The organism is Candidatus Poriferisocius sp., from assembly GCF_965214065.1.
Classification (GTDB): Bacteria; Actinomycetota; Acidimicrobiia; order Acidimicrobiales; family Bin134; genus Poriferisocius.
In genome coordinates this window covers 512,984-567,678 of record NZ_CBDCAT010000028.1, presented here as the reverse complement: position 1 = coordinate 567,678, position 54,695 = coordinate 512,984, and the positions used below count along the sequence as shown (strand labels likewise).

General features: G+C 64.2%; 62 protein-coding genes (2 of these 62 running past the window's edge). 18 read left to right on the top strand and 44 right to left on the bottom strand.

What is annotated here, in order from left to right; genetic code table 11:
- Positions 1-321: the end of an NAD-dependent epimerase/dehydratase family protein gene (locus tag ACOOGG_RS14035; RefSeq protein ID WP_420436105.1), read on the top strand. It extends 651 nt beyond the left edge of the window; the window shows 321 of its 972 coding nt (coding positions 652-972); the start codon falls outside the window, past its left edge; the stop codon is at positions 319-321.
- Here ACOOGG_RS14035 and ACOOGG_RS14030 read toward each other — a convergent pair.
- Positions 318-1,223 carry an alpha/beta fold hydrolase gene (locus ACOOGG_RS14030; protein ID WP_420436103.1) on the bottom strand — a complete coding sequence of 302 codons (906 nt, stop codon included), beginning with the start codon at positions 1,221-1,223 and terminating at the stop codon, positions 318-320. The two genes, ACOOGG_RS14035 and ACOOGG_RS14030, sit on opposite strands and share 4 nt — an antisense overlap.
- Before the next feature lie 56 nt (positions 1,224-1,279).
- Here ACOOGG_RS14030 and ACOOGG_RS14025 point away from each other — a divergent pair, with 56 nt between their 5' ends.
- On the top strand, positions 1,280-2,020 hold the full coding sequence (locus ACOOGG_RS14025) for an RDD family protein (protein WP_420436101.1): 741 nt from the start codon (positions 1,280-1,282) through the stop codon (positions 2,018-2,020).
- A 33-nt stretch (positions 2,021-2,053) separates the two neighbouring features.
- Entirely contained in the window at positions 2,054-2,689 is a 636-nt protein-coding gene (locus ACOOGG_RS14020) for an RDD family protein (protein ID WP_420436099.1), read from the top strand.
- Positions 2,690-2,715: 26 nt separating this feature from the next.
- Here the strand turns inward: ACOOGG_RS14020 and ACOOGG_RS14015 are convergent, their stop codons facing one another.
- From ACOOGG_RS14015 to ACOOGG_RS14005, 3 genes are read right to left on the bottom strand one after another with little or no spacing between them, the layout of a single operon-like run.
- Positions 2,716-3,672: an LLM class flavin-dependent oxidoreductase gene (locus tag ACOOGG_RS14015; protein ID WP_420436097.1), complete on the bottom strand. Its 957-nt coding sequence runs from the start codon at positions 3,670-3,672 to the stop codon at positions 2,716-2,718.
- A gap of 4 nt (positions 3,673-3,676) precedes the next feature.
- The gene (locus ACOOGG_RS14010; protein ID WP_420436095.1) at positions 3,677-4,528 is read right to left on the bottom strand and encodes a TIGR03619 family F420-dependent LLM class oxidoreductase; all 852 of its coding nucleotides are present in this window, start codon (positions 4,526-4,528) and stop codon (positions 3,677-3,679) included.
- Positions 4,529-4,571: 43 nt separating this feature from the next.
- The gene (locus tag ACOOGG_RS14005) at positions 4,572-5,414 is read right to left on the bottom strand and encodes an SDR family oxidoreductase (RefSeq protein WP_420436093.1); all 843 of its coding nucleotides are present in this window, start codon (positions 5,412-5,414) and stop codon (positions 4,572-4,574) included.
- A gap of 85 nt (positions 5,415-5,499) precedes the next feature.
- On the opposite strand from ACOOGG_RS14005, the gene ACOOGG_RS14000 reads away from it, so the two are divergent.
- A complete protein-coding gene (locus ACOOGG_RS14000; RefSeq protein WP_420436091.1) occupies positions 5,500-6,306 on the top strand; it encodes an SDR family NAD(P)-dependent oxidoreductase in 807 nt (268 codons plus the stop codon).
- A 55-nt stretch (positions 6,307-6,361) separates the two neighbouring features.
- Here ACOOGG_RS14000 and ACOOGG_RS13995 read toward each other — a convergent pair whose 3' ends face one another.
- The 5 genes from ACOOGG_RS13995 to ACOOGG_RS13975 are packed head-to-tail and all read right to left on the bottom strand — an operon-like array spanning position 6,362 to position 12,429.
- Entirely contained in the window at positions 6,362-7,534 is a 1,173-nt protein-coding gene (locus ACOOGG_RS13995) for an acyl-CoA dehydrogenase family protein (protein WP_420436089.1), read from the bottom strand.
- A 52-nt stretch (positions 7,535-7,586) separates the two neighbouring features.
- Positions 7,587-10,022: a CaiB/BaiF CoA transferase family protein gene (locus tag ACOOGG_RS13990; protein ID WP_420436087.1), complete on the bottom strand. Its 2,436-nt coding sequence runs from the start codon at positions 10,020-10,022 to the stop codon at positions 7,587-7,589.
- 9 nt (positions 10,023-10,031) lie between these two features.
- A complete protein-coding gene (locus ACOOGG_RS13985) occupies positions 10,032-10,934 on the bottom strand; it encodes a cyclase family protein (protein ID WP_420436085.1) in 903 nt (300 codons plus the stop codon).
- 50 nt (positions 10,935-10,984) lie between these two features.
- Positions 10,985-11,671, bottom strand: coding sequence for a hypothetical protein (locus ACOOGG_RS13980; protein WP_420436083.1), 687 nt, complete (start codon positions 11,669-11,671; stop codon positions 10,985-10,987).
- A gap of 20 nt (positions 11,672-11,691) precedes the next feature.
- Entirely contained in the window at positions 11,692-12,429 is a 738-nt protein-coding gene (locus tag ACOOGG_RS13975) for a maleylpyruvate isomerase family mycothiol-dependent enzyme (RefSeq protein ID WP_420436081.1), read from the bottom strand.
- 68 nt (positions 12,430-12,497) lie between these two features.
- Here ACOOGG_RS13975 and ACOOGG_RS13970 point away from each other — a divergent pair, with 68 nt between their 5' ends.
- Complete coding sequence (locus tag ACOOGG_RS13970) at positions 12,498-12,902, top strand: hypothetical protein (protein ID WP_420436079.1); 405 nt, start codon at positions 12,498-12,500, stop codon at positions 12,900-12,902.
- Positions 12,903-12,930: 28 nt separating this feature from the next.
- Here ACOOGG_RS13970 and ACOOGG_RS13965 read toward each other — a convergent pair whose 3' ends face one another.
- Positions 12,931-14,109, bottom strand: coding sequence for a hypothetical protein (locus tag ACOOGG_RS13965; RefSeq protein WP_420436077.1), 1,179 nt, complete (start codon positions 14,107-14,109; stop codon positions 12,931-12,933).
- Positions 14,110-14,141: 32 nt separating this feature from the next.
- Between ACOOGG_RS13965 and ACOOGG_RS13960 the strand changes: the two genes are divergently transcribed.
- The 4 genes from ACOOGG_RS13960 (at position 14,142) to ACOOGG_RS13945 (ending at position 17,138) form a co-directional block, all read left to right on the top strand.
- Complete coding sequence (locus ACOOGG_RS13960) at positions 14,142-14,960, top strand: formate/nitrite transporter family protein (RefSeq protein ID WP_420436075.1); 819 nt, start codon at positions 14,142-14,144, stop codon at positions 14,958-14,960.
- Positions 14,961-15,055: 95 nt separating this feature from the next.
- The gene (locus tag ACOOGG_RS13955; protein ID WP_420436073.1) at positions 15,056-15,526 is read left to right on the top strand and encodes a mobile mystery protein A; all 471 of its coding nucleotides are present in this window, start codon (positions 15,056-15,058) and stop codon (positions 15,524-15,526) included.
- Positions 15,523-16,110: a mobile mystery protein B gene (locus ACOOGG_RS13950; protein WP_420436071.1), complete on the top strand. Its 588-nt coding sequence runs from the start codon at positions 15,523-15,525 to the stop codon at positions 16,108-16,110. The genes ACOOGG_RS13955 and ACOOGG_RS13950 overlap by 4 nt, the downstream gene beginning before the upstream one ends.
- A gap of 122 nt (positions 16,111-16,232) precedes the next feature.
- Positions 16,233-17,138: an SDR family NAD(P)-dependent oxidoreductase gene (locus ACOOGG_RS13945; RefSeq protein ID WP_420436069.1), complete on the top strand. Its 906-nt coding sequence runs from the start codon at positions 16,233-16,235 to the stop codon at positions 17,136-17,138.
- 24 nt (positions 17,139-17,162) lie between these two features.
- Here ACOOGG_RS13945 and ACOOGG_RS13940 read toward each other — a convergent pair whose 3' ends face one another.
- The 15 genes from ACOOGG_RS13940 to ACOOGG_RS13870 all read right to left on the bottom strand — a co-directional run bounded on the left by ACOOGG_RS13940 (position 17,163) and on the right by ACOOGG_RS13870 (position 28,969).
- On the bottom strand, positions 17,163-17,750 hold the full coding sequence (locus tag ACOOGG_RS13940; protein ID WP_420436067.1) for a TrmH family RNA methyltransferase: 588 nt from the start codon (positions 17,748-17,750) through the stop codon (positions 17,163-17,165).
- 14 nt (positions 17,751-17,764) lie between these two features.
- On the bottom strand, positions 17,765-18,700 hold the full coding sequence (locus ACOOGG_RS13935; protein WP_420436065.1) for an acyl-CoA dehydrogenase family protein: 936 nt from the start codon (positions 18,698-18,700) through the stop codon (positions 17,765-17,767).
- A 2-nt stretch (positions 18,701-18,702) separates the two neighbouring features.
- Positions 18,703-19,896 (bottom strand): acyl-CoA dehydrogenase family protein, encoded by a 1,194-nt coding sequence (locus tag ACOOGG_RS13930; protein ID WP_420436063.1) that lies wholly within the window; start codon positions 19,894-19,896, stop codon positions 18,703-18,705.
- Positions 19,897-19,917: 21 nt separating this feature from the next.
- A complete protein-coding gene (locus ACOOGG_RS13925) occupies positions 19,918-20,436 on the bottom strand; it encodes a hypothetical protein (protein WP_420436061.1) in 519 nt (172 codons plus the stop codon).
- A complete protein-coding gene (locus tag ACOOGG_RS13920) occupies positions 20,433-20,840 on the bottom strand; it encodes a PaaI family thioesterase (RefSeq protein WP_420436059.1) in 408 nt (135 codons plus the stop codon). Before ACOOGG_RS13920 ends, ACOOGG_RS13925 begins: the two co-directional genes overlap by 4 nt.
- Positions 20,837-21,286 carry an SRPBCC family protein gene (locus tag ACOOGG_RS13915; protein WP_420436057.1) on the bottom strand — a complete coding sequence of 150 codons (450 nt, stop codon included), beginning with the start codon at positions 21,284-21,286 and terminating at the stop codon, positions 20,837-20,839. The genes ACOOGG_RS13920 and ACOOGG_RS13915 overlap by 4 nt, the downstream gene beginning before the upstream one ends.
- A gap of 12 nt (positions 21,287-21,298) precedes the next feature.
- Positions 21,299-22,108 (bottom strand): ABC transporter ATP-binding protein, encoded by an 810-nt coding sequence (locus tag ACOOGG_RS13910; RefSeq protein ID WP_420436055.1) that lies wholly within the window; start codon positions 22,106-22,108, stop codon positions 21,299-21,301.
- Between the two features lie 58 nt (positions 22,109-22,166).
- Positions 22,167-23,147 (bottom strand): acyl-CoA dehydrogenase family protein, encoded by a 981-nt coding sequence (locus tag ACOOGG_RS13905; RefSeq protein ID WP_420436053.1) that lies wholly within the window; start codon positions 23,145-23,147, stop codon positions 22,167-22,169.
- A gap of 2 nt (positions 23,148-23,149) precedes the next feature.
- Positions 23,150-24,292: an acyl-CoA dehydrogenase family protein gene (locus tag ACOOGG_RS13900; RefSeq protein WP_420436051.1), complete on the bottom strand. Its 1,143-nt coding sequence runs from the start codon at positions 24,290-24,292 to the stop codon at positions 23,150-23,152.
- 81 nt (positions 24,293-24,373) lie between these two features.
- Positions 24,374-24,805 carry a type II toxin-antitoxin system VapC family toxin gene (locus ACOOGG_RS13895; RefSeq protein WP_420436049.1) on the bottom strand — a complete coding sequence of 144 codons (432 nt, stop codon included), beginning with the start codon at positions 24,803-24,805 and terminating at the stop codon, positions 24,374-24,376.
- Positions 24,806-24,808: 3 nt separating this feature from the next.
- Positions 24,809-25,072 (bottom strand): type II toxin-antitoxin system Phd/YefM family antitoxin, encoded by a 264-nt coding sequence (locus ACOOGG_RS13890; protein WP_420436047.1) that lies wholly within the window; start codon positions 25,070-25,072, stop codon positions 24,809-24,811.
- Positions 25,073-25,144: 72 nt separating this feature from the next.
- Positions 25,145-26,656, bottom strand: coding sequence for an AAA domain-containing protein (locus tag ACOOGG_RS13885; RefSeq protein WP_420436045.1), 1,512 nt, complete (start codon positions 26,654-26,656; stop codon positions 25,145-25,147).
- Positions 26,657-26,944, bottom strand: coding sequence for a hypothetical protein (locus ACOOGG_RS13880; protein WP_420436043.1), 288 nt, complete (start codon positions 26,942-26,944; stop codon positions 26,657-26,659).
- A gap of 213 nt (positions 26,945-27,157) precedes the next feature.
- Positions 27,158-27,949: a polyphenol oxidase family protein gene (locus ACOOGG_RS13875; protein ID WP_420436041.1), complete on the bottom strand. Its 792-nt coding sequence runs from the start codon at positions 27,947-27,949 to the stop codon at positions 27,158-27,160.
- 33 nt (positions 27,950-27,982) lie between these two features.
- Positions 27,983-28,969: a hypothetical protein gene (locus ACOOGG_RS13870; protein ID WP_420436039.1), complete on the bottom strand. Its 987-nt coding sequence runs from the start codon at positions 28,967-28,969 to the stop codon at positions 27,983-27,985.
- Between the two features lie 161 nt (positions 28,970-29,130).
- On the opposite strand from ACOOGG_RS13870, the gene ACOOGG_RS13865 reads away from it, so the two are divergent.
- Positions 29,131-29,262: a hypothetical protein gene (locus tag ACOOGG_RS13865; protein ID WP_420436037.1), complete on the top strand. Its 132-nt coding sequence runs from the start codon at positions 29,131-29,133 to the stop codon at positions 29,260-29,262.
- Positions 29,263-29,405: 143 nt separating this feature from the next.
- Here the strand turns inward: ACOOGG_RS13865 and ACOOGG_RS13860 are convergent, their stop codons facing one another.
- Entirely contained in the window at positions 29,406-29,981 is a 576-nt protein-coding gene (locus tag ACOOGG_RS13860) for a DDE-type integrase/transposase/recombinase (RefSeq protein ID WP_420436035.1), read from the bottom strand.
- Positions 29,982-30,271: 290 nt separating this feature from the next.
- Entirely contained in the window at positions 30,272-30,415 is a 144-nt protein-coding gene (locus ACOOGG_RS13855) for a hypothetical protein (RefSeq protein ID WP_420436033.1), read from the bottom strand.
- A gap of 446 nt (positions 30,416-30,861) precedes the next feature.
- On the opposite strand from ACOOGG_RS13855, the gene ACOOGG_RS13850 reads away from it, so the two are divergent.
- Positions 30,862-32,112, top strand: coding sequence for an IS110 family transposase (locus ACOOGG_RS13850; RefSeq protein ID WP_420436031.1), 1,251 nt, complete (start codon positions 30,862-30,864; stop codon positions 32,110-32,112).
- Positions 32,113-32,552: 440 nt separating this feature from the next.
- Positions 32,553-32,984, top strand: coding sequence for a hypothetical protein (locus ACOOGG_RS13845; RefSeq protein ID WP_420436029.1), 432 nt, complete (start codon positions 32,553-32,555; stop codon positions 32,982-32,984).
- Here ACOOGG_RS13845 and ACOOGG_RS13840 read toward each other — a convergent pair.
- Together ACOOGG_RS13840 and ACOOGG_RS13835 are read right to left on the bottom strand one after the other, a co-directional pair.
- Positions 32,981-34,030: an NAD(P)H-dependent flavin oxidoreductase gene (locus ACOOGG_RS13840; RefSeq protein ID WP_420436027.1), complete on the bottom strand. Its 1,050-nt coding sequence runs from the start codon at positions 34,028-34,030 to the stop codon at positions 32,981-32,983. The two genes, ACOOGG_RS13845 and ACOOGG_RS13840, sit on opposite strands and share 4 nt — an antisense overlap.
- Positions 34,031-34,037: 7 nt before the next feature.
- The gene (locus ACOOGG_RS13835; protein ID WP_420436025.1) at positions 34,038-34,205 is read right to left on the bottom strand and encodes a hypothetical protein; all 168 of its coding nucleotides are present in this window, start codon (positions 34,203-34,205) and stop codon (positions 34,038-34,040) included.
- Positions 34,206-35,112: 907 nt separating this feature from the next.
- On the opposite strand from ACOOGG_RS13835, the gene ACOOGG_RS13830 reads away from it, so the two are divergent.
- Positions 35,113-36,219, top strand: a complete 1,107-nt coding sequence (locus ACOOGG_RS13830; protein ID WP_420436023.1) for a hypothetical protein — start codon at positions 35,113-35,115, stop codon at positions 36,217-36,219.
- Between the two features lie 53 nt (positions 36,220-36,272).
- On the opposite strand, the gene ACOOGG_RS13825 is transcribed toward ACOOGG_RS13830, so the two are convergent.
- On the bottom strand, positions 36,273-37,040 hold the full coding sequence (locus ACOOGG_RS13825) for a CoA-transferase subunit beta (RefSeq protein ID WP_420436021.1): 768 nt from the start codon (positions 37,038-37,040) through the stop codon (positions 36,273-36,275).
- Positions 37,037-37,891 (bottom strand): CoA transferase subunit A, encoded by an 855-nt coding sequence (locus ACOOGG_RS13820; protein WP_420436019.1) that lies wholly within the window; start codon positions 37,889-37,891, stop codon positions 37,037-37,039. The genes ACOOGG_RS13825 and ACOOGG_RS13820 overlap by 4 nt, the downstream gene beginning before the upstream one ends.
- A 106-nt stretch (positions 37,892-37,997) precedes the next feature.
- Between ACOOGG_RS13820 and ACOOGG_RS13815 the strand changes: the two genes are divergently transcribed.
- Together ACOOGG_RS13815 and ACOOGG_RS13810 are read left to right on the top strand one after the other, a co-directional pair.
- A complete protein-coding gene (locus ACOOGG_RS13815; protein WP_420436017.1) occupies positions 37,998-38,786 on the top strand; it encodes an SDR family oxidoreductase in 789 nt (262 codons plus the stop codon).
- Positions 38,787-38,796: 10 nt separating this feature from the next.
- Complete coding sequence (locus ACOOGG_RS13810; RefSeq protein ID WP_420436015.1) at positions 38,797-39,699, top strand: MBL fold metallo-hydrolase; 903 nt, start codon at positions 38,797-38,799, stop codon at positions 39,697-39,699.
- 40 nt (positions 39,700-39,739) lie between these two features.
- Here the strand turns inward: ACOOGG_RS13810 and ACOOGG_RS13805 are convergent, their stop codons facing one another.
- The 3 genes from ACOOGG_RS13805 to ACOOGG_RS13795 form a co-directional block, all read right to left on the bottom strand.
- Positions 39,740-40,435 (bottom strand): hypothetical protein, encoded by a 696-nt coding sequence (locus tag ACOOGG_RS13805; protein WP_420436013.1) that lies wholly within the window; start codon positions 40,433-40,435, stop codon positions 39,740-39,742.
- Positions 40,436-40,450: 15 nt separating this feature from the next.
- Complete coding sequence (locus ACOOGG_RS13800) at positions 40,451-41,551, bottom strand: peptidylprolyl isomerase (RefSeq protein ID WP_420436011.1); 1,101 nt, start codon at positions 41,549-41,551, stop codon at positions 40,451-40,453.
- A gap of 103 nt (positions 41,552-41,654) precedes the next feature.
- Positions 41,655-42,794, bottom strand: coding sequence for a CaiB/BaiF CoA transferase family protein (locus tag ACOOGG_RS13795; RefSeq protein WP_420436009.1), 1,140 nt, complete (start codon positions 42,792-42,794; stop codon positions 41,655-41,657).
- Between the two features lie 64 nt (positions 42,795-42,858).
- Here ACOOGG_RS13795 and ACOOGG_RS13790 point away from each other — a divergent pair, with 64 nt between their 5' ends.
- Together ACOOGG_RS13790 and ACOOGG_RS13785 are read left to right on the top strand one after the other, a co-directional pair.
- Complete coding sequence (locus ACOOGG_RS13790; protein WP_420436007.1) at positions 42,859-43,617, top strand: SDR family NAD(P)-dependent oxidoreductase; 759 nt, start codon at positions 42,859-42,861, stop codon at positions 43,615-43,617.
- Positions 43,614-44,570 (top strand): zinc-dependent alcohol dehydrogenase, encoded by a 957-nt coding sequence (locus ACOOGG_RS13785; RefSeq protein WP_420436005.1) that lies wholly within the window; start codon positions 43,614-43,616, stop codon positions 44,568-44,570. The genes ACOOGG_RS13790 and ACOOGG_RS13785 overlap by 4 nt, the downstream gene beginning before the upstream one ends.
- Before the next feature lie 170 nt (positions 44,571-44,740).
- Here the strand turns inward: ACOOGG_RS13785 and ACOOGG_RS13780 are convergent, their stop codons facing one another.
- The 6 genes from ACOOGG_RS13780 to ACOOGG_RS13755 are packed head-to-tail and all read right to left on the bottom strand — an operon-like array spanning position 44,741 to position 49,675.
- Positions 44,741-45,487: a tyrosine-protein phosphatase gene (locus ACOOGG_RS13780; RefSeq protein ID WP_420436003.1), complete on the bottom strand. Its 747-nt coding sequence runs from the start codon at positions 45,485-45,487 to the stop codon at positions 44,741-44,743.
- 10 nt (positions 45,488-45,497) lie between these two features.
- A complete protein-coding gene (locus ACOOGG_RS13775; protein ID WP_420436001.1) occupies positions 45,498-46,280 on the bottom strand; it encodes an SDR family oxidoreductase in 783 nt (260 codons plus the stop codon).
- Entirely contained in the window at positions 46,277-47,170 is an 894-nt protein-coding gene (locus ACOOGG_RS13770; protein ID WP_420435999.1) for an SDR family oxidoreductase, read from the bottom strand. The genes ACOOGG_RS13775 and ACOOGG_RS13770 overlap by 4 nt, the downstream gene beginning before the upstream one ends.
- Positions 47,170-48,072: an SDR family oxidoreductase gene (locus tag ACOOGG_RS13765; RefSeq protein WP_420435997.1), complete on the bottom strand. Its 903-nt coding sequence runs from the start codon at positions 48,070-48,072 to the stop codon at positions 47,170-47,172. Before ACOOGG_RS13765 ends, ACOOGG_RS13770 begins: the two co-directional genes overlap by 1 nt.
- An 11-nt stretch (positions 48,073-48,083) precedes the next feature.
- The gene (locus ACOOGG_RS13760; protein ID WP_420435995.1) at positions 48,084-48,854 is read right to left on the bottom strand and encodes a redoxin family protein; all 771 of its coding nucleotides are present in this window, start codon (positions 48,852-48,854) and stop codon (positions 48,084-48,086) included.
- Positions 48,855-48,874: 20 nt separating this feature from the next.
- Positions 48,875-49,675, bottom strand: a complete 801-nt coding sequence (locus tag ACOOGG_RS13755; RefSeq protein ID WP_420435993.1) for an SDR family NAD(P)-dependent oxidoreductase — start codon at positions 49,673-49,675, stop codon at positions 48,875-48,877.
- A gap of 840 nt (positions 49,676-50,515) precedes the next feature.
- On the opposite strand from ACOOGG_RS13755, the gene ACOOGG_RS13750 reads away from it, so the two are divergent.
- Positions 50,516-51,217 carry a hypothetical protein gene (locus ACOOGG_RS13750; RefSeq protein WP_420435991.1) on the top strand — a complete coding sequence of 234 codons (702 nt, stop codon included), beginning with the start codon at positions 50,516-50,518 and terminating at the stop codon, positions 51,215-51,217.
- A gap of 22 nt (positions 51,218-51,239) precedes the next feature.
- Here the strand turns inward: ACOOGG_RS13750 and ACOOGG_RS13745 are convergent, their stop codons facing one another.
- The 4 genes in view from ACOOGG_RS13745 to ACOOGG_RS13730 are tightly spaced (at most 5 nt apart) and all read right to left on the bottom strand, a layout consistent with a single transcriptional unit that may run on beyond the window.
- The gene (locus ACOOGG_RS13745) at positions 51,240-51,647 is read right to left on the bottom strand and encodes a Zn-ribbon domain-containing OB-fold protein (protein ID WP_420435989.1); all 408 of its coding nucleotides are present in this window, start codon (positions 51,645-51,647) and stop codon (positions 51,240-51,242) included.
- Positions 51,648-51,652: 5 nt separating this feature from the next.
- The gene (locus ACOOGG_RS13740; protein WP_420435987.1) at positions 51,653-52,831 is read right to left on the bottom strand and encodes an acetyl-CoA acetyltransferase; all 1,179 of its coding nucleotides are present in this window, start codon (positions 52,829-52,831) and stop codon (positions 51,653-51,655) included.
- Positions 52,831-54,072 (bottom strand): CaiB/BaiF CoA transferase family protein, encoded by a 1,242-nt coding sequence (locus ACOOGG_RS13735; protein ID WP_420435985.1) that lies wholly within the window; start codon positions 54,070-54,072, stop codon positions 52,831-52,833. Before ACOOGG_RS13735 ends, ACOOGG_RS13740 begins: the two co-directional genes overlap by 1 nt.
- Positions 54,072-54,695 carry the 3' portion of a CaiB/BaiF CoA transferase family protein gene (locus ACOOGG_RS13730; protein ID WP_420435983.1) on the bottom strand. The gene runs 606 nt beyond the window's last position, so the window shows 624 of its 1,230 coding nt (coding positions 607-1,230); the start codon falls outside the window, past its right edge; its stop codon occupies positions 54,072-54,074. The genes ACOOGG_RS13735 and ACOOGG_RS13730 overlap by 1 nt, the downstream gene beginning before the upstream one ends.

The following is a 54,695-nucleotide window of genomic DNA, read 5'->3' as shown; positions in this document are numbered from 1 at the left end:
GTGGAGCCGCTCCTGGCTGCCGCGTCGGTGCCGGCCACGGTGGTCAACTGGGGCGGGGACGAGCACGTCAAGGCCGAGGACTGGGTGATGCTGCTGGGCGAGCTGTCGGGAAAGATGCCCGAGGTCGTCTACGACGCCTTCCCCGGCTCACAACCGGGCAGCGGCGCCGACCCGGCCAAGCGGATATCGCTCACCGGCCCGTGCCAGGTGAGCTGGCGTGACGGCTTGGCCGGGGTCTACGACGCCCGCTACCCCGGTGGCCAGCCCGCCCCCGGAATCGGCGGCGCCGAACGCCTCTCCGCTGCCTACGGCAACGACTAGCTGAGCATGGAGGCCAACAGGCGGGCCAGCTCCAGCGGCTGATCACCCTGGATGCTGTGGCCGGCATCGGCCACAACCACCACCTCGGCGTCAGGCTGGCGGCGAAGGAGCTCTTCCACGTCCTCGTCACCCACCACGCCTGAATCGGCCCCCCGATAAAGCACTACTGGGCATGCAAGCGCATCCACCGCACCCCACAAATCGGAGAACTCGGGGCTGCCTGCGCCCGGTTTGGCCGGGTCGGTGAGCTTCCAGTCCCGCACCGGATCCCAACGCCAGGTCCAGCTGCCGTCGTCTTGCTCGAAGGCGTTGTGGATGATCCCCCGCCGCAGCGACGATTCGGAGCGGGTGGGGTTGAATTCCATGGTCCGGCCTAAAATGTCGTCGAAGCTCTCAAAGGTCTGAGGTCCCGAGATGAACTCCACGATGGGCTCGGCCTTGGCGTGGTCGGTGCCGGGGGTCACGTCCACCACCGCCAGCGACGGCACCAACTCCGGGAAGCGGGCACCCAGGCAGACAGCAGTCAGCCCGCCCAGCGACATGCCCACCACCAACTCCGCTTGAGGGGCCAGTTCTGCGATGGCCACCGCCACGTCGTCGGCCATCGACGGCGGCCAGTAGTCGTGTTCAGGCCGCCAATCGGAATGCCCGTGACCGGGCAGGTCTATTGCCACCACGGGTTCCCCTAGGGCCAGCACCACGGTGTCCCATGTGTGGGCATTCTGAGCGCCCCCATGGAGGAACACGACTCGGGCCGGGCCGATGCCCCATACGATGGCGCTCAACCCGAGTCCGCTCGGCAACTCCACTCGGCGGCGCTCAACCGTCGGGGGCCCGCCCCAGTCCAGCCCCGCCTCAGCGGCGTTATCGCCCAGCATGGAGAATTCGTCATACCCCGTCATCCTTATCACCCTGCCGGTATCGAGTTTTCGCTGCCAACTACTAACGTGTCGCCGACATGAGTAATCCTGCCTGGGAGACCGATCCCACGACGCGCCACGAATACCGCTGGTGGGACGGCGACAGGTGGACTGACTATGTGGCCGACAACGGGGTTCAGACCCTCGACCCCCTCACCGGAGCGGAGAATCTGAAGCCCCCGGCGAGCCGGGCAGTCCCAACAGCACCCGATTCGTCGAGCCAGCCCGACCAGGGCTCGCGGGCATCTCTGCAATCCCAGGAACTAGCTACTCGCCTTTCCCGATTCGGCGCCCGGCTCCTCGACGGGATCATCTTCTTGGCCATCACGGTGCTCTTTCTTTTTGCCCTTCACCTCATCGATGTCAAGCCGATGCCCTTCGACGAGCTGTCCGACTCGGAAACCGCCGATGAGACCTTCGAGCACCTCCGGGACTATTCCGACAGCATTCAGTCTGTTGCCCTATGGCTAGCCGCCATCGGGGCGATCTACGAGATCGCCTTCATCGCCATGAAAGGCCAAACGCCGGGGAAGATGGCCACCAGAATCCGGGTTGTTCGAGCTGACGACCTCTTCCAGCCGGAATGGGGCCGACCCCCGACGTGGGGCAGTTCATTCGGCCGCTGGGCTCTGCCATTCCTTCTCGGCCTTCCGGCGTGGTTTGTTCCCTTTGTCGGAGAGTTCTTGGTGCTGCTTTGCTATCTCTCCCTGGTTTGGGATCGAGAGCGTCAAGGCTGGCATGACAAGGCGGCGAGAACGTTCGTCATCAAGAAGCCATAGAGCTCCGGACCTCTGCACTAACCTCAAGCGACGATGAGCGTGTCTGCATGGGAGCCCGATCCCACCGGTCGCCACCAATACCGCTGGTGGGACGGCGAGGGGTGGACTGACCAGGTGGCTGACGACGGGGTTCAGACCGTCGACCCCGTCAGCGCCGCAGAGGCAAGGCTTCCCCACGATGCGCTTCCATCGATGCCGCCCCCATCCAGCCCCTCCGATGGCCAACCCGGGGATACACACCCTTCGGGGGTGCCCGACCCGCTGACGATACTGGCGTCAAAGGGCCAGCGCTTCGGCGCATTCCTCCTCGACTTGGTGCTGGTCGTTTTCACCCTGGGCATCGGCTATTTGATCTGGATGCTGATCGTCTGGGCTCGCGGGCAAACTCCCGCCAAACAGGTGCTCAGGATGCGAGTAGTAAGCCTTGACCAGCGCCAAGCCGCCAGTTGGCCGCTCATGTTCGTTAGGCAGTTCCTGCTCGGTGCTGTTGTATGGGCGGTGGACTTTGCCATTGGCAGTGCCACTGGCGTCACCGTGTTGGGGCTTTTGTGGCTGTTGGCCAACGCGATTTCGCTGCTAGTCAGCAACAGGCACCAGGCGTTGTGGGACAGGATCGTGAAAACCGTGGTGGTCGCCGACCAGGATCGGGTTTTCGCCCCATCTCGGTAAACCACCTGTACACCGGCTGCTGTGTTTCAAGCGGTCATCAGCCCCTTGAGGTGAGCTGCCAACTCCTCGTGGCACTCGAGCTGTTCGCTGATGTAGTCAGGAGCAAGGCCGACAACGTGGATGCGGATATTGATGGTGTCGGTTCCGGTGGCGGCCATCTCGGAGTGCAGTTGTTCGGCCGCTTCAACGCCGTCGGCGGCCAGCACGGTGTTGGCTCCTTGGTCCCAGCGGGCCATCGTCCCCTGGGCGGCGTAGCTCCGGTAGATGTCAAGTTGGTTGTCAACAGCCTCGCCTGGTGGACCGCCTATCCATACCCGGCGAATCAGAATCTTCGGCCCCGTCCCGCCAGCCTCGTCGTAGGCGTCGGACAGCCGCCGTACATGGTCGACGGCTTGAAGGCTGTCGTAGAGGATACCCAGCCCTAAACCGGCTGCCCGGCGGACGGCGGCGAGCGACTGGGCGGCGGCCACCATCGGCACGGGATGGTCGGCACAGGCCGCGATGGCCCGATCATCGGCCAGTGGGCCCTGAGCCTCGCCCCGCAGCGCGGCCACCAATTTGGGCAGTGCTTCTTTGAACCGCGAACCGATTTCGTCGAACGGAACCTCGGCCAGTTCGAAGTCCACCGGCAGCGCCCCGGATGCGAACCCTGCCCCCACTCTTCCAGGGAAGGCAGCGGCCAGCCAGGCCACTTCCTCCGCAATGAGTGTGTAGGGCTTCATCGGCAACAGCAGCGGGCAGGGTGCAGCCCAACCGGTGGGCATGGCGGCCAGCAGGAACCCGGCCATCTGCTGGGGGTTGGGAAAATATCCCGGGAAACCGGCGTGGTGTTCCGACACCATGACCCCGTCATAGCCCACCTCTACTGCCTGCCGAGCCAACAAGCGCACTTCGTCCAGTTGCTCTGCGGCTGGGCCGTCGTGGGGATACAGCCGAAGCGACACCGAGCCATTGGCCAGCGGCGGTGCGGTACTTTCGGCCACTGGTTTAGCGCCGGATGAAGGTGTCGGCGAAGCGGCCCAGGGCCTCGCGCTTGACCTCAATGGCGGCATGGGATGGGTCGCCGGGATACCAGGGCATGGCGATGGTGGAGGTGACCCCGTACTCGTTCATCTTGTCGTGCAAACGGGGGGAGGGCTCGGCGTTGGGGATCACCATGGTCTCGAACGGGCCGTCTTCCTTGCCGGCCTCCTTGCGCAGCTCGCCGAGGCGGTCTAGCAGTTGGTGGATCTCGGACAGGTCATAGTTCATGCCCAGCCAGCCATCGTTGCGAACCGCCCGGGCCAGCGCGGCCTCCGACTTGCCACCCACCCAGATCGAGACCGGCACCTCGGGTTGGGGGTACACGCCGGTGGGGCCGAAGTCGAAGAACTCGCCGTGGAACTCGGCGGTGCCGTCTCGCCAGAAGCGGCGGCATATCTCGATCATCTCGTCGGTGCGTCGCCCTCGGCTGCGAGGGTCGGCTCCCATCAGATCGATCTCCTCCCGCAGCCAGCCCACACCCACGCCGAGGCGGAACCGGTCGTTGGAAAGCAGCGACAGAGTGGCCACCTGGCTGGCCACCGAGAACGGGTCGCGCATGGGCAGGATGTACACGTAGGTGAGCACCTCCAGGGCGCTGGTGGCGCTCAACATGGCCGACGCGGTGATCAGAGGGTCGGGAAACGGCGAGGTGTGGCTGAAGGGGTTCTCTCCCGACGGGTGTACCGAGGCGAACCCCTCGGGGACGGCCACATGGTCGGCCAGCGCTACTCCGGTGAATCCCTCGGCCTCGGCGGCCCGGGCGATGTCCACCAACTGGTCGGTTTCCTCGAACATCACCGCGGCGTAGTACTTCACCAGCTAACTCCTTGCGTCGCGTCGGCTGTCTCGTATTGGCCGATCAGGATTCCGGCAGGGCGCCCAGCATTACATCGGGGCCCAGCGCTGGAGCGATGAACGGTGAGAAGTCCGGCCCCCGCCGCAGACTGTGTCCGCCGTCGACATTGATGCACTGCCCGGTGATCCACCGCGACTCGGGACCGATCAAGAACCGGGACAGATTGCCCACATCCTCCGGGAGTCCCACATCGGCCATTGGGGTGTTGACGATGTAGCTCTCGTACACATCGCCATCTCGGGGGATGCCCTCCATGATCTCGGTGGCGATAAACCCGGGGCGGATGGCGTTGAACCGGATGTTGGCCGCACCATACTCATCGGCCGCGTTGCGCATCATGGCCTCGATGCCCGCCTTGCCAGGGGTGTAGGCCCCGAAGTACGGGTGGGTTATCTGACCGGCTATAGACGACATGCCCACGAACGAACCGCCCCCGGCAGCTCGCATCAAAGGCACCGAGTGCTTGATGGACAGCATGGTGCCCAACACGTTGAGATGGAGCACCCGCAGGAACTCTTCGGTGTCCTGAACGTGATAGGGGCCCATGCCCCCGCCCCCGCCGGCGTTGGCCACCACCCCATTCAGCGTCCCGGTGGGCTCGGCTGCGGCAGCGACGGCCGCGGCCACTGACGCCTCGTCGGTCACGTCGGCCACCACATAGGACACGCTCCCTCCGTTGGCTGCGGCCCTCTCGGCGCGCTCGGCTGAGTCGGCCAATTTCGACTCGGTGCGCCCGCAAATGGTGACCGCAGCACCGTCGGCGGCCAGCGCCGCCGCGCAGGCATGGCCGATGCCGGTTCCGCCACCGGTCACCAGCACTCCGTATCCCTTCACGCCATCTGCCATGATTGCTCCCTGATGAATCGCACAAGGCTGTTCGCCTTGTGCGGTTGATTGATCTCAGCAGCCGCAAAGGTAACAGGAGGATCAGATGAAGGCAGACGCGCTGGACGCATTCCGGCTGGACGGCAAGGTCGCGGTGATCACCGGGGCGGCCTCGGGCATAGGCGAGGCCACCGCCGAGCTGTTCGCCGCCGCCGGGGCCAAAGTGGTGTGCGGCGACTTGGACGGCGAAGGGGCGGAGACCACCGCCAAGCGGATCCGAGAGGACGGCGGCGAGGCCGTCGCTCAGGCCTGCAATGTGACGTCCCGTGAAGAGGTGGACGCCCTGGTGGCCCGGGCGGTTTCCGCCTACGGCGGGTTGGACATCATCGCCAACATCGCCGGCGCCATGTTCCCCGGCCTCATAGAAGACCTGACCGACCAGGACATCGACCGGGGTATCGACTTGAACCTCAAAGGCGTGCTCTATGGCTGCCAAGCGGCCATCAGGGCCATGAAAGATGATGGCGGCGGGGTCATTTTGAACGTGTCGTCGGGGGCCATCGACCTGGCCTACGAGGGCATCGGGGTGTATGCCTTCACCAAAGCGGCGGTAGCCATGCTGGGCCGCACCCTGGCACTGGAGGTGGGCCGCTACGGGATCAGGGTATGCACCCTGGCGCCGGGCAGCACGCTCACCAGATTCACCACTTGGCGCCTGCACAACGAGGACGGGACCCTGAACCAGGAGGCTTACGACGAGTTCTTGGACTACGCCCGAGACCTCTCCCCCATCGGCGCCTTGGGCGAAGCGCTAGACCAGGCCTACCTCATGCTCTACTTGGCCTCCGACGCCGGAAAGTTCACCACCGGCAACGTCTTCCGCTCCAACGGCGGCCAGACCACCACCTTCTAGATTTTCCAAAAAGGCAGTGGTCCCCAACCGAGACGAGGCGGTGGATGGTAAACCGCTAGCGCGGCGACCGAGGCAACCCCATCCCGGCAGTGGCGATGATGTCCCGCTGGACCTCGTTCACACCACCGCCGAAGGTCCCCACCGGCGCTCCCCGATAAGCGCGCTCCAACTCCCCCGCGAGCACTGCCTCCGGCGTCCCTTTCACCAGGTAAGAACGCTGCCCCAACACCTCCATTAGCGACTGGAACGACTTCACCTTCAGCTCTGTGCCGAACACCTTCATGGCCGAGGCGTCGGCCGGTTTCAGCTCGGTGTCCTCTAAGGCGGCGGCCACCTTCCAGTTGTACATCTTTAGCGCCTCGTTGCGGGCGTACACCTCGGCCAGGGCCAGACGCACCCATTCCTGGTCGATGACCCGGCGACCGTCGTCCAGGGTGGTCTGGCGGGCCCAGTCCACTACCCTGCGCAGCGGCCCGTCGATATTGCCCGCCGGAGCCAGCCCAACTCGTTCGTGGTTGAGTTGGGCGGTTATGAGCTTCCAGCCCCCGTTCACCTCGCCGATGCGGGCCCAGTCGGGCACTCGGATGTCGTTGTAGTAGGTGGCGTTGGTGTGGCCCCCGCCCAGAAGCCAAATGGGAGTGTGGCTGAAACCGTCCAGGGTGGCGTCCACCGCGAAGATGGTGATGCCCTGGTGCTTGGGCACATCGGGGTCGGTGCGGGTGGCCAGCCATATCCAGTCGGACTCGTGGCCGCCAGTGGTCCATATCTTCTGACCGTTGATGATCCACTCGTCGCCGTCGCGCACCGCCCTGGTCTTGAGCGAGGCCAGGTCGGTGCCCGCGGTGGGCTCGGAATAGCCGATGGCGAAGTGCAGCTCGCCAGCCAAGATCTTGGGGAGAAAGAACGCCTTCTGCTCCTCGCTGCCGTACACGTTCAGGGCCGGCCCCACCGTATTGAGGGTCACGAACGGCAGGGGCACTCCGGCCCGGTTGGACTCTTCGAAAAAGATGAGCTGCTCCAGTGGCGTGTAGCCCTGGCCGCCCCATTCCTTGGGCCACCCCACCCCAAGCCAGCCGTCCTTGCCCATCTGGCGGACGGTCTCTTTGTACACCGGTCCCCCGTGCTCGCCGCCCAGGGCGTCGCGCCGCTCGGGGGTCATCAGGTTCTCGAAGTAATTCCGCAGAGTGGCCTGGAGCTCGAGTTGGCTTTCGGTGAGGGCAAGGAACATCGACGGCAACCTTATTGCGCCGTCGGCCGTGAGCTTCAGCCGGGCCGGGCGGTCAACCCCACAGGGCGGGGCGGGTGCCGATCACCTTGGTTTCGGCCAGGCGGGCGATCTCTGCTTCGTCGAGGCCGAGCACATCGCTCAGGATTTCCTCGTTGTGCTCTCCCAAGGTAGGGGCGGGACGGCCGAGGCGGTGGTATTGGCCGTTGAACCGGGCCGGGAAGCTGGGATAGGGAACCGCGCCGACCACAACATGGTCCATCCACTGCTGGTGGCCCCGGGAGGCTAGCTGGGGGTTGTCGATCGACTCCCGGCCGGTGATCACCGGGGCGGCGGGCACGCCGGCGGCCAAGAGCTCGTCTACCGCGGCGTCGCGCTCCCTTCGGGCCGCCCAGCCACCTATGGCGGCGTCGATTTCGTCGTGATTGGCATGTCGCTCGTCCCGGCTGGCCCACCCTGCCCAGTCGTCTTGTCCGATCAGAGCCGCCAGAGGCGGCCATTGGGAGTCCTCGTCTACAGAGACCACCACCCACTGGTCCTCACCGGCGGCGGCATAGATTCCTTGGGGAGCGGCGTAGGGCGAGCGGTTGCCCTGGCGCTGGAGGAGCTGGCCGTAAGCCGTCCACTCGATCACCTGCTCGGCGGCCGCGTTCAGCCCGGCCTCGATCAGCGGGACTTCCACCAGCAGGCCCTCGCCGGTCTGGGCCCGATGCTCCAGGGCCAACAGGGTGGCGAACACCGCGTGCATTCCGCCCAGTTGGTCGCACATGCCCCGGGGCACCAGCGGGCGGCCGTCGGGATCGCCGGTGAGGAAGGCCAGGCCGCTGGCCTGCTCGATGGTCATGGCAAAGCCGGTGCGGTCGCGCCACGGCCCGGTCAGGCCGAATGCCGGCATCCGCACCATGATGGCGTCGGGGTTGAGCCGGTGGACCTCGTCCCAGTCCAAGCCGAAGTTCTCCACCACCCGGGGGGAGTAGTTCTCGATCACGATGTCAGACATCTCTACCAACCGCTTCACCTGGGCCAGTCCGCCGTCGCTCGAGAGATCCAGGGTGACCGACCGCTTGCCGGTGTTGGCGCCGTGAGTCACCGGGCTCCACTCCCACAGCTCGTCGCGTTGGAGCCCGCTGGCAAAGCGCATCCCGTCGGGGCGCTGGATGGACTCCACCTTGATGACATCGGCGCCCAAAGCCGAGAACAAACACGAAGCCACCGGCCCAGCCCAGAACGTGGCCAGATCGCAAACCCGGAGTCCGGCTAGGGGAAGCGACGGCTCAGTGCGGGCGGGCAGCGGGCTTGAGGCTCGATTCGTATCGCCATGGGTACCCAGCAGTTCATCGTCGGCGTCATCCAAGGCGGGAGCAGGGGGCACCGGACGGGCCGGGCGGGCGCTGAGCAAGTAGGGCACTCGAGGCTGGGTGAACCTGCCGGGATTCTCCACGTACACCCCGCGCTCGGCGAAGTGGTCGATCTGGGCCACGCGGCTGCCGTCGCCTATGGGCGCTACCGGCACCCGCAGCAAGGTGGCCTTCTCCACGATCTCATCCACGGTGTGGGCCTGGGTGTAGCGGGCGATGCGGGCCCAAACATCGTTGCGGTGGTCCATACGGCCGTCGCCGCTGGCCAGCTTCGGATCATCGGCCATCTCGGGGTCGTCGATGACCACGCAGAAGTCCTTGAACTGCTGGCCGGTGATAGTGCAAAAGCCCACCCAGCCGTCTTTGGCCGGCTCCACTGAGGGGATCTCGATGGAGCGGGTGGCCCCGGTGCGAGCATCAGAAGCGTAGGCCGCATAGAGGTGGGCATAGACGATGAAGCTGGTGGTCATGGCCTCGTAGGCAGAGACGTCTACATGCTCGCCTTGGGTGCCGTCCCGTCTGGCGGCCATCAGCGCGGCCAGCCCCAGAGCACTGGCGTTTGCCGCCGTCAGGAACTCCCCCAGCTTGCCGCCCACCCCGAGGGGCATCTCTCCGGGAATGCCGCGGCTGTGGGTGGAACCCACCCAGGCTTGAAGGGTGAACTCGTTGGCCGGACGCAGGTCCCACGGCCCGCCCCGACCCCACGGTGAGATCGACAGCAGCACCAGAGCGGGATTCTGCTCGGCCAGTTCAGCGTGGCCCAGCCCCATCGACTCCACCACGCCCGCGCCCAAGTCCTCCACCACTAAATCGACGGTGGTGGCGAGCTCCAGAAATCGGCGGCGGCCCTCTGGGTCGTCCAAGTCGATCACCGCGCTGCGCTTGCCGGCGTTGAGGAACTGGAAGAAGGCACCGTCTCCAGCACCGTCGCCGGCAGGCGATCCCGAAGCCGACCACGACCGCAAAGGGTCGCCGCCGGGAGGCTCAATTTTGATTACCTCGGCACCGGCGTCGGCAAACAGCTTGGACGTGTAGGCCCCTCCGACGGTGCGGGTCATTTCCAGCACCCGCACCTGGTCGAGCACCGCCCCATCGGGGGTGCCCAGCAGACCTCCCTCGGCCGTCTCAGCCATGGCCGGGCGCTAGCCGATGACGACGGGGTTGATGGGGCTGCCGGTGGCCCCGGTCACGTTCAGCGGAGACACGGTCATGAAACCCTCGTGGCAACCGTCGGCGGCCATCTGGGAGAAGTTCAGGAACTCCAGCATGTAGATGCCCGCGCCCACCAGCAAGATCTTGTGAACGGTGAGGAAGTCGTTCTCGTCGAACGGGATGACCTCGATGGCCGCGTTGTCGGAGCCCACGGCCACTACGTCATTGGCCATGAGCCACTCGGCCCCATCGTTGTTGATGCCTGGCTGGGCGAAGGGCTGCTCTGCGGATGGGTCAGCCTCAATCGACCACCACATGTCGAGGTAGCCAGTGCGGATCAACACGATGTCGCCGGCTCGCACCGGGGTGCCCTGGGCCTCGGCGCAGGCGGCCATGTCGGCCCCGCCGATCGGCGTGCCCGCCTCCAGCCAATTGTCGGCGCCCATGTGGGCCACCATGTCCAACAGCACGGCGCGGCCGGCGATGGCGCCCACCTTCTCGATACCCAGCCGGGAGGCCCCGGTGTGGGTCTTCATGGCCTCCTTGGAGAAGCCGTTGTAGTGCTGGTCTTGGCCGTACACATGGCACAGGGCGTCCATGTGGCTGGTGGTGTGGGAGGCGAACACCAGCACGTCCTCGTGGGCCCCGGTGCCGGCGTGGCAGCCGTAAGCCTCGTAGATACCCTCATCGGAGGCGTTCTGGAGGGTCAGCCGCATAGGCGTCCCCCGGTAGTCCATGATGGGCACGCCCTGCGATTGGATGGGGATACCCAACGGGTAAACCTTGCCGGTGGTGATCGACGCACTGGCATCTCTCACCACGTCGGGGGTGAGCAGATTCAGCGCCCCCCGCTCATCCTCGTCGCCCCATCTTCCCCAGTTGTTCTCTGCCATGGCCGAGACTCTAGTGATGCCAAGGCCAACCGGTCACCCCGGCCAGCTGGTCACTCTGCCGAGGATGGCGGCGGCTTCATGCCCATGTCCTGCATGCGCTGTTCCATCAGGGGAACCAGCCCGGGAAAACCAGGGACCGGGCGCAGGCTGCGGTTCAGGACCTGAGCCGCTATGACGAGCATCACCAGAGTCAGGCCCCAGTTGGTGCCCATTCGGATGAGCACGTACTCGTTGGTGGAAGAGTTTTGAAGCAGCCAGACATCGAACCCGGCACTGACCAGAACCGCAACCGCTGCCATCGCGGTGATGCGGGCCGATGCCGAGCGGTACGCCCGGTGCGCCAGGGTCTCGGCATCTAAAGACAGCAGGTAGGGCAGCACATACCGGGCCACGCTGCGGCCGGCGGCGACAGATACAGCCAAGCCCACGCCCATCAGGGCCTTGGCGCCGATCCCGATGCCGAAATACAGGTCTTCGCTGTCGTAGATGATGCCCAGGGTGCCTCTAATCAGCAGGTACAGCACGAAGATTGGCATCACCCGGCCCAACGGCAGGCCCCGGCGGTAGCGGCTCACCTGGGCCTTGACGGCCCACAGAGTCATGGCGGCTATGGCCGGTACCAATCCGAACGCGCTGTTGAGCACCAGGAACAGCACGATGGGCATGTACTGGTCGAACACGTCGGCCCGAGTGGGGGCCGACGGCATCGGCGTTGGCGGAGAGGTGTCGTCGGCCATGAACAGGTTGCTCGGCGGCTTTAGCGGGACAGGGCGAACCAGGCCCGGGCGGCGTCGGCGTCGCCGAAGGCCTCCACACCGGGGCTGTCGAGGCTGATGCGCTCCCACGACAGCAGCAGCAGATCGGTGCCGCTGGCCCGCACCGCGGCGTCGCCCTTGGCGTGCTCGAAGCTCATCTTGATGCAGCCGCCATCGTTGACCAGCAGCCACTCCCCCTCGCCGTCGGTGCGGTGCAAGTGCAAGCTGGCGTCGGGCAGGGTCATGTCCCAGTTGGCCACCGAGAACGGCAGCACCACGTCGAACAGCTCGCTCACGCCATCGGCTCCCAGATCGGAGTCGATGGGGCTGGAGGCCCCGAAAGCGGCCTCGGCGTCCCAGCGGTGTACCGCGGTCTCGTGGGCCATGCGGCGGAAGTAGAAGGCCATGGTGTTCTGGCCGGCCCAGCTCCACACGGCCTCATCGGGGTCAGCCCCGTCGAGAGCTTCTTGCACCAAGCGGTGTCCCTCCTCGAACCATTCCACGATGGCGTTGCCTTCGGGGGGGCGGGGGATCTCATCGGCGGGAATCATCTCGGTGGCCCGCTCGGCCACGTGGCGGCCCACTGAGCGGTAAACCCGGCCCACATGGGCCAGCAGCTTGTGCATGGTCCAGCCGGGGCACGACGGCACGACGGCGCCGATATCCCGCCGCCCGGCGGCGGCGATGGCCTCTCCGTCGGACCGCAGGGCTTGCTGATAGACGGCTCGGTCGATGCTCATGGCCCGACGGTACCAATCGCAGGCCGCCGAACTGCTACTAGCGCGGCGCAGTTTGCTAGAACCAAGCCATGTTTGAAGCCAATTGGGACCTAGACACCCTCCGGGTGTTCCTCCACATCTTGGGCGCCGCGGTGTGGATGGGCGGCCAGGTGATCGTGGCCGCCTTGGTGCCGGCCCTGCGCCGGGTCGGCCCCGAGGCCACCCAGGCCGCGGCCCAGCAATTCTCCCGGGTGGCATGGCCCTTCTTCTGGCTGGCGGTGTTGACGGGCCTGTGGAATCTGCTCGCAGTCGAGTTCGAAGACGCGGCCAACAGCTACCACATCACCCTCACCATCAAAATGGTGCTGGTGATCGCCACCGGTGTGGCCGCCTGGCTTCACACCAAGGCCACCGACCGCCGCCGCATCGCCATGATGGGCTCGCTATCGGGCGTTGCATCAATCGGCGCTGTTCTGGTGGGCGTGGCGCTGTAGAGCTTGAGAGCTCTCTCAGGGACCGTTCTCAGAAATCGAAGTCTCCGAAAATCTCAGGGACGGTGAAGTCGAACCCCACTTCGAAGGCGGCTCGAGCTCCGAACAGCGAGTCCATGGCCGCGCTGGCAATCTCATAGGCGGCTCTAATCTCCACCAGCGCCTCAGGACCGATGACCGCTCGAGCCTCGATCAGGGCATCGGCGGCCACCGCCCGGTTCTCGACCAACAAGGCATCGACTGCGTCGCAAGCGGCCTGAGCCCGACGCCGGTACTCCTTGGCTTCGATGACGACATCTCGAGCCGCGTCATAGACGTCTGTGGGGGTCTCGGAATCGCTGAACGAGTACGCCAGCGCCGATGCGGCATGGACGTCGTCGGCACCGCCGCGGTCGCCGGCGGCGGCCTGAATCTCGAAGACAGTTGCGGTGGCCGCGGCCAGGTTGATCCTGGCTTCCGCCAGGGCGGCCCACAGTTCGTCGGCCACCTCCGCGTTGTAGGCGGTTCGAGTCACCGCCAGCGTGGTCAGCGCAGAGCGGAATTCGCCGACCGACGACGAGCTGATGTCTTCGGCCACCGCGGCCTTGAGATCGGCGGCCAGAGCGGTTTGGGAGGCGGCTTCCGACTCCTTGAGATAGGCGGTTCGTGCATTGGCCAGCAGGATCAGGGCCTCATCGACCTCCCGATAAGCTTGGCGGGCATCAGCCAGCACGGTGAGGGTATTGGCCATCTTGACGTAGCCGGCTTCGTCGGCGTCCAGATCGGCCTCCCTTTCCCGCTCCTCAACCAGGGCCACCAGGGCGTTGGCCAAATGGCCGGAGAATCCGCTCTCTTCGTTGGTTTGCCCAGCCGCGGCCCCGGCCCCCGCGCCGAAGACGGCGCTGCTGGCCGTTTCGGGCGCGGCGAAGGCGGCGGTAACCTCGGCCAGCGTGCTGCGGGCGGCATCGGCGTAGGCGGCAACTGACCCTTTGGCCCGCAAAGCCTCGGCCATGGCCATGACCGCGGCCTTGTCGGCATCATGGGCCGAGGCGAGGGCCTCGTCGTTCCAGTCGGCGATGTCGGCAAAGAAACCGGACCGCTGGGCCGCGTCGGCCGCCTCCCCGATATGGGCGCAAGCGCTGCGGAGAGCCTCGACCGCACCGGCGTAATACCGGGAGTCGGACACGACGCCCCCGGCAGAGAATTCAGCGTTCGCAACCGGATCAGCCATGCTCCCTACCGTAGTTGAGTAAGAATAGGGGTATGTCAGAAGCCTTGACCCCCGAGGAGATAGCCCGAAAGATCAAGCGGGCCGGGATTGGCAAGGCCAAATTCGACTTCACCCAGACGTCCATCTTGGGCATCATGGCCGGGGCGTTCATCGCCCTGGGCGGGGTGTTCGCCCTCACTATCGCGGTCAGCCCCGAGCTGGGTACCGGCCCGGCCCGGCTGCTCATCGGGGCGGGCTTCTCATTGGGGCTGTTCTTGGTGGTGGTCACCGGGTCGGAGCTGTTCACCGGCAACAACTTGATGGTGGCCAGCTTCTTCAGCCGCCGCATCAGCGGCCCCGAGCTCACCCGCAACTGGGCGCTGGCGTTTGCGGCCAATCTGGTGGGCGCCCTGGTGATCGTTTTCTTGGTGTACTTCAGCCGGTGGTGGGCCCAGGCCGACTACTCGTTCTCGGCGCGCACCATCCAGATCGCCAACGACAAAGTCAACTTGTCGTTCGGCACCGCATTCGTGCGGGGGCTCTTGGCCAACATGCTGGTGTGCTTGGCGGTATGGATGGCGGTGGCGGGCCGCTCTCTGGTGGACAAGATGATTGGGATCCTGCTGCCCATCACCGCTTTCGTGGCCGCCGGATTCGAACACAGCATCGCCAACATGTTCTTTCTGCCCCTGGGGTGGCTGGTGTCCACCGACGCCGACGCCCTAGCCGCCGCCGGCCTCACCACCGACCAGATCGACCGCCTCGGCTTCGGCTGGATCCTGCACAACCTGGTAGCCGTCACCCTCGGCAACATCATCGGCGGCGCCCTAGTAGGCCTCACCAACTGGACGGTCTACTTGAGGCGGCAATAGCGATTACGCCGCTCGTGGTATCGTTCGCGTATATACAGGTTACCGCTTGTATTTTTTCGTTGTTATAACAGGCTTTACCATGTAATCTAACCCTTGTGCCGAACTCCGACCTAGCCCGCAACCGACTTGACGACCGCTACAAGACCCTTCCCGCCCCCGACAAGTTCACGCGTCCCCACAAAGGGTGGATCCGAGCAATCCGCGACGCTCTAGGCATGACCACCAGCGAATTGGCCTCCCGAATGGGAGTCCGCCAGCAGACCATCAGCGGCATCGAGCGCAGCGAACAGCACGACACCATCCAACTGAAAACCCTTGAGAGAGCCGCCCAGGCTATGAACTGCCGACTGGTCTACGCCCTAGTCCCGAACACCACCCTTGAGGAAACCCTCATGAACCAAGCCAGGCACAGAGCAATGCAGTATCTGGAAGAGATTTCGCAGCACAGCCGGCTCGAAGATCAAGCTGTCAGCACCAAGGAACTAGCCGACCAGATCGAAGAGTTGGCTGATCGCCTCGCTGGTCGGCGTGGCCTGTGGACCGAGGAGCCGGCTGCTTCACAGTGACTGACGCCCTTATTCCCATAGGAGAGGGCCACACAGAGCTATCTCCTGAGGACCATGAAGGATTGATTCCGACCTATATCGCAACCCGCGGCGAGCTATTCGACGCGGAACAGCGAAACATCGTCCAAGCCCTGCTTCGCCGCCCTCCACGGGCAGAGGAACTGCTCGACCACAAGTACCTTCGCAACCTGCATAACGCGATGTTCGGCCAGGTCTGGAATTGGGCGGGTCAATACCGAACGCGTGAGACGAACATCGGCATAGAACCAACCCAGATCCCTGTCGCCGTGCGCTCCCTCATCGACGACGCCACCTGGTGGATCGATTCAGAGACATTCGAGATCGACGAAATCGCCGTGCGGTTTCACCATCGTCTCGTTGCCATCCACCCGTTTCGCAACGGCAACGGACGCCACAGCCGCGTGGCGGCCGACTACCTCGCCCGTGCACTCGGAGCCGAGGCCTTCACCTGGGGTCGCTTTCTCAGACTTGCTACCAGCGACCTCCGAAAGGCCTACCAGTCTGCACTGCAAGACGCCGATGCCGGAGAAATCAGCCAGCTTCTGATCTTTGCCCGAAGCTGAATCGCCATCTACGCCATCTATGCCATTTATATCGCCATCGGCCACCACTCCCGACAGCCGCTTTCCTACTGCAAGGTCGTCGAACTCCAGGCCAGCCATCGGGGCCACGCTACCCTGCGGCCATGGGCAACAGGCTTGATGGCAAGGCGGCGATGGTCACGGGAGCGGGCAATGGGATCGGGCGGGCCGTTGCGCTGTTGCTGGCCGAGCATGGGGCGCAGGTGGTGGTCAATGATCTGGGGACCAACGAGTTAGGCGAAGGGGCCGACAACTCCCATGCGGGCCGGACGGTGGCCGACATCGAGGCTGCGGGGGGCACGGCGGTGGCCAACCACAGCGACGTGGCCACTTTCGAGGGCGCCGGAGATGTGGTGCAGCAGGTGGTGGACACCTATGGGCGCATCGACATCGCGGTGAACTGCGCGGGGGCGGCCATCGGGGGGTCGATATATGAGATGGCACCGGAGCTGTATCACAAGACCATTGCGTTGCAGATGTCTCAGAAGTGGTACATCGCCCGCCATGCGGTGCCGCTGATGGCGGCCCAGGGCTGGGGCCGGGTGGTGAACACCACCTCGCACGGGGCGCTGGGCGATCTGGGCCAGCCGGCGTTCGCCGCGGCCATGGGCGGAGTGATCTCCATGACCAAGGCGCTGGCCACCGAGACGGCGGGCACCGGGGTGACGGTGAACTGCCTGGCGCCGGGGGCGGCCACCCGGCTGCACGCCAAGTCGCACGACGAATTCAAGGCCTGGCATGAGCAGGGCATCATCGACGACGAGATGTGGAACAGTTACCTAACCACTCCCCCGCCCGAGTACGTGGCCCCTGCGGTGGTGTGGCTGTGTACCGACGCGGCCGACTACGTGAGCGGCCACGTGGTCCACGCCGCCGGCGGCCAGGTGGCGGTGTTCAACGAGCTGCGAGAGGAACGGGCCATCTACCGGGGCGACCACTCCCAGGTCGACCCCTGGACCCTCGACGAGCTCGACCACCTGTTTCCCCGCAACCTTCTACCCCGGCCCTGAGGGCGGGCCGCGCCGCCACAGCGCTCAGAGGGTGTGCTGGCAGACCCAGCGGTGCATGGCGATACCCGAGGCCACACCAGCATTGATAGAGCGGGTGGAGCCGAACTGGGTGATGGCCAGCACGGCATCGCAGGCAGCCACCGCCTCGGGCGACAGACCCGGCCCTTCCTGGCCGAACAGCATCACGCAGCGCTCGGGCAGCGAGTGGTCCTCGATGGGCACGGTGCCGGGGCCGTTGTCGATGCCCAGGATCGGCAGCTCGGCCTCGGCGGCCCAGGCCGCCAAGTCGTCCAGTTCAGGGTGGTGCAGCAGGTGAAGGTAGCGGTCGGTGACCATGGCGCCCCGGCGATTCCAGCGCCGCCGGCCCACGATGTGCACCGCAGCCGCTCCGAAGGCGTTGGCGTTGCGCACCATGGTCCCGATGTTGAGGTCGTGCTGCCAGTTCTCCACCGCCACATGGAAGCCGTGGCGGCGGGCATCGAGGTCGGCCACGATCGCCTCCTGGCGCCAGAAGCGGTAGGCGTCCACCACGTTGCGGGTGTCGCCGCCCTCTACCAGTTCAGGGTCGAGGCGAGGAGGAAGGCGCTCAGCCCAGCGCCGGGATTCGCCCATGCCGGCTGCCCTGCTCAAACCATCGCAGCAATGAGCTCAGCGTGCTCGTCGATCGATCCGAAGCAGGGGGTGAGCGCCCAGGCCCGCTTCAGATAGAGATGGGCGTCGATCTCCCAGGTGAAGCCCATGCCGCCGTGGACCTGCACGCAGTCTTTGCCGTTGTGGTCGGCAGCCTCGGCGGCCAGGATGCGGGCCCCCGACACAGCGCGGGACGTGTCCCCCAACTCAGGGGCGTCTAGCACGCAGCCGGCGTAGTAGAGGGCGGCTCGAGCCACCTCTTCGCGGCTGTACATGTCGGCGCACTTGTGCTTGACGGCCTGGAACTGGCCGATGGGCTTGCCGAACTGCTGGCGCTCCTGGGCATAGGCCACGGCCAGTTCCCGAGCGCCGGTGGCCAGGCCCACTTGGAGAGCCGAGCATAGAAACACCGCTCGATTGTGCCAGCCAGAGGCGTCAGCCGCTTTTTCTCCCTGGGGCAGCTCGGCCACTCGGCCCACCGGTGTGAGCGGGTCCACCGAGTGGGCCGGGTCGATAGACAATTCGGCGGCGTCCACCCGCCACAGTCCGTCTTGGTCGAGCACTAACAAGGCGTCGATCACGTCGGGGTACTCCACCAATGAAGGACCCCCGGTTCGCTCGACGAGGCCCACCACCGCATCATCGACTACCCCCGCGGCCAGAAGTGTGCCCACCAGCGGTCCGGGAACCAGGGACCGGCCCAACTGCTCGAACACCAGCCCGGCCTCGGCCCAGCCCAGTCCGACACCGCCGTCGTCTTCGGGCACCACCAGTGAGAACACGCCGGTGTCGGCCAGCTCGCCCCACAGGCGTCGGTCCACCCCACCGCAGTCGGCTAGACCCCGCACGGTGTCGATGTCGAAGCGGCCCTCGCACAGGTCCCGGATGCCATCGCACAGCGCGACTTGGTCGTCAGAAAGCTCGAAGTCCATCCCTACCGCTCCTTGGGCAAGCCCAGGATGCGCTCGCCGATGATGTTGCGCTGAATTTCGGAGGTGCCGGCCGCTATCGACAGGCTGAGCACGTACAGCCGGCTGGCCACCATGTCGCCGCCGGTCTGCTCATCGCCGGTTTCGTTGCCGAACACGAGCGCCTCACGCTCCAGCATTCTGTGGGCCAAATCGGCCATGCGCTTTTTCACGTCGGCGTAGTACAGCTTGAACACGGATCCGCCCGGTCCCGGCATCCCGGTGCGCTGGGCCTGCGACACCACCCGCTTGGTCAGCGCCCACAAGGCGTCGTATTCGGCTTGGAGGCGGCCGATCTCCCGGCGAATCTCGTCGTCGTCCCAGGCGGTTGAACCGTTGCGAGAAATGCTTCGGGCGATGTCGGCCATGTCGGACAATTGGTTCATAGTGCCCAGCAGCTCGCTGATGAAGGCCGTGCCGCGCTCGAAGCTGAAGGTGACCATGGCCACCCGCCAGCCGTCGTTCTCGTCGCCCACCCGGTTCTCCACCGGGATGCGGACCTCGTCGAAGAACACCTCGCAGAACTCGCTGGAACCGGCCACGGTGGTGATGGGGCGGATTTCGATGCCGGGCAGGTCCATGGGGCAGATCAGCCAGGTGATGCCCCGGTGTTTGGGGGCGTCGGGGTCGGTGCGCACCAGAAGCTCGCAGTAGTCGGCCACATGTCCGAACGACGTCCATATCTTCTGGCCGGTAACCACGTAGTGGTCGCCGTCGCGGATGGCCCGGGTGGACAGCGAGGCCAGGTCGGACCCGGCGTTGGGCTCGGAGAAGCCCTGGCACCACACCTCCTCGCCCTTCAACATGGCGGGCAAGTGGCGGGCCTGCTGTTCCGAAGTGGCCTCGAGGATGAGGGTGGGGCCGGCGTGGAGCTGGCCCACGAAGTTCATCCCCACGTAGGGGGCGCCCATCCGGGTGGTCTCTTCCAAGAAGATCAGGTGCTCGGTGGGGGTGGAGCCCCGGCCGCCGAACTCCGATGGCCAGTTGATGCCCGCATACCCAGCGTCATACAGCATCCGCTGCCAGCCGGTGTCCCACTCCCGCCGGGCGGTCCAGTCGTCGCTGTTCGGCGGGTCGCCCAGCGTGGGCAGCACGTCGGTGAGCCAGGCCCGCAGCTCGTCGCGGAACGCGATCTCGTCTGCGGTGAATCGAATGTCCATCGGCAGCGATGGTATCCACCGCTAGAGCAAGGGCAAGAGTTGGTCCATTAGAGCGTCGATCTCTCGGACGCAGGCGGTGAACTCGTAGTCCTCTCCTCCGCCGGGGTCGACCACTTCCTCATCCCGGGGAACCTTGGCGTCGGCCAGGTTGAGGGCAGCAACCCGCTGGGCGAGCGGCTCGGGGCCAGCCTTCAGCTCGGCCGCCAGGCGCTTGATGGTGGCGGTGCGGGCCGCGGCTTCGGGGTGGACCCGGCGCACATAGTCAACATGCTCGGGGGCGAAGGCCACGATAAGGTCTGCGCCTTGTGCATCGGCGGCGGTGAGCTGGTGGCTGCGGTGGCTGCTGTCGGCCAATCCCAACGACTCCAAAGCCCGCCGGGTCCGGCCGCTCATGGGCAGGCCCTCGATGCTGTGGGTGCCCGCTCCCACGAATCGAACTTCGTCGGTACGGTCCCGGCCGATGACGGTGGCCATCACCGAGCGAGCGGCGTTGCCGGTACACAGCATCACCACTATTGGGCGGCTGTCGAATCCAGTCATGGGCATTCGGAGGGGGGGCGCACGAACAGACCTTCGGCCTCGGCGGTGAGAACGCCACCAGCGTGGCATTGACCCGTGGCGGTGACCCGTCGGCCGCGGGCATCGGTCACCTTGCCGGTTAGCTCCAGATCGGTATTGAGCGGTGTTAGCGCCCGATACCGAACGGTCAGCCGGCCGGTGAAGGCCCCCTTTTGCCCGGTGAGGCGATACGGCAGAACCCCGAGCAGGTTGTCGAACATGGCAGCCAGATAGCCGCCATGCACACAGCCGGGCGGGCCTTCGTAGACATCATCCAAGCACACCACGGCGGTCACCGTGGGATGGCCGATCTCGTCGACGTCGTAAACCACATCCAGTGCGGGGGGCAGCAAGACTGGGGCTCGGAGCTGCCTCGGCGCACTCACGCCGACGGGGCTCGGCGCTGAGCCTCTTCAGCTATGCCGGCGGCCATTCTGGCCACTGAGGAAGCCAGCACCTGGCGCAGGACTCCGCCGGTGAACGGGATGGCAGGCTCGAACCAGGAATCCCAGTGCAGGTCGCAGCTCATGTCGTCTTCGCTGGGCACAAGGACCAGTTCAGAGCGCATGTTGCGCACCGGCAACGGGATCTTGAGAACCCGATAGGCCATGCGGTGGGGCGGCTCAAATGCGGTGATCTCCTCATATGTGCCGACCGGGCCGATGCGGAACACCCGAACCGCCCCGACGCCGTTGGGTTCTGGTGAGCCTGCGACCTCCAATTCCACCTGGGAGCGGGGGACCCAACGGGCATACAGCTCATGGTCGGTCATGACCTCCCAGGCCACTTGCTGGGCGGCGGCAATCGTGGTGGATGAAGAAAAGGTCTGCATGAGCGATCAGGTCTAACCCAAGTAGGCGTCGCGCACGGCCGAATTGCTGCGGACTTCCTCGGGCGGGCCCTCGCCGATGACTTTGCCCAGGTTCAGCACGGTGATGACGTCGCACTGGGCCATGACGAAAGCCACGTCGTGCTCCACGAGCAGCACAGAGCACTGGTCTTCGGCTCGAATGGCCTGGATAATCTCCCCGAGCTTTTCGGCCTCTTCGTGCTCGATGCCCGAAGTGGGCTCGTCCAGAAGCAGGAGCTTGGGGCGCGAAACGATGGCCCGTCCCAACTCCACCATTCGGGCTCGGGCTATGGGAAGCTCTCCTGCCGGAGTGCTTCTGACATCGCTGAGGCCGCACAGCTCCAAGACCTGGTCGACCCGCTGGCGGCGCTGGGCCTCGATGCGGCGCCGGGCGGGCCAGGCCACCAGGTCGGCGGCGATGCCGCCCCCGCCGCCTTCCCACTCCAATGCGGCCAGCACGTTGTCGGCCACCGACAGCCAGCCGAATGGCTGCTGACGCTGGAAGGTGCGGCGGATGCCCTGGCGAGCCCGCCAGGTGGCTGGGCGATCGGTGATGTCGGCTCCCTCCAGCCGGATGGACCCGGCCGCGGGAGCGTTTACCCCGGTGATGCTGTCGAACAGGGTGGTCTTGCCCGCACCGTTGGGCCCGATGAGGCCCCGAACCTGGCCGGACGGCACCGACATGGACACCTCGTCCACTGCCACCACCCCGCCGAAGCGAACAGTGATCCCCTCAACCGCCAAGAGGGGCCGGCCTGAACCGGTAGGACGCTCAGCCACCGCGGTGGCACCCTCAGTGCTCATTTCGGCAACGCTACTCCACCGCGGACTTGTGCTACCGGTTGGGCCGCCAGCCTGGAGGTCAGATCCCCAGGGCGTCGGCGATTCGGTTCCGGTGCCAGGCGGCGTCGCCCCAAGCAGCGGAAAGAGCCCAGCCCCGCTTCATCCACAGGTGCAGGTCGTATTCGAAGGTGTAGCCGATGGCGCCGTGGCACTGAAGGGCGGTGCGGGCGGCCAGATCCACTGCCTCAGAGGCTAGAGCCTTGGCCAGCGACACGTCCCGGCTCCGGTCGGGGTCGCCGGTAGCGATGCACCAGGCGCCATGGTGGGCCGCGGGGCGGGCGAACTCGATTTTGAGGGCGGCGTTGGCCAAGTGGTGCTTGACGGCCTGGTAGGTGCCCACCGGCTTGCCGAACTGGTAGCGCTGGGCCACGTACTCCACGGTGGCGTCCAGCAGGTGCTGGGCAACCCCGACGCACTGAGCGGCCGCCGCGGCTGCGGCCCGGTCGAAGGCCAGCGCGGGATCGGCGTCGATAATCACGGCCTCTCCGTCCACCTCGAACAGCCGTCGAGAGCCGTCCACCGAGCGGTGTTCGACCAGCGTTGCCTCATCTACCGGAACAGCCCGAATTTGCTCGCCGATGAGAAGCACCAGATCGCACGTTGCCGCTCCCACTGTGTAGCCCTCGTCGGGGCCGGCGCCAAGGGTTGCCTCCCCGGATGCGGCCCGCTCCAGCCAGGCTTCGGCCATTGGCCCTCCGGCTTCGACCAGGGCGGGTAACCCCACCGCGGTGTGCTCCAGCAAGGGCTCGGGCAGCGCCGCCCGGCCCGCCTCCTCCAACAGCAGCACCAGATCGGTCTCATCCATGCCCAGGCCGCCAGCCGACTCGGGGGCGGTCATGCCCACCACGCCCATCTCGGCCAGCGCCGCCCACAGGCTGTCGGATCGTCCGGTGTCGTTCTCCCAGGCGGTTCTCACCACTTCGGGAGGGCACTCGTTGGCCAGAAGGTCTCGCACAGCCTCCTGGAACATGATCTGGTCGTCGCTGAACGAGAAATCCACGCCTACCGCCTCGGAAGCCCTAGAACTCGCTCAGAGATGATGTTCCTCTGAATCTCGTTGGTGCCGGCGTAGATCGGGCCCGACAACGCGAACACGTAGCCGTCCATCCACGAGCTGTCGGCCCGCTCCCCGTCGCGGCCCAGCAGCCGCAGGGCGGTGGCGTGCAGCTCCACGTCGAGCTCCGACCACAGCACCTTCATGAAGCTGGCCTCTGAGCCGATGGGGGCGCCGCCCCGCAGGCGTGATTCGGTGGCGTAGGTCTGCCAGCGGTAGGCCTGGGCCCCCATCCACGCCCCCACCACCTGGTCCCGCCGGCCCAGATCGGGTCCCCGGCTCTCGGCCAGCTCCTGGTAGAGGCCCACCAGCCGGTCGGCGGCGGCCGTGAACCGGCCCGGCGCCCGCAGATTCAGCCCCCGCTCGCTGCCGGTGGTGGCCATCGCCACCGCCCAGCCCTCGCCCTCGCCGCCCAGCAGGTACCGCTCGTGTACCCGGGCGCCGTCGAAGAACAGCTCGGCGAAACCGGGCTCGCCGTCCAAGCGGCCGATGGCCCGGGCCTCGAGGCCTTCGGTGTCGCCGGGAACCAGCAGATAGCTCAACCCGGCGTGGCGCTCGGAGTCAGGGTCGGAGCGCACCAGGCAGAAGAACCAGTCGGCGAACGCCCCCCGCGAGCACCAGGTCTTCTGACCGTCGATCACGAAGTGTTCGCCATCGCGTGGGGCCCTGGTCTTGATCCCTGCCAGGTCCGACCCGGCGTCGGGTTCCGACCATCCCTGGGCCCAGACTTCGTCGCCCCGGGCCATGGGCCGCAGAAAACGGTCCTGCTGCTCGGGGGTGCCGAAATCGAAGATGGTGGGGGCCAAAAGGCTCACCCCGTTGGACGACACCCGACCTGGGGCTCCCGACGCCCAGTACTCCTCTTCGAAGATCAGCCACTCCACCAGCGACGCCTCCCGGCCGCCGAAGCGCTCGGGCCACGACACCACCGCCCACCCGGCGTCGAACAAGACGTGCTCCCACGCCCGGTGCTCCTCGAACCCACCTGGAGTGTCCATCGACGCCAGCGGCTCAGCAGGCACGTTCTCAGCCAGCCAGGTGCGAGCCTCGTCGCGGAAGGCCTCCTCCTCAGAGGTAAACGACAGATCCATCAGCGCAGCACTCTAGTGGTGTGTCGCAGGCGATACTTGGGGGATATCAAAGCAAGGTACCAAGGCAAGGGCTGGTGGAGGTCATGGCAGATTAGCGGGGGCAACAGCGAGATTTTCTGCCCGCGCTCCAGAATAAAGGCGACGATCCCACACGGCCACAACCAGATCAGGCAAGCCCATTTCCAAGGCGCTGGCCAGGTGTACGGCGTCGGCACCGCGCAGGCTGTGCCTCTTAGCTAGCAAGCCTGCGGCCATCTGAACCTGATAGGTGAGTTCCACAGGCCGGATTGCGGCCCAGAACTCCTCCCAGTCCTGTTCGCACTTCGTCAGGCTGGCTTCGTCTAAGACGTGGTTGCGCCCCGCCGCGGCCAACGCCGCCCGTACCTCCGGATAGGCAATGCGACTCGATACGGCCGCATCACATCCATCCCATAGCACGGCCGCGATGTCACTCCCCGACTCCTCGACCACAAGTTTCACCAGTGCGCTGGCATCAAAATAGACGACCGCCACAGATCAATCGCGCTGTTCAGCAACCAGATCGGAGACCAGACTACGGGACCGAGGTCGCTGGCGGCCGGTGGCCACGGGACGATTCTGTGAGGATGGCCGGGCAATGACCCCCTGTTGGACGAGAGACTCGATAGCAGGGGCGGCCTCCAACCCGACGATCCTAACCACCGGTATCCCTCGCTCAGTGACGACGACTTCGTCACCTTCTCGAGCCCGACTCAACCAGTGCTTCAGATTTGCACGAAACTCAGCAACTGCTACATCCATCTTCAGAAGTGTACAACTTACAGCGAGTGCTCTGTACACAAGATTCGGTTGGCGATGGCACCGGCTCAGGGTTCAGCCGTTCTGTTTCATTGCCGCGATTGCCTCATCTATGGCTGCCTTGATCTTTGCACCGCGGCGGTTGAAAGGGAGTTCGTCGAAGATTTCCTCGAACAGTTGCGCATCCGTACGGAGCAAAAGGTCGGATTCAATCCACATACCCAATGCGACCAGTTCTGCTTGCGAGTATTCGTCAATGGAAGATGCGTATCGCCGTATCCAGGGACGGGTCCCTCGTCGTGGGGGAGCCTCGCTCGTTTCAGCAGGAGTGCCCAAGTCTGGTACCTCGGACAGGTCTGTCCGATCAGCGGCGGCATTTGGGGGAGTCACCCAGCCGGAGTCGATTTCGCTCACGGCTTTCTCGTAGGCAGCCAGCACGCGATCGACCTCTCGGCGGTGGTCGTTATACCAGTCGGTGGACCAGATTCGGCAGAACCTCCAACCGAGGAGTTCAAGGTGCTCTTGTCGCAGCCGGTCGCGGTCTCGGTCCGTGTGTGATGAGTGGTAGCTGGCCCCGTCGGCTTCCACTGCCAGGGCAAATTGGCCGGATTTGGTGGGGTGGCGCACCGCGAAGTCAATTCGATAGCCCGAGCATCCGTATTGGGGCACCACAGCGAGGCCAGCGGCGGCGAGCTTGTCGCGGATGTCGATCTCGAAGGGGTTGAGGGGCTCGGCGGCATCGGCGCCGTCCAGCTCGGTACCGCCTGATTGGGCGAATTTCAGGAAACCCCGAAGCATCTTGGCCCCAGTGGAGCCGGTTTTCTCAGGGTCCATGTCGGCGTAGTCGAATGATGACACCAGCGTCATGCGCTTGCGGGCTCTGGTGATCGCCACATTCAGGCGCCGCTCGCCGCCTTCCCGGTTCAGCGGCCCGAAGTTGTACAGCATCTTGCCGTCGGCGTTCTTGCCGTAGCCGATGCTCAAGATGATGGCATCGCGCTCATCGCCCTGCACCCGCTCAAGGTTCTTCACGAAGGCCCGCTCCTCGTTCGCCTCATTGAAGAAGTCTTCGAGGTCGGGGTCGCTCTCCTCTCCTAGCCGCTGGCGCAGTACTTCCTCGATGCGGTTGGCGTGGTTGATGCCCATGGCGATTACACCAAGAGTTTCCTCGGGCCGTGCCCGGGCGTGATCGATCATCAGATCCACCACCTGAAGCACCTCATCGGAGTGGCTCCCCTTCTTGGTAGCAACGCCCGTCCTGTGTGGCACCAGTACCCACCTCAGACACTTATCGGAGTTGGCGCCGGGAAAGGTGGTCAGGCTGCCGTGGTAGATCTCCTGGTTGGAGTAGGCGATTAGACGTTCATCCTGGGAGCGGTAGTGCCAGGCAAGCGGGCGACGGGACAGCCGGGCATCCATCACGTCCAAGATTGACTCGTAGTCCGCCATGGACTCATCTTCTTCGTCGAAGTAGTCGTCGCCCCCGGAACTGTCGAAGAAAGTGGTTGGCGGAAGCTGGTGGGAGTCTCCCGCCACCATGGCCCGCTGCCCTCGGAGCAGGGCAGGAATGGCGTCACAAGGGAGCACCTAGCTGGCCTCGTCGAACACCACAAGGTCGAAAAGTGGCCGGGGCGGCAGTATCTGGGCCTCGTCAAGGGGCGACATGGCCCAGCAGGGGCGAACCGCGGCCAGTGCCTCGGGGGCTTGCTCGATCAAATTCCTCAGCGGCAAGTGGCGAGTTTTCTTTCCAGCTTCTTTGCGAATCAGCTGATCTTGACCGGGATTCTGGCTGAGCGCGGTCACCGCGTGCTCGGCGATGCACCGGGTTACTACCCGGGCCGGGTTGCCCTGGAGGTGCTTAGTTGTAGTGCCCACGGAGGTTGTTAGCTCCGCTGTTGGGTGAGGTTCACAGAGCCCGACCGCCGACGCCAACTCCAAACCTGGACCCACCACTACAATCCCCCGCGGCCACCACACCGCCATCGGCGGCACACCCTCATCACGAGTACACAACCCATATAGGCACTGCACCTAGGCCCAGGCCGTGCTCAGAAGCTACATATGAGTTGCAGACCCTGAAGGCTTCGGTCACATTCGAGCAGTTGCTCGCAGCATAGCCACAGCCATGAATCGCCCACCCCGACCAGATTGGCCCCGATGAGAAAAAAAGCGCTCGGCGTCCATCGTATCCAAACGCATGTCTTCGATCTGCTTGAGTTCCATTCCCGCATCAAGAAGCTGCTGTTTGATCATGAACGGAAGATCTAGGTGAGGCTTCTTTCCAATGTCATAATGAACTGCTGGCTGCTTTGGGTATGCCTCTTCAACAATCTTGGCTTCACGATGGGAAACTTCTAGGGAGAAGGGCTGCAAGCATGGTCCTATGCCAGCCCTAATGTCAGAAGGGCTACTGCTGAAAGCTCTCCCCATTTCTTCAATGGTCCGCTGGGCTGTACGAGCGACAGCCCCGCGCCATCCAACATGAGCTACTGCAACAGCAAGTTTAATTGGGTCATATAGGACTACAGGAGCACAGTCTGCCACCAAAATAGCTACTGGAGTGTCGATGGAATTAGTCGCCAGAGCGTCGCAGGCAGGGATTGTATTCTCCGCTGAAAGCGCCCCCCGACCTCTGTCACTGGCTTCAACAATCTTTACTCGACTTCCATGCTCTAAGTGTGCCACAACAAGATCGCGGTGGTCGAAACCAAGGATGCGACCAGAAGCCTCACGGTTTGCCAGTACGCAGTCAGGATCGTCTCCAACGCCAAAAGCCATATTGAGACTCGCCATCTCTCCTCGGCTAACTCCCCCAGAACGGCTCGTAATAGCAGCTAGGATACTGTCGTTATCAAAGCTGAATTTGATTGCTCCTATCAATCCCTCTAATCCTTGCTTTGGAATTTCTGCCCCTCAGATGGGAATCTCTGCAAATTTATAGATTGTTTCATAGATTTTTTGTGTTTCGATTGTCTTCTCTCCGCCCCTTCGCTCGACTGCCCTAATGGCCTTGTCAGTTGTCGGTCTCGTGAATACCGGACGCCCTGGATACTGGCTCATTAGGTAGCTGCGCAGCCAAAATACGGCCGCTGTGCTAGCAAGTGGATTTCTGCCTATCAATAGGGGAACATAAACTCCAGCCACCGCCCTGTCGTCGCCTACATGGTTTTCTTTGTCATCTTCATCTTTGAGCACTGTCTCGTATCCTTGATCTCCTATATCGTCTCCTTTTTTAATCCGACCACTGAGGATTCCCAATACTGCATCCGCGTTCAAGAACCACAACCGAACGCATGCTATCATTTTAGGGGCTTCTGCACATTGACCATCCGCTGCCTGCCTATGCAGAACGAACACTTTCTCGGTCCCTCTTTCGAGTCGCTTGCACATAGCTTCCCGTAGTATATTTGTGTCATACTCAACTACTTCCGTTGCCATCTCTGCTACCGCCTCTAGATCACGTTCCTTTGCTACCTTAAACCTGCTGGCCAGGCCATAGACGCGGGCATAAGGACCTTCGCAGATCCCAAGCCGCAGACCATCAGGGGGCATGAGGAAATGCGGTAACAGCCCCGATACATATACCTTTTCTTCATCCCGTAAGGGGAGCGCTGACAGCAGGTCCCAACCGACTGCACCGAAGTCTGAATCACCCTGCATATATTTTCGGAGTGCTACCTCCCGATACCTAGGCTCAACAGACTCGCCATCGGGCTGGTGCCCCTTGTCATAGAAATAGAGCCACCTGCGCAGGAGATCCTGGTCCAGAACCGGCCCCGCATCTAAGGAGGGCAAAGCACGGAGTCGCGCCCGCAGGTCCTCATCAGTGTCGAATAGAAACTTCAGCCGGCCAAAGCTCGGGTACACCTTTCGTCCCGCGAGTTTAGTAGTCTTCGCCATAGTCTCCATCCCTAACACGTCGTCCCATTAAGTGCAAGTAATCTCCCTCAGGTGCCATTGTCCCAATATTTGCTTAGAGTCCATAAATTCTATGGGGCCCCTTGACATCTATGGTACCACTCTGCTATGGTGGCCTACCATGGAAAGGAGGTGGTGAGGATATGTCCAGCCCCGAAGAGATCCAGGGAAATCTGGAAATGGCTCAATCCTTGGCCGAATTTGGCGCGGGAGGGAGCGCCAACGACTACCTTGACCAAGCTGAGCAGCAGCTCAGTGCGCTGATGGAGGACTAATAGCCTCCATTCTGTGGCAAGGGGCACAGCATTAGAGTTGTGCCCCTTGCCAGCTCTGCCCACCGGTGTTCGGGTCAAGAATGGGCCTTGTGTGTACCGGGTTTCGCTCGGTCGGGTTGTCTGACTTTCGGGCATGTCGACCATTAGACGGCCATGCGGGGCTGCCGACCAGCCCCGCTACCGCAAAGTCCCCAACCCGCCCACCGCCGAAGCCCTCGACGAACACCTACACTCCCTACAACAGGCTGGTGTTGCGACGACCGGTTGAATCCGGCCTGGGTGCCGTGGTCGGAGTGGACTACCGCGCCGGGGGCCGGTCTGCGGTTCGCGATGGCCATGGCGAGCGCGGAGGTGACCATAGCCGAGGTTGCGCGGCGGTCGATGGACCAGCCGACGACTTTGCGGGACCACGCGTCGAGCACCGCGCACAAATAGAGCTTTCCCTCGCGTGTGGGGTGCTCTGTGATGTCGGTCATCCAGAGCTGGTTCGGCCCGTCCCGGTCGAATTGGCGGTTCACAAGGTCGGCGGTCGTCTCGGCCGGGGACCTGCCGGATTTGCGGCCCTTGCGGCGGGGCAGGCCGCATATCTGCTGCTCGCGCATGAGCGACAGCAACAGATTGAGGCCGGCGCGGTGGCCGTAGACCTCGGCAAGCTCGGCCTGGACACGCCGCCACCCGTAGGTGCGCCTGGACCGCCCCCGAGACCTCGGCGACGACATCTGCCAGCTGTGCCCGCCGGACAGCGCGCGCCGGCATCGGCCTGGCCCGCCAGTAGAAGAACCCCGACGCGGAGACGGCCAGGAGCCGGCACGACGCCTTCAGGCCGTGCCCCTCAGCCCCCAAGGCCCCTGCGATCGGGTACAGGTCTTTTGGGCGCATCACCCGATCCTCGCCGAACAGCTCCGACGCCCGCTTGACCGCCGCCAGCTCGACCTCGAGCTCTTTGATCCGCCTCCGGGCCGCCTGGAGCAAAACACCCTCAGAACTCGACATGCCAGGTGCCAAGCCCTCATCGACGCGATCTTGGCGCTCCCCGGCGATACAGCGTCGACTCGGCCATCTCCAGCTCCCGGGCCAAAACGGCCACCGACCGGCCACCCCGAATCTGGTCCAGCACCATCTCCCCAAACTCCGACGAATACGAAAACGGCATCCCCGCACCTCCCAGCACAGAACACCGCCACTCTCACATACCAAGACCGAAAAAAGATGGACACATCAAGTGGACCAACCACAGGGGGTCACGCCAGCTGTCCAACGCCATCTTCAAGTATCTTGAGATCTTCCACAACAAGCAGAGGCTGCACTCGGCATACTCACGCCCATCGAATACGAGATGCGCCACGCCACAACCGCTCTAAGTCATGCAAGCTGACCGCATTCAACACAGGGCACACCACAGTCTGCGCGAGACAGTGAAGATGTGTGCGGGGCGGGCCTTCGGCGTCTGACTTGGCGTGAAACTGGCCCCGTGCGTTGCGGGTGTGATCGGGACTAGTCGACGTTGGCGGCCCGTCTCCGGACTTGTCAGCTGCGGCCGGTCCGGGACGAGCGGCGTGACCTCATAGGAACCTGTGCGGCAGATGTCTCATCACTGTTATGTCCGTCGGGTCCCGGCACGCGAGCCGCTTCGAGAAGAAGGACAACAGCATTTCAGATCAGAGCCAAACGGTGATCGCGGGGATCGACTGCCACAACGATTTGGATGTCGCCGCCGCGCTCGACCCCTTGGGCCGGGTGCTGGGCGCCGAGTCGTTTCCCGCGAGGTGTGCCGGCTATCGATCGACCCATAAGTGGCTCGCGTCGTTCGGGCCTGTCGCCGCGGTCGGCGTCGTGCCCACCGGATCCTACGGCGCGGCCCTGGCCCGGTCACTGACCGAGCGGGGCTGCGGGGTGATCGAGGTCAACCAGCCGCATCGGCATCTGCGGTCGAGCCGCGGCAAGGACGACGCCACCGACGCCGAGGCCGCGGCCCGCAAGGTGCTCTCGGGCGAAGCAACCGCAGCCGCCAAAGACACCACCGGCATCGTCGAGTCGATCCGCCAGCTCAGCGTCGCCCGCAACGGCACCGTCAAGGCCCGGGCGGCTGCGCTGTGCCAGCTCGACGGCCGCCGCACCCTGGAGGGCAAGGCCGCGGTGTGTGCACGGCTGCGGCCCGACACCAGACTCCTCGCCGATCCCGCCCAGGACGCCAAAGCCGCGTTGCGCAGCCTCGGCCGCCGCATCGCCCAACTCGGAGCCGAAGCCGCCGAACTCGAGCGCCGCCTCGATCGGCTGGTCGCAGTCGCAGCGCCCACAACCCTTTCGCGCCTCGGCTGCGGCACCCACCACACCGCCACGCTGCTCGTCGCCGCCGGCGAGAACACCGACCGGCTCAGCTCCGAAGCGTCGTTCGCCCACCTGTGCGGAGCCGCCCCCGTCCCCGCATCACCACGACGCACCGAACGTCACCGGCTCAACTTCGCCGGCAACCGCGAAGCCAACCGCGCCCTGCGCATGATCGTCATCGTCCGGCTCCGCTACTGCGAACAAACCCGTAGCTACCTGAACCGCAGAGTCGCCGAGGGCAAAACCAAAAAAGAAGCCATTCGCTGCCTCAAGCGCTACATCGCACCAGAGCTCGCACCCTCCGAGCCGACCTCGCCACCCTCACAACCCGCACTTCACATCTATAGGAACGTCCCAGGAAGGTTCACAGATCAAGTGGATCAAAAGACGGGGTCCGATCACATGGAGCGCCAACCCCAGCAGCCTCGCGCGCCAAACCCTACTTGCCTCCAGAGCGGAAGCTCTCCCACAGCTGCGCAGTGGCATTTTCAGAAAGGGTCACCGGTGTGTCCTCCACAATGAGCTGATGAGCACTCCCACCAAGGATTACACCGGCAGACCCCGCCGCCCACCCCAAACCCCACCGCTAGACGAGATGCCCCCACCGAAGCGGCGGCAGGGTCGTCACATCGTGTCATTCCATAGTAATAGTGGACTCCATTGCTCCCGCGAGTTTTCGCGATTAGTATGGGCATGACGACGTCCATCTGAAAGGAATGCAAGCAGTTATGGAAGCAACCTCGAGCCCAAGAAGAATAAGACTCACCTCTGTAACTAGTGGATGCATCAACGACAGCACATTCTTATGTCATGGCAACGGTGTCGCCTACGTTGCGGGGCAAAGAAACCGCACCAGGAACATGCTCCAGTTGAATCGGCCCCTCGTCGGCTACACTCCGATGTACAACAAGTGTTGGTCCTGCATCCACCACAAGCCGCTTGCCCTGGCAGAAGACCACTCCATGAACCAATACCTCAACGCAGGCGGGAGAATCGTTGGCTCTGCGGTAATCAAGTACCCGTTTAGAGATAGCCATATCGCGGTCCACTCAATGTTGTGCCGCCCGCGGCCCGACTGGCAGCATTTGATACAAATTCGTGAGGGCAGGTTCACTGGACCTACCGACATTGTGCGGCAATTGCCGTTTGACATTGAAATATCACCACACGGTTCAAATCGTGCGGTCACCTTCAGTCGTCCTCGCGTCAGCCGCGCAAGCGGGGAAATCGTGGAACTGGCCGCCACCGAGAGACTGCGTTTTCCCGATGGTCTCACTCTTGAGGAGCCCCTGAGAATCAAGCTTGCGGGATCTGCTTCCTACGACCCGGTTGGACTTACCTTCAATCTTGAAACTTTTGTCGCCGCGGCGCGTTCAGAACCGCTAGCAGCTTAGCGATCGAATACCTCGGTTGCCTCGGCGATAACTGAGTCGATGATCTCCTGGCAGCTAGGGAGGGAGTCTATGCTACCCACTACCTGGCCGGTGGGGAGGATGCCGACTTCGGAATGGCCGTCCACCATGGCGGCCTTGGTCATCATGGGGGCATTGGCCGCCATGGCCATCTGGGCCCAGGTGAGGTTGAGGCTGCGGCGCATGGCCAAACCCTCCGAGAGCAACTGGCGACAACTGACCCCAGTGAGAGCCCGATACTTGAGCGCGTTGCGGGCAGCTCGGATGAAAGAAAGCGGTCCTGAACGCTCCAGCCGAGAGATCACATCGGTGTTGATCACCCGCTGGGGCACGCCGTCTACCGAGGTGGTGACCACCGTGCCGGTGAGCTTGGTGTCCAAATAGATGGCCTTCACGTGATCGGGGACATCGCTGTCGGAAGACAGGAGGAATCGGGTTCCCATGGCGATGCCGTCGGCCCCGAAGGCCAGGGCCGCGGCCAGCGAGCGTCCGTCCACCATGCCCCCGGCGGCGATGACCGGGATATCTACTGTGTCGACGACCGCGGGCAAGAGCAAGGACGTGGCGATGGGGCCGGTGTGGCCTCCGCCCTCGGCACCTTGGGCGATCACTGCGTCGACCCCCCATGCAGCCACCTTCTCGGCGTGGCGGGGTGCGCCGATGGTGGGAATCACCACCACCCCAGCGTCCTTCAGCTTCTTGACGATGGCTTCGCCTGGGGCCTGGGCGAAGCTGGCCACCGGAATTCCCGCGGCGATGATGTGGTCAACCCTTTGGTCGATGTCGGCGGCGTCTGTGCGGAGATTCACCCCAAAGGGCCGGTCGGTAGCGACAGCCACCTCTTTGATGGTCTTCACCATCTGGCCGAACGTCAAGGGCGCAGCGGCAATGATGCCCAAGCCGCCGGCGTTGGACGTGGCCGCGGTCAGCCGGGACCCGGATACCCAGCCCATGCCGGTCTGCACGATGGGGTGTTCCACCCCAAACAACTCGCACACCCGAGTCCGAAGGCGGGGGTCTGTGGTCATCAACAGCTCAGCGGAACTCGGCTTTGCGGACGCCGCCGGGGTCGAGCACCTCGCGGATCAAACGCAGCTCTTCATCAGTGGGCAGACGGGTCTCGGCCACGTCGTGGGTGCCAGCCAGCTCGAGGGCTGTGGCCTCCGCCCAGAACGCCTTTTCCAGAGCAGATGACAAATCCATCAGTGCAGAACTATACGGACTACTCGGTGCCAGAGAAAATACCCACATCTGGACCCGACGGTAGAGCCAGATATCCCTAAGGAGAAAAGTGACGTCAAACCGCCCCAGCCGCCGGGAATCGATGGGGAGCCCAGTAAGCCATAAGCGCCAAGAAACTTCGTCGGTTCTGCTGCCGATCTCTTGGCAGAGAGCCGGCAAGCCGATCGAGACAAGGATTGCTGTTGAGGCATGGCTGGAAGCCTCCCTATCATCTTCCGCGCTGTTCGGTCTCACCTTCGTGCTGTTCGCCAACCGCAATGACGGAGTCCAAGGAGGGATAATCGTCAATGCGCTCGACCCCGGATCAGCAGAAGAAGTCGGTTCGCTCCTCAAGACAACAGCGAACAGCCTGAACTCGTGGCAAGGCCTCGGCGACCCAGTACTTTGGCAACCGCCGAAGCTTGGACCCAACGTATTCGACTTAGCGGCAATCCCGGGATCGGGCCGGGAGATCCTCAACCACAAATCCGCACCCTGGGAATTGGCAAGGCAACAAGACGACACGACAACAGTGCAAATAGAGCTTCGGGGTCTCGACCCGACCGCTGAACGACCAGCCGTACGCTGCACGATCTCCCTTGCAGGTCACGGACCCACGGCCGAGATGACAGCAACCCTGCTGGCTGCCGACCTTCCTGGCGACGTCCGATTGGAAGCCGTTCCCCGTGACAACATTGCTGAGCAGCCTTGGGAGTTGGTGCTTCCCCTTTCGATGGCCGCCCATGTGGTCAGTTCCCCGGCGAGAATTCCCGACGCGTGGCCAACCCAACCAGTGCAAGAACCAAACCGAATCATGGAAATGATAGAAGAAGCCACTCCACCCCATCTCGCACTGTTCGGTGGCTCGGGACAGGGGAAGACTACGTTCATGGAGCACCTGGTAAGCGCCAGCTTCGAGGTAGGGAACACCGTTGTGGTCATATGCCCTCATGGAGACCTGGCCACTAGAGCCGCCACGATCGCGGATGCCCATCAGGTTCACTTCAGCGCCGCTGACTTCTCCGATCATGAGCATCCGCCGCGCTGGAACCTGTGCGAACCCCCAACAGGAGTCACTCCCACACAGTGGGCCGCAGAGTTGGTCCACATCATCCGAGCAGCCTGGTCCGACATGCCCAAGGAGTACTTCGGGCCGGTCTGGGACAAGAACATGCGAGTTGGTCTGACAGTTCTCACCCGCGACCCCCGCGGCCCTCACCCGTTGAGCAAACTGGCCAGCGTCCTTCTGCCGCCCATACAAGATGAATGGGTTAAGGCCTTGGGCCGAATCTGCGACAGCCACCTAGAAAGGGAACTACACGAGTTGCACCGCGCTGCGACGAACGACTCAGAAGGCTCTTGGTGGACCTGGTGTACATCCAAGCTGGAGCCATTCACCGCCGACGACCGGATGAAGCGCGTGATCGATCACTGCACAAGCACAATCGACCTGACCCGCGTCCTAGACGGCGAATCACTCATCGTGTCAGCCCCCGCCTCAGCGCTGGGTGACCAAGGTGCCAACCTGATGATGGGCACGATCCTCAATCAGCTTTGGCACTTTGCCCGACTGCGAACCAACCCAGGTCAAACGATCGACCTCTTTGTCGACGAAGTCCACCGCATACCCCCAAAGGTTCTAAGCGAATTACTGGCCGAAGGTCGAAAATTCGGGATAAGGCTCCGATTAACTACTCAGAGTCCCAACCAGCTTGCCCCCGAAGCGCGCAACGCAGCACTCAACAACTCTGGGGCTGTAGGGACATTTCGCACCGGACCCAGCGAAGCCCAATTCCTCGAACCCATGTTCCCAACCATTTCACCCGGAACACTGAATCGGCTCAGCCGCCACTGGCTCGCCATCACAGACGGCGAAGATGAACTCATAGGACCGACCATTCCCCCCAGCGTCGACCCCGACGACCGCTCGGCAATTCACGCAGCCCACCTGGACCGCCATACCGCCTTGGAGCTTAAACTGGCTGGCCTTGCCTAGAAGATGCCGACAGCTCGAGTGATGATCCTACTTGCACCGCGCTCATACCGGGCTCAGCGGAACTCGGCCTTGCGGGCGCCGCCGGGGTCGATCACCTCACGGATCAAGCGCAGCTCCTCGTCGGTGGGCAGCCGGGTTTCGGCCACGTCATCGGTACCGGCCAACTCGAAGGCGGTGGCCTCCACCACCTGATCGAGCGTCACTCCGGGGTGGACCGATGCGATCCTCATGCGGTTGTCGTCGGTTCGGAAATCGAAGACTCCCAGGTTGGAAACCACCCGGCGCACCTCGTGGAAGCGGTTGCCGGGCGCGCCCAGCTCTCGCATCCGGTCGTATCCCGGCCCCGAGACCACGTCCACCGAGGCAACGAAAGAGCGGGTGGAGTGGTTGGGCACCCAGTAGCTGGTGGGGTGGTTGATCAGGTTGCCGGGCGCCCCCCGCAGGCCGAGGAGCTGCGCTTTGGGCTGGCGGAAATCGCCGATGGCGGCGATGTTCTGGTTGCCCCATTGGTCGATCTGGCTGGCCCCCATCATCACATGGCGCTTGCCCGACCACACGATGTCGAAGATGGTGCGGTACGGCACCCACGACTCCACAACCTTGGGGGCGTCGGGATCGCCCACCGGGAAGTCGTTGGCCGCCAGCACCGACACGGCGTCGGTGTACACCATGTTTGGCTCGAAAGCAGCTCGGGCCAGCCGGCCGCCCACGATGGGCACGGTGCCGATGGGATTGCACAAGAGCTCGCCGTCGCCCCGGAAGGCCTCGGCGCAGGCCACCACGCAGATCTCATCAATGGTGGCTTCGGCGGTGGTGCTCATGACCGGGCCTCCAGCGCTTTGAGGTACTCGCCATGGGAGGGGGCATCGAGGTAGGTGCTGCGGAAGGCCTCCCACGCTTCCGGGTCGCGGGCGGTGGCCGCGTATTCCCGCTGGAAAGCCTCGTCGCGCCCGTAGTCGGGCGGGCACTCGGTGAAGTGCGCTCCCTGGGGCGCCTCCACCACGCCGTCGGTGAAAATGCGCTGGATGCGCAGAGTGTGCACAGATCCCTCGTCCAGCAGGTTCTCAGTGGGCACGATTTTTTCGGTGCTCAGAAAGGTCTTGTCCGCGGCCATGGCGAATAAGTCGTCGAAATAGAGATCGGGACCCAGGAATTGGCCGTTGCCAGCGGCATCGGCCCGATTCATATGGATCAGCGCTGCGTCCAGCTTGAAGGCGGGAATTGCCACTAGCTCCTCCCCGTCGTCATATGGCGACGTCACCGTGCGCAGGTCGGGGTTCATGGTCAGCATGTCAGAGCCCAAACCGGCCCGGGTGGGATAGAACGGCACTCGGTGGGCCGCAGCCAAAAGCCCCAGGTAGAAGGCTCCCTCGTCAAGCTCGGTGAACTCTATGGCCCCTCTCTGGCGGGCTTGGCGGAAGTGAGGCTCCAACGGAATCGAGTCGAGGGAGACGAACCCGTACACCGCCCTGCGAAGTTTGCCAGCGGCGCACAACAGCCCGATGTCGGGACCGCCGTAGGCCACCACGGTCAGATCCCTGAGATCAGAGCGCAGTATGGCCCGCACCAGCGACATGGGTTTGCGGCGCGATCCCCAGCCTCCGATGCCGATGGTCATGCCGTCCTTCAATTCGGCGACAACTTCGTCTTCGGTCATCCGCTTGTCGACCATGGCGGCGACGATAGCCCGCGCCTGAGACCTGCCCCACACTGGCAGCAATGGTCTCTGTGAACCGGTGGGATGCCCGTCACAGCCGCCATGGGGCACACTGGCAGCAATGGAAGACCTCGATTTCACCGGCAAGACCGCCATCATCACCGGCGGCACCAAGGGACTGGGCCGGGGCATGGCCACCCGTTTCCTGGCTGCGGGGGCCGATGTGGTGATCTGCGCCCGGCGGCCGCCGGACGAGCCGGTGGCCGCCAACGGCGGGGAGGCCGTGTTCGTGGCCGCCGACGTGCGAGACCCCGAACAGGTCGCCGGAGTAGTGGCCGCCGCGGTGAAGCACACCGGACGGGTAGACACCCTCATCAACAACGCGGGCGGAGCCCCTCCAGCCGAGTCGGCCACGGTGTCGCCCCGGTTCAACGAGAAGATCGTGGCCCTCAACCTGATGGCCCCGATGGCGTTCAGCCAGGCGGTGTACCCGGTGATGCAGGAGCAGGAGAGCGGCGGCGTGATCCTGAACATCTCCTCGGTTTCGGGCATTCGGCCCAACCCGATGGGCATCGCCTACGGGGCGGCCAAGGCCGGGCTGTTGAACTTGAGCGAGACCCTGGCGGTGGAGTGGGGACCGAAGATACGGGTGCTGACCGTGACCGTGGGGCTGATCGTGACCGAGGACGCCTACCTGTACTACGGCGACGACTCCGGCATCGCCGCGGTGGGAGAGACCATCGCCCTGGGCCGCATGGGCCAACCCGACGACGTGGCCGACGTGTGCTTGTTCTTGGCGTCACCCATGGCCCGGTGGATGTCGGGGGCCAACATCAAGGTCCACGGCGGCGGGGAGAAGCCGGCCTATCTGGGCGTCTCCACCGGCGAGGTGGCCGCCGAAGAAAGCTGATCGCCCGACGATGGCGGTGAGCATCCCCTTTCTGACTGAGCCGGCGGTGGACTACGGCGCGGTGGTGGAGATGGCCCCTGGCCTACGCCGGGTGATGGCCAACAATCCCAGCAAGTTCACCTACCGGGGCACCGGGACCTACATCGTCGGACAGGGCCGGGTGGCCATCGTCGATCCCGGCCCCGACGACGCCGACCATGTCGCCGCGGTGCTGGCCGCAGTCGACGGTGAGCAGGTGGAGGCCCTGCTCATCACCCACACGCACCGGGACCATTCCCCCGCGTCCCAGGCGGTGGCCGAGGCCACCGGAGCACCGACCTACGGATTTGGCCCCCATCCGGCGTCTGACACAGACGACGGCAAAAGCGAGGAGCGGGGCGACATCGACTTCGCCCCCGATATGGCCGTGGTGCACGGCGATGTGGTCGAAGGGCCGGGGTGGAGCTTCGAGTGCCTTTACACCCCCGGTCACATCTCCAACCACATCGCCTACCGCTGGCGGGAGGCGGACGGCGTGTTCACCGGCGACCACATCATGGGGTGGTCCACCACCATCATTCCCCCGCCCGACGGAAACATGACCGACTACCTGACCAGCCTACGGTTGTTGGCCGACTGTCCCTACGACCGGGTGTATTGGCCCACCCACGGCCCGCCAGTCACCGAGCCTCATGTGTTGGTGGAGGCTCTCTATGCCCACCGCCTGGATCGGGAGCGCCAGATCCTGGAGTGTCTGGCCACCGGGCCGCAGACCATCCCGGAAATGGTGCGGGTGATGTACGCCGACGTGGCCACAGAGCTGCATGAGCCGGCCGCCCGCTCCGTGCTGGCCCACCTCATCGCCATGGTTGGCGACGGCCGTGTAGGTAGCGACGGCGAAGCGACCGCCGAGGCGGTGTACTTCCGGGAATAGCAGGCGGAGCGGGCTGCGACCACCTCGCCCTGCTGTCCGACTATGAGACCGTCACCGGAGACGCGTTCAAGTAACAGGAGGTGAGGGCTGACGCCACCTCGTCCTGAGCCTCCCCGAAGCCCTCTCCGGTGTCGACCACCATGGCGTCTCTGACTACGGCCCGCAGCCCATCAACCGAAATTTGGGAGGCGATGCACTCGGCTTGATCAATGGGTTCACCTTCTGAGACCAAGACCTGGACCACGAAGTTTCGCCAGTCAACGCAACCCAAGGCCAGATTCTCAAGATCAAACGCCTCTCGATCGGAAATGTCGAACCAGTCTCCGACCACAAACAATCCTGGCTGCCGATATGCCTCAGTGAAGGACTCCGAGTCGAGTCCCAATTCGCCCAACCGTTCGTCGGTGAACACGGCAAATGCCTCTTCGGCCAGGCAATTGATCTCCTGTCGAGTCATGAATGTGGTGACCAGTTCATCTCCCAAGACCAGCTCTGAAAATGTGTCGGTCAGCTCTTGCCTAATGGGGCCGGTTGAATCGCCATTTTCAGCCTGGTCGCCATTTTCAGGGTCGGCAACGTCGGTTGGAGACGAATCGGGGGCTTCGACCGTCTCAGTGGACTGGACAGCGGGAGCCTGGGTAGCGGGGACAGACTGTGCGCTGCTCTCGCTGTCGCTCGAACAGGCTGCTGCCAAGATGGCTACAAGCAATAGAGGGATGAACCAGCCGCGGCGCACAGGTCAACCCCAGCGTTAGCCGATTTCTTCAATGGTTACCGAGTTGACGGTTACCGGGGGTTCGGGGCCTCCGCCCAGCGTGTTGTCGGGCTGGTCGACGTGGCTGGCCAAGATGGCCTCGGCCACCGCCAGGCTGTCGTCGTCCATCTGCCCGAACACCACGTAGGTGCCCTGGCTGTTGAGCAGGGCGGTGTTCTCGTTGACGGCAAAGAAGAATTGGGCGCTGGCGCTGTTGGGCGCGGCAGTGCGGGCCATCACGATCTGACCCGGCTCGTAGGCAAAGCCGAAGCCCTCATCAGGAATGGTGTATCCCGGCCCTGGATCGCTCGGCGAATTGGTGTGGGGCGAGCCGCCCTGGATGATGCCTATGCTCGGGTCGGTTCGGAACAACAGTGTGTCGTCGTAGTAATGAAACTGGGCTAGCACTGCGAAATTGTTGGCCGTGACCGGAGTGTTGAACGTGTCCAGGTCGATCCGCATCTCTCCTGCGGTGGTGTCGAACACCGCGGTGTACTGCTTGGACAGGTCCAAGCACAGGGGCTGTGGACCGTTGAAATCCAACAATGTGGGTCCCGACCCATCCGCAGGCGGACAGGGGCCAGAGCCGAATTCGGTTGCTTCGGCGAAGTCATCGTCGCCATCATCGAAACCGCCCATCAACTCGATTTCCTCAGGGGTCAAGCACATGTTCTGGATCCGAAAGAGCTCGGCAAGCACCGGCGGTGGCTCATCGGAGGGCTCTGACTCTGCTGACCATGCAAACTCGATGTAGGCATCGGCGATTTCGTCCGTAATGTTGTCGACCACGCACTGGGCACTCGATTCAGACACCCCAGTTTCTTGGACCAAACCGGCGAGAATGGATTCCCGCAGAAAAGTTCGCATCATTTCGGCATCCAGCGAAGTTCCTGAACCCGCCTCTGCTTCTTGGGCCGCATCTGGCGCCGCTGCATCTGAGCTCTGAGTTGGTTCAGATGCCGGAGAGGGTGTTGCATCGGTCGCAGCTTCAGTGGGCTGGGCGGCGGCCTCGGTAGTTGCCGCAGGCGGCGTGCTGTCGTCGCTGTCGCTTGAGCAGGCGGCGGCAACCAAGCAGACCAGAGCCACAGACAAGACCATTCGCAATATCCTCATGACGACGCCCATCTTCCAATCACCATCTACGACGCTCCAACGGTACCCAAGGTTCCTCCAAAAGCCGCGCAATTGCCGGTACGCCAACTCAGGCCACCGCGCCCGACGAGCGGAGCGCTTCCACCTGCTCGGCGGAGTAGCCCAGCTCTTCGAGCACCGAGTCGGTATCGGCTCCTGGAGGATGTGACGTCACCGCTGGCTCAGATGGCGTCCCCTCGAAGCGGGGAGCGGGCCGGGGCTGGGTGACCCCGCCGAATTCGAAGAACGAACCACGGGCCTGGGCATGAGGATGCGACGGGGATTGCCCCATGTTGAGAACAGGGCTGACGCAGGCGTCGGTGCCGTCGAATACGGCCATCCAAGCATCCAGGGTGCGCTGGGCAATGATCTCGCCTATCCGCTGCTTCATCTCCGGCCACCGACTCCGGTCCATCTGGTCGGGCAAATCTTCGGTTCCGGCCAGGCCGATGCCGGCCATGAACTCGGCGTGGAATTGGGGCTCGATGGCGCCCACCGCCAGCCACTTGCCGTCGGAAGTGCCGTATACCTCGTAGAAATATGCCCCCGAGTCCAAGAAGTTGGCCCCAAACTCGTCGGTCCAGAACCCGCTGGCGTGGGCTGCATACAACGGCGACAGTAGGTAGGCGGCGCCGTCCACCATGGCCGCATCCACCACCTGGCCGTCACCGCCCCGAGCCACTTCCAACAGAGCGGCCACCATGCCCAGCACCAGGAACATCGAGCCACCCCCGAAGTCGCCGATGAGATTGAGGGGCACCGTGGGCGGCTGTCCCGTCCGACCGATGTGGGCCAGCGGGCCGGCTATGGAGATGTAGTTGATGTCGTGGCCGGCCCGGTCGGCCATCGGTCCGGACTGGCCCCAGCCGGTCATGCGCCCGTAGACCAGCTTGGGATTGCGGGCCAGGCAAGCGTCAGGACCGACCCCGAGGCGATCGGCCACCCCCGCCCGGAAGCCCTCGAACAGGCCGTCGGACGCCTCAACCAGGCGGAGCACGGCCTCCACTCCACCGGGCTGCTTGAGGTCGAAGGCCACGGTGCGCTTACCCCGCTCCATGGGACCCGATTGCGAGGCCACCGGGTTGCCTGAGCCGCCCACCCGGTCAACCCGGATGACCTCGGCACCCATGTCCGACAGCATCATTCCGGCGAACGGGGTCGGCCCGATCCCGGCCAACTCCACGATGCGCATTCCCTTCAGCGGACCCATGGCCCTACGGTATGCACTCTGAGGCCAGCAACCCGAAGGCAGGCAGCGGTATGCCTGCCACCCAATGCAACCGAAAGCCCTGGCCCAAGCCGGGTTCGACGTAGCCGTGTCGGCCCGCACCCTGGTGGACGGAGCCGGCCGGGATATGTACAACCCCGATCTCGCCATTCCCGGCGGACTAGACACCACCGTGGCCGCCATCGAGGCTGCGGGCCAACAGGGGGTGGCATTCACCATGGACTTGCTGGACCGAGACAGCGTGATGGCGTGCATCGATGGCGCTCTGGATCACTTCGGCCACCTCGATGTGCTGGTGAACAACGCCATCTACCAGGGCAAAGTGAGCATGACCCCGATTTTGGAGCTAGAAGAACCCGAAGTGCATCGGCTGTTTGAGGGGAACGTGTTCGCCCAATTGGCGATCACCGAGAGGGTGCTGGCTGCCATGGTGGAGCAGGGCTCGGGCACCATCGTGAACATGATCTCTGCCTCGGCCTACACCGACCCGCCCGGCCCCATCGGCAAAGGGGGCTGGGGCATGGCCTACGCAATGAGCAAGGGGGCCTTCACCCGCATGACCCCTCATATCCACGTGGAGCACGGGCCAGACGGCATCCGCTGCTTCAGCATCGATCCCGGCTATGTGATCACCGAGGCCGCCCGGGCCCGCAACACCGCCGGTTCGTTCCCCTACCCCGGCGGCGAGCCCGCCACCATCGGGGCGGTGGTGGCCTGGCTGGCCACATCCCCCGACGCCGACGAGCACCTGGGCGGCATCGTGTACGCCCAAAGCGAGTTCAAAAAGCGAGGCCTGTCGGCGTGAGGGCCGTGCGCCACACTCCCGAGGGCATCCGTCCGGTAGAGGTGCCGGCGCCCACCTCTGTGGCCGTCGGCAATGACAAGGGGGTGCGGATCCGGCCCCGCTCGGTGGGCATCTGCCAAACCGACCTGAACATGGTGGGCTTCGGACCGAGGGAGATGACCTTCGGCCACGAGTTCGCCGGTGTGCTGGACGACGGAACCCCGGTGGCGATTGAGCCGATGGTGCCTTGCGAGGTGTGCGAGTTCTGCGCAATGGGCGACTACCACTGGTGCGAGAAGTCGCACGAGATGATCGCCGGAGTGGCCTTCGACGGGGGCATGGCCGACGAGATCCTGCTGCCGGAGCGTTGCCTGGTGCGCCTGCCCCACGGGTTGGACGTGGCCAACGCCTGCTTGTGCGAGCCGCTGGCTGTCAACATCCACAGTCTGATGCTGGGGCGGTTGGAGAGCCGCCACCGGGTGGCGGTGGTGGGCCCCGGCATCACCGGATTCGGCTTGCTGGGCGGAGCGGCGGCCCGCTGGAGGGGCTGTGTGGTGGACGTGGAGCCCGATCACGATCTTCACGCGGCGGCAGCCGAGCACATGGGCCTCGGCGTAGGCCTTTCGGGCACTTATGACGTGGTCATAGAAGGCGACGGCTCAGAGCGCTCCATCACCCGCTCTGCTGAGGTGGCCCGCCCCGGAGGGACTGTCCTGCTGGTGGCCGGCTACTACCAGAACAAGCTGTTCGAGGTGCTGCCCTGGGTGCTCAAGGAGCTGACCGCGGTGTGGGGAACGTTCTATGGCCACCACGGTGCCGGTCGGGCCTTCGACTCAGCCGCCGCTTTGTTGGCCCACCGCCCCGAGATCGCCGAAGCCATGATCACCCAGCGATTCCCCCTCGACGGCGCCGACGAAGCCTTCGCCCTGGCCGCCAGCGACACCCCCACACTCAAGGTTGTAGTCGAGCCCTAGTGGTGTGTCTTGGGATTAGCGCCGTGGATTGCGGCGGCAGCGGCGTTCCTCGCAAGGCGCACCGACGCAGCCATACCCGGAGCGTACGGCAAGGAGGGGCAACGCCGCGAGGGGCGGCGATGCCTAGCAGGACACGCGCGAATAAACCCAAGACACACCACTAGCTCAGATCAGACCAAGAACGTGTCTCGCAGGCGCTCGATGGTTTGGGAGTTGACGCCGTATTCCAGGGCGTATCCCTTGGGGCCGCCCCAGCGAGCATCGACGATGTCCAGCAGCTCGGACATGGCGCCAATGGGGGCTGTGGTGATGTCGTCGGGCAGCTTTTCCCAAACTTTGGCCATGTCAGGCAGCTCGGCCAGCCCCCTTTCCCGGATAAGGGGCGCCGCAGGGGCAGTGGCCGCATAGTCGCCCACGATGTCCTGGCGGTCTACACCCACCAACCCCAAGATCAGCGCGGCCAGACAGCCGGTGCGGTCCTTTCCAGCCATGCAGAAAAAGGCGGTCGGCCACTTATCGGGATCGGCAACCAGCTCGATGGCGGCGGCAAACCGCTCTCCCCCGCTGCTGATCATGTTCTCGTAGAGCTGTCCGAAGGAGCGGCTCATCAGGTCGGGATCGGGGCGCTCATAGGTATGCATGGTCCGATCGGTCGTGCCGATGTGGTGCTCGACAATGCCCAGTGACGGATCAAGCACTCCAACCCGCTCTCGCTCGTCATTCGCCCTCAAGTCCACGGCGGTGCGGATGCCCAATCGACCGGCGACCACTGCGCCATCAGCCCGGCTGAGGCGGTGGAGCGAGTCAGCCCGAAACAGCACACCCCATTTGGTAGTGCCGCCCAAGGTGCTGGCATAGCCGCCCAAGTCCCGGAAGTTCACGCACCCGTCCAGTGGAATGCGCCGCTGATGGTTCATTGCCACCTCCTTAGGGGTGCTGGGAGCTGACGGAGACGATCTCGCCGGTCATGTAGGTGGAGTATTCGCTAGCCAGAAACACCATCACGTTGGCCACTTCCCATGGTTCTGCTGCCCGATCGAAGGCCTCCAGCGAGATCAGGTCGTCGAGAAACTCTTGGCTGGACACCTTGGCCAAGAACGGGTGCATGGCCAGGCTGGGAGCCACGCAGTTGACGCGAACCCCTGATTCGGCCGCCTCCATCGCCGCGCAGCGGGTAAGGGCCATAACCCCCGCTTTGGCCGCGGCGTAGTGGCTCTGGCCCGCCTGGGCCCGCCATCCCATGACCGAGGCGTTGTTGACGATGACCCCCGAACCCCGCGGCATCATGTGGCGCAGCGCGGCCCGGGTGGTTCGCATGGTGCCGTTGAGGGTCACGTCGACGACGACATGCCACTGGTCGTCGGTCATGTCCACCAGATTGGCGGTGCCCCCCAAACCGGCGTTGTTGATCATCACGTCAACGTGGCCCAGCTCGGTTGCCGCGGCATCGATCAGGGCCTGGACCTCCTCCTCGACCGTGACATTGCACAACTGCGCAGCGGGGCGAGAACCGAATTCTTCGGCCAAGCGGTCGGCGGCTTCGGCCAGACGGCGCTCGTGGATGTCGCTGATGAGCACCCGGGCGCCCTCGGCTGTGCATCGGCGGGCGGCGGCGAAGCCGAGTCCGGTGCCCGCCGCGGCGGTTACCACCACAGTCTTGCCTTCTAGCAGCCCTCGGCCCGGCGGCTCGGCTGGCACTTGGCGGCTCACGGCGACACCGGAGCCGGCGGCAGATCCCTCATGGCCTCAGCTAGCTCAGCGATGGTCCACTCCCGCTCATCGTCGAGGAAGTCCTGGCGCAGCCACGGGGTGTACCAGCGGACGTCGCCCCCCTTGGCCATGAACACTCGCCCGGTCACGTCGCAGTCGGCCGTGGCCAGCCAGCCCACCACCGGTGCCGGATGGAAGGGATGGAACACGTCAAACCCCTCGGCGGGCTTGGCCACCATCTCGGCCACTCCGGGTGCCCCCTCGGTCATGCGGGTGCGGCCGGCGGGAGTGACGCAGTTCACCCGCACGCCGTAGCGACCCAGCTCTTGGGCGATGATCACCGTCATGCCCGCTATGGCCGACTTGGCCGCCCCGTAGTTGGACTGCCCCACCTGGCCGATGAGCCCCGAGGTGGAGCTGATATTGATCACCGAGGCGTTCACCTCTGCGCCGGATTTGACCTGGTCTCGCCACCAGCCGGCGCAAACCCGGGTCATACAGAACGTGGTCTTGAGGTGGCCTCGGATCACCGAGTCCCAATCGTCCTCGCTCATAGAGGCGAACATCTTGTCCCGCAGGATGCCGGCGTTGTTCACAAGCACATCCACTCCCCCGAAGGCATCCAAGGTCTGGGCCAGCAGCGACTCGGCTCCGGCCATCTCGGCTACGTCGTCACTGTTGGCCACCGCGGTTCCGCCGGCAGCGGCGATCTCGTCTACCACCGCCTGGGCCACAGACGGGTTGGCACCAGTACCGTCGGCTTCGCAGCCCAAATCGTTGACCACCACCTTGGCGCCCTCGGCGGCGAACAGCAGGGCGTAGTGGCGGCCTATCCCCCGGCCGGCACCGGTGATGACGGCGATCCGCCTCTCGAGCGCGCCCCCCGGCATCAGCTTCCCTGGGCCGCCTGGCGCTGAGCTGCCTGTGCTTCCAGCATGGCCATGGTGGGGTGCTCCTCGGTGCCTACGGTGCGGGGCAGAGCCTCCTCGATGCCCTCAGGAGTCCAACTGCTGTCAGGGGCGAACATGGAGCGAATCTCGCCGAACTGGGCCCAAACGGAAATTCGGGGGCCGACCACGGTGTAGACCTGAGCGGTGATGTCCCGAGCCTGGTCGCTGAGCAAGTACACGGCCAGGGGCGCCACGTCCTCGGGCTCACCGGCCTCAATTTCGAATGGAACGTTCTCCGACATGCGGGTCTTGGCGCTGGGGGCGATGCAGTTGGCATTGATGCCGTAGCGCTTAAGGGCCAGCGCGGCACTCTTGGTGAGCGAGATGATGCCCCCCTTGGCCGCCGAGTAGTTGCACTGGGACGTGGAGCCGGTGAACGCCCCCGAGGTGATGCCCACCAGCGACCCGCCGGTGTCCTGTTTGCGCATGACGGCCGAGGCGTGCTTGTACACCGTGAAGTGGCCCTTGAGGTGTACTCGGATCACGTCGTCGAACTCTTCTTCGGACATGTTGAAGATCATCCGCTCTCGCAGGATGCCGGCCACGCATACTGCTCCGTCGATGGAGCCCCAAGTGTCCACTGCTGCCTGAACGGCGGCCGAGCCACCCTCCATGGTGCTTATGTCGGAGGCCAGTGCCAGGGCGGTCCCACCAGCCGCCTCGATCTCAGCCACCACCGCGTCGGCCACCTCTGACGAGGGGTCCTCTCCGTGCAGCGACACGCCATAGTCGGCCACCACCACGTTGGCGCCGGCTGAGGCGCAGCCCAAGGCGATGGCTCGCCCAATTCCGTTGCCCGCGCCGGTGACGACAATGTTCTTGCCTTCTAGATATCCAGTCACGGGCGAAAACCCTACCCGTCGCCTGGAGCCAGTAGTTGGTCGAAGAGCTCGGCCAATGCCTCTGGGGGAATTCGGCCGCTTCCTCTGAGAGCCAATGTCCCGTCCCCAAACGCGAAAACCCAGAACGGGGTGCCCGCCTGACCAAAGGCGACGGCCACCTCATTGTCGGCGCTGTCCACCAGAACAGGGAATGGCCAGCCCTCGTCGGCCAACCATTTGCTGGGCGGATAGTTGTCCCTGCTGGCGTCCACCAAAGTGACCACGCTGAGAAGGTCAACCCCTTCAGGCAAGTTGTTGCCTTCGGCCAGCCAGTTGGTGAGCTCTACAACCTCAGCCTGGCAAGCCGGGCACCAGTGAGCCAGGAACACGATGGCAGCTGGCCGCTCCCCTGGTGTCCACTCCAGCGGCGAGCCATCAATGGCAGTGCCGCTGAGGGCGGGCACCGGTTGGCCGAATGCCGGATCGGAATCAGGTGAATCCCCAATCGGTCCCAGTGGTTGTCCGATCACCTGCACCGGGGCAACCTCGACCGCGGTGGGAACCTCGGTAGCTGTGGGCGCCTCGGCAGGTGTGGGGGTTTCTGTAGCTGTGGGTGCCTCGGCTGGCGTGGGGGTTTCGGTGGCCGAGGGAGTCTCCAAAGGCGTGGGCTGCTCGGTGGTGGTGGGCGCAGCGACCGAGGTCTGATCAGGAGCCGTGCCGTCATCGCCACCGCAGGCAGCCGCCAGCAGCAGGGCAGCGCCAATCAGCGCTAAAACTCGGCGAACGGTGCGCTTGGAATTCATGACCACAGGCTACGGGCTGGCTACAGCGGCATCACCACGCCGCCGTTGGGCCGCATGGTCTGGCCGGTGACGAACCGCCCGGCCTCAGAGCACAGGTACAAGATGGCATAGGCGATGTCGTTGGGATTGCCCACATAGCCCAGCGGGTTCATCTGAGCGATGGTGTCGAAGTGGTTCCTCTGGCGATCAGGGTCGACCTTGCCGTCGTCGTTGAGGAAGTGGCGGTCGTAGATGGGCGTCTCGATGGAGCCGGGGGCTACCGCATTCACCCGGATGGGGGCCATCTCCACTGCGGCGGTGCGGGTGATCATCTTCACCGCCGCCTTGGTGAGGGCGTACACCGAGATCATCGGTGCGGGCATGTCGGCTCCGGCTGACGACAAGTTGACGATGGACCCCGACTTCTGGTCGGCCATAGCCCGGCCCGCCGCGGCAGTGCCCCAGTAGACGCCCTTTATGTTCACGTTCATCACCCGGTCGAGCTGTTCGGGGGTGGTGTTCACGATGAGGCTGTCGGTGATGATCCCGGCGTTGTTCACCATGATGTCGAGCCGTCCGTGGCGGTTCACCGCGTCGGCCACCAGGGCGTCCACCGCCGCCTTGTCACTCACGTCGGTAGGCACCGCCGACCATGACGCTCCCAGCGCATCCAGCTCGCCACCGGTCTCGCCCATGCCGTCGGCGTCCACGTCGCCCAGCACCACCGAAGCCCCGGCCTTGGCCAGCGTCACCGCCGTCCCCCGGCCAATCCCCGATGCCGCCCCGGTGACCACCGCCACCCGATCAGAAATATCAAACGCCGCCAAGATGTCGTCATGCATGGCCCCATATTGGCCGCTGCACAGCCCCCAAGCCCCACCGAACAGGGTGAATAAATACTCAGTCGATAGTTGAGAAGTCTCTTTGGCCCGAGACTGGTCGATCGAAGAAATGTGTATTTAGTCCGAGCGACATATACACACGATCTCCACTGACACTACTTCTAGACTACTTGTCAGCTGCATCCTGAAAGAAGATTGATACTCCAATAATCTCTATAGTCGCCTTTCCTATTATTGAACATACTATATTAGTCTATCAAACAAGTAAGCAAGATATTACTGAAGAGTTGATAATGGCATTAACACACAATTCAAAGAAAAGATAATTATTCTTGACATGGATGTTCGAGGCGTATTGACTGGGCATTCAGAAAGGCCCCAAAGGAGTGCAGGCCCAAGAAGACAGATTGATCAAGCAAACAAGTACAATTAACCAGAAAGGCACATGATGAAGGAGTCGAGCCAATGGAAATTCATAACGGAGTCGAGCCAACGATATCCGCTTTTGTTTTCAGAGTTTCGCAGGCGATGATATGACGGATGCCGAATATGGAAATTGTGTTACATCCACAGATGTGTTTTGGCGAGATGAAGACCTTCCTGGCTCACGACGTGGTCAGTACCAGTGCATCACATATTCAGAGGATGACTGTGATAGCTCTAATATAACGCTTGACTTTGATCAATTGGACATAGGCTCACATGATTGGGAGGACCGTCGAAAAACCTCAGTGCATGAGATCGGACATTCTGTTGGAGCAAATCATGACAGCATTAGCGCCATGATCTCCGGCGAAATCCCGAGTGCATCGAACATCGCATGGAGGCGCTTCAGCTCCCATGACATCAACCACATCAATGACAATTACTAGGGAGGATGAAATGATCTCAAGACTCACCCTATTCAGGTGCTTGTGGACCTGTCTTGTACCAGCACTGCTCATGTTGGGCTGCGGAAATGACGATGACACAAGCCAAAGTCTCGCCGCGCTGATTGCTGCTACTACTCATGGCACTGGGGTTGACTACACACCTCTCGATAATCCAACGAATGCGATTAACTCCGCTGACGCGATAATCGGCGGAATCCTGATCGATATCCGACCAGGAATTCGTGTTTCTGAAAGTGGGACTACCGATCCACGGTTCAATGACAATCGCGAAGTCGCCTCGTACTACGTGGCCTACGTGATCGACGTGAGCGAGAGATTATCTAACAAGAGCACAGTCACTGTTCCGGATGAGATCGAAGTACAAGTCCTATCCGACACTCAAGTTAGCGCCGCTGAACTGGCTAGACTTAACACCCGGCCTGAAGTGATTGTGGCACTCGATATGGTCTCAGCCACTGATCTGGACGGCATCTCACTAAAGACCGAGAGCGGTTCGCTTGTCAAATCGGTATTCTTCCCATTCACAGATATGTTCTGGCTAGACGATGGGACTGGACCTAAAGCCCTGTACCTTGACAGTCTTGACGAACTTGCACCTGGTTGGGGATCGCTTAGTTCTCTTGCAGACCTTAAGAACTCGCTCCGCTGACAGCCGTGCAGGTTGTTGATCACTAGGCCGGTTCCCAGAAGACCATGGCGTGGGTGTCGTCGTAGGTGCGGGCGTAGGCGGTGACGGGCATGCCGATTTCTACGGCTTCGGGGTCGATGCCGGTGAGGCCGCCGAACATTCTCACTCCCTCGGGGAGGTCGACCATGACCAGAACGTAGGGCAGCTCGGCAAAGGCCGGAGCTCCGTACTGGCGAACAATCGTGTAGGTGTAGACGTTGCCGGTGCCGGCGGCATCCATCCACTCGGGCACTGCGGCGCAGGCCGTGCATAGCGCTCGGGGGTAATGCTGGCGGTGGCCGCATTCGGGGCACTGCTGGATGAGCAGGCGGCCCTCGGCCGCGGCGGCGAAGAAGTCGCCGTACTCCCCTTCGCCGGCGGGGACCGGCCCCTGCCATTCAAGATCGCTCACAACCCTCATGACGGCCGGTCCTTACCCAAGATGACGGTGCCGATGGCCGAGAGCCAGCCGCCGGAGCCGCAGGCCAGAGCCACCTCGGCGTCCGGCACCTGGGCCTCACCTGCGGCGCCCCGGAGCTGGCGTACCGCCTCGATCAGCAAGAAAATGCCCCGCATCCCGGGATGGTTGGACGACAGTCCCCCGCCATCGGTATTCGTGGGCATCGACCCGCCCCGTCGCAGGTGGCCCTCCTCGACGTAGGCGCCACCCTCGCCCCGCCCGCAGAATCCCAGCCCCTCCAGCATCAACAGCACGGTGATGGTGAAGCTGTCATAGAGCTGGGCGGTGTCGATATCGGCCGGTGTCACCCCGGCCTGGCCCATCGCCTCCGGTCCGCAGACCGCGGCGCCCATCTCGGTGAAATCGGGCATCTGGTGGATGTTCCAGTGGGTCTGGGTGCCGGCCGCCCCCAGCACATAGGCAGGGGCCTGTCGTAGGTCGCGGGCGATCTCCTCGGTGGTCATCACCAGTGCCCCGCCGCCGTCGGTGATTACGCAACAGTCCAGCTTGTGCAGCGGATCGGCGATCATGCGGCTGTTAATGACGTCGTCCACGGTGATCGGATCGCGGTAGCGGGCATCAGGGTTGAGCCCGGCAAACTCCCGAACCCCTACCGCTATCTCAGCCAGTTGCTCTGACGTGGTGCCGAACTCGTGCATGTGGCGGCGGGCGGCCAGAGCATAGGCGCCTACCAGGGGCAGGCCGTAGGGCGTAGCCATCTGCATGGCCCCGGCTACCGGCTGGGCGTCGCGCTGAAAACCGCCGGTGCCGAGCACCCGGCCCATCCGGGTGAGCTGGTCGGAGCCGTAGGTAACCAGCACGGTGTCGCACAGCCCCTCGCGGATGGCGGCGGCGGCATGCTGCACGTGGAACTCGAACGACGAGCCTCCCACCATGGTCCCGTCGATGTAGCGGTGGTTCACCCCCAGGTATTCGGCCATGGATACGGCATCGTCGCCAGCTCCCGGACCGCCGCCACTGGCACTGACAAACCCGTCGATGGCCGATTTGGCGATTCCGCAGTCGGCGATAGCCCGTCTGGCGGCCAAGGCGTGGTGCTGCACCGAGTTCATATGGGGCACCACCGGATAGTCGCTAAGGCCGATGCCGCAGATAACCGGGTGTCGGGAAGCCATCAGCTGAGAGCCTCGAGGATCTGGTTGTGCTCGCCCACATGGGGGGCACGGTGGCGGATGCGATAGGGGGACTTGGGGGCTATGTACGGCGCTCCCACGTAGGTGAAGCTGCGGCCCAAGTCCTCGTGCTCCACCTCCACAGGGAAGCCCCGCTCCTTGAAATGGGCGTCGGCCAGCACTTCTTCGGGCGAGTAGATGACGCCCACCGCCAGGCCCCGCTCCTGGGCACCGATGAAGAACTCATGGGCGGTGATGTTCTGGGCGATGAATCGGACTGCCTCCCGGGCGGCGCCGAACATGGCGGTCACCTCGGGATCTTGGCCCACCTGGGACAGGTGCAGGTCCTCTTCGAGCTGGGCGCCCATCTCCAAGAAGAAGAACTCATCAAATTGGTCCTTCAACCCCAGGCTCTCCATCCACTCCACCACCACCGAGAAGTCCCGGGCTGATCGGGGCGGAAAGCCGGTGTTCACGTCGATGCCGTCGGCCGACAGCGCCCGGGTGAAGGTGGTGGGCTCGACAGCCGCGTGGCGCCCAGTCTGGCGCTGTACTTCGTCGCCGGCCACCAGCCATTGCACCGAGCCAAACTCGGTGGTCACGTTGGCGGCGGCGTGCAGGCTCACATCCACGAACTGCCCTTGGCCAGTGCGGTCTCGGGCCAACAGCGCGGTTTGGGCGGAGAGCACCGCGAACACCGAGCCGGTTTGGTAGCCCTGGTTGCCGCCGCCCCGCTGGGGCGGGATGGCATGGTCGTCGTAACCGCAGCTCCACACCGGTCCGCCGGCGGCCAGCACGGTGAGGTCGACGCTCTGGTCTTGAGCTCGCGGCCCGCTGCGGCCAAACGGGGTCAGCGACACCCAGATCAATTCAGGATGACCGGCTCGCAACGTGTCATGGTCTACGCCCTGGTCGCCCAATCGTCCCGGTCGCTCCGACTCCAACACCACATCGGCGGTGCCGACCAGCGACCGGAAGCGGTCTCGACCGCCTTCCTCCTCAAGATCCAGAGTCACCCCCAGCTTGGAGGCGTTGTAGTGCCACCACCACAGGCTGCGCTCCAAGCCAGGCTCGTCGTCGACAAACGGCTCGAATCCCCGGGTGTGGTGGCCGCTGGGAGGCTCCACCACAATGACCTCGGCCCCCATGCCAGCCAGCAGCAGCCCCGCATAGGCCGAGGCCTCCCCGGCCAGCTCCACCACTCGGATTCCGGCCAGAGCGCCGGGCAGATCGCTTCCTGTCATCAGATCACCCCCTCCTCGCCCAGGTCGGCCAGGTCAGCATCGGAATAGCCGAGCAGCCCCCCAAGAACCTGGCGATTGTGCTGGCCCAACAGAGGTCCGCCCCGCTCCAGCACCCAGTCGGTCTCTGAGAAATGGGCGGGGATGCCGTCGACCCTGACACGGCCCATCTCTCCGTGGGCAACGGTCGGCCACAGCCCCCAGGCCTCGGTGTTCGCATCGTTGTCGATCCGGTCCACCGGCTTGGCCACCCCGGCGGCGGGCACTCCCGCTGCTTGCAACTCGGCGGCCGCCTTGAACCGGTCCCGACCCGACGTCCACGCCCGAACGGCGTCGTCTAGCTCGTCCTCGTGGGCCAGTCGACCGGCCAGGTCGTCGAACCGGCGGTCGTCGATGCCCATGAGCCCGGCGATGGCCTGCCAATCGCGGTCGTCGCGAGCGGCCAGGGCCAGCCAGGCGTCGTGCCCGTCGGCCTCGTAGATGCCGTGGGGAGCCATGGCCGGGTGCTGGCTGCGATTGGAGTAGGGCATTCCGTCGCGCCGCAGCGGTCGCCCGTTCACCGTGTAGTCCAGCACCGCCGGGCCGAGCATGGTGGCCCCGGCGTCGGTACACGACATGTCGATCCA

Coding starts and splice junctions, on each gene's coding strand:
- ACOOGG_RS14030 (WP_420436103.1), bottom strand. CDS start 1,223: ATGACGGGGTATGACGAATTCTCCATGCTGGGCGATAACGCCGCTGAG.
- ACOOGG_RS14025 (WP_420436101.1), top strand. CDS start 1,280: ATGAGTAATCCTGCCTGGGAGACCGATCCCACGACGCGCCACGAATAC.
- ACOOGG_RS14020 (WP_420436099.1), top strand. CDS start 2,054: ATGAGCGTGTCTGCATGGGAGCCCGATCCCACCGGTCGCCACCAATAC.
- ACOOGG_RS14005 (WP_420436093.1), bottom strand. CDS start 5,414: ATGGCAGATGGCGTGAAGGGATACGGAGTGCTGGTGACCGGTGGCGGA.
- ACOOGG_RS14000 (WP_420436091.1), top strand. CDS start 5,500: ATGAAGGCAGACGCGCTGGACGCATTCCGGCTGGACGGCAAGGTCGCG.
- ACOOGG_RS13995 (WP_420436089.1), bottom strand. CDS start 7,534: ATGTTCCTTGCCCTCACCGAAAGCCAACTCGAGCTCCAGGCCACTCTG.
- ACOOGG_RS13990 (WP_420436087.1), bottom strand. CDS start 10,022: ATGGCTGAGACGGCCGAGGGAGGTCTGCTGGGCACCCCCGATGGGGCG.
- ACOOGG_RS13985 (WP_420436085.1), bottom strand. CDS start 10,934: ATGGCAGAGAACAACTGGGGAAGATGGGGCGACGAGGATGAGCGGGGG.
- ACOOGG_RS13980 (WP_420436083.1), bottom strand. CDS start 11,671: ATGGCCGACGACACCTCTCCGCCAACGCCGATGCCGTCGGCCCCCACT.
- ACOOGG_RS13975 (WP_420436081.1), bottom strand. CDS start 12,429: ATGAGCATCGACCGAGCCGTCTATCAGCAAGCCCTGCGGTCCGACGGA.
- ACOOGG_RS13970 (WP_420436079.1), top strand. CDS start 12,498: ATGTTTGAAGCCAATTGGGACCTAGACACCCTCCGGGTGTTCCTCCAC.
- ACOOGG_RS13965 (WP_420436077.1), bottom strand. CDS start 14,109: ATGGCTGATCCGGTTGCGAACGCTGAATTCTCTGCCGGGGGCGTCGTG.
- ACOOGG_RS13960 (WP_420436075.1), top strand. CDS start 14,142: ATGTCAGAAGCCTTGACCCCCGAGGAGATAGCCCGAAAGATCAAGCGG.
- ACOOGG_RS13945 (WP_420436069.1), top strand. CDS start 16,233: ATGGGCAACAGGCTTGATGGCAAGGCGGCGATGGTCACGGGAGCGGGC.
- ACOOGG_RS13940 (WP_420436067.1), bottom strand. CDS start 17,750: ATGGGCGAATCCCGGCGCTGGGCTGAGCGCCTTCCTCCTCGCCTCGAC.
- ACOOGG_RS13935 (WP_420436065.1), bottom strand. CDS start 18,700: ATGGACTTCGAGCTTTCTGACGACCAAGTCGCGCTGTGCGATGGCATC.
- ACOOGG_RS13930 (WP_420436063.1), bottom strand. CDS start 19,896: ATGGACATTCGATTCACCGCAGACGAGATCGCGTTCCGCGACGAGCTG.
- ACOOGG_RS13925 (WP_420436061.1), bottom strand. CDS start 20,436: ATGACTGGATTCGACAGCCGCCCAATAGTGGTGATGCTGTGTACCGGC.
- ACOOGG_RS13915 (WP_420436057.1), bottom strand. CDS start 21,286: ATGCAGACCTTTTCTTCATCCACCACGATTGCCGCCGCCCAGCAAGTG.
- ACOOGG_RS13910 (WP_420436055.1), bottom strand. CDS start 22,108: ATGAGCACTGAGGGTGCCACCGCGGTGGCTGAGCGTCCTACCGGTTCA.
- ACOOGG_RS13900 (WP_420436051.1), bottom strand. CDS start 24,292: ATGGATCTGTCGTTTACCTCTGAGGAGGAGGCCTTCCGCGACGAGGCT.
- ACOOGG_RS13890 (WP_420436047.1), bottom strand. CDS start 25,072: ATGGATGTAGCAGTTGCTGAGTTTCGTGCAAATCTGAAGCACTGGTTG.
- ACOOGG_RS13870 (WP_420436039.1), bottom strand. CDS start 28,969: ATGGCGAAGACTACTAAACTCGCGGGACGAAAGGTGTACCCGAGCTTT.
- ACOOGG_RS13865 (WP_420436037.1), top strand. CDS start 29,131: ATGTCCAGCCCCGAAGAGATCCAGGGAAATCTGGAAATGGCTCAATCC.
- ACOOGG_RS13860 (WP_420436035.1), bottom strand. CDS start 29,981: ATGTCGTCGCCGAGGTCTCGGGGGCGGTCCAGGCGCACCTACGGGTGG.
- ACOOGG_RS13855 (WP_420436033.1), bottom strand. CDS start 30,415: ATGCCGTTTTCGTATTCGTCGGAGTTTGGGGAGATGGTGCTGGACCAG.
- ACOOGG_RS13850 (WP_420436031.1), top strand. CDS start 30,862: ATGTCCGTCGGGTCCCGGCACGCGAGCCGCTTCGAGAAGAAGGACAAC.
- ACOOGG_RS13845 (WP_420436029.1), top strand. CDS start 32,553: ATGAACCAATACCTCAACGCAGGCGGGAGAATCGTTGGCTCTGCGGTA.
- ACOOGG_RS13840 (WP_420436027.1), bottom strand. CDS start 34,030: ATGACCACAGACCCCCGCCTTCGGACTCGGGTGTGCGAGTTGTTTGGG.
- ACOOGG_RS13835 (WP_420436025.1), bottom strand. CDS start 34,205: ATGGATTTGTCATCTGCTCTGGAAAAGGCGTTCTGGGCGGAGGCCACA.
- ACOOGG_RS13830 (WP_420436023.1), top strand. CDS start 35,113: ATGGAGCACCTGGTAAGCGCCAGCTTCGAGGTAGGGAACACCGTTGTG.
- ACOOGG_RS13825 (WP_420436021.1), bottom strand. CDS start 37,040: ATGAGCACCACCGCCGAAGCCACCATTGATGAGATCTGCGTGGTGGCC.
- ACOOGG_RS13820 (WP_420436019.1), bottom strand. CDS start 37,891: ATGGTCGACAAGCGGATGACCGAAGACGAAGTTGTCGCCGAATTGAAG.
- ACOOGG_RS13815 (WP_420436017.1), top strand. CDS start 37,998: ATGGAAGACCTCGATTTCACCGGCAAGACCGCCATCATCACCGGCGGC.
- ACOOGG_RS13810 (WP_420436015.1), top strand. CDS start 38,797: ATGGCGGTGAGCATCCCCTTTCTGACTGAGCCGGCGGTGGACTACGGC.
- ACOOGG_RS13800 (WP_420436011.1), bottom strand. CDS start 41,551: ATGGTCTTGTCTGTGGCTCTGGTCTGCTTGGTTGCCGCCGCCTGCTCA.
- ACOOGG_RS13795 (WP_420436009.1), bottom strand. CDS start 42,794: ATGGGTCCGCTGAAGGGAATGCGCATCGTGGAGTTGGCCGGGATCGGG.
- ACOOGG_RS13790 (WP_420436007.1), top strand. CDS start 42,859: ATGCAACCGAAAGCCCTGGCCCAAGCCGGGTTCGACGTAGCCGTGTCG.
- ACOOGG_RS13780 (WP_420436003.1), bottom strand. CDS start 45,487: ATGAACCATCAGCGGCGCATTCCACTGGACGGGTGCGTGAACTTCCGG.
- ACOOGG_RS13770 (WP_420435999.1), bottom strand. CDS start 47,170: ATGCCGGGGGGCGCGCTCGAGAGGCGGATCGCCGTCATCACCGGTGCC.
- ACOOGG_RS13760 (WP_420435995.1), bottom strand. CDS start 48,854: ATGAATTCCAAGCGCACCGTTCGCCGAGTTTTAGCGCTGATTGGCGCT.
- ACOOGG_RS13755 (WP_420435993.1), bottom strand. CDS start 49,675: ATGCATGACGACATCTTGGCGGCGTTTGATATTTCTGATCGGGTGGCG.
- ACOOGG_RS13750 (WP_420435991.1), top strand. CDS start 50,516: ATGACATCAACCACATCAATGACAATTACTAGGGAGGATGAAATGATC.
- ACOOGG_RS13740 (WP_420435987.1), bottom strand. CDS start 52,831: ATGGCTTCCCGACACCCGGTTATCTGCGGCATCGGCCTTAGCGACTAT.
- ACOOGG_RS13735 (WP_420435985.1), bottom strand. CDS start 54,072: ATGACAGGAAGCGATCTGCCCGGCGCTCTGGCCGGAATCCGAGTGGTG.